This is a genomic window from Actinocrinis puniceicyclus (assembly GCF_018283645.1).
Lineage (GTDB): Bacteria > Actinomycetota > Actinomycetes > Streptomycetales > Catenulisporaceae > Actinocrinis > Actinocrinis puniceicyclus.
In genome coordinates this window covers 1-57,671 of the sequence record NZ_JAGSXH010000006.1, presented here as the reverse complement: position 1 = coordinate 57,671, position 57,671 = coordinate 1, and the positions used below count along the sequence as shown (strand labels likewise).

At 71.0% G+C, this 57,671-nt stretch carries 46 protein-coding genes and 2 pseudogenes (1 of these 48 running past the window's edge); 34 read left to right on the top strand and 14 right to left on the bottom strand.

Translation table 11 applies throughout. The features are described from left to right. Nucleotides 1-529, top strand: partial view of a DUF4012 domain-containing protein gene (locus KGA66_RS03145; RefSeq protein WP_211464272.1) — the 3' end only. 1,172 nt of this gene lie to the left of the window's left edge; the window shows 529 of its 1,701 coding nt (coding positions 1,173-1,701); the start codon falls outside the window, past its left edge; its stop codon occupies nt 527-529. Here the strand turns inward: KGA66_RS03145 and KGA66_RS32415 are convergent. Further along, nucleotides 449-1,027 (bottom strand): annotated as a pseudogene (locus KGA66_RS32415) (chorismate-binding protein); the annotation flags it as partial. The gene KGA66_RS03145 and the pseudogene KGA66_RS32415 overlap by 81 nt on opposite strands. Nucleotides 1,028-1,436: 409 nt before the next feature. Here KGA66_RS32415 and KGA66_RS03135 point away from each other — a divergent pair. The 9 genes from KGA66_RS03135 (at nt 1,437) to yjfF (ending at nt 12,995) form a co-directional block, all read left to right on the top strand. Then, nucleotides 1,437-2,675 carry an acyltransferase family protein gene (locus KGA66_RS03135; protein ID WP_211464268.1) on the top strand — a complete coding sequence of 413 codons (1,239 nt, stop codon included), beginning with the start codon at nt 1,437-1,439 and terminating at the stop codon, nt 2,673-2,675. 420 nt (nt 2,676-3,095) lie between these two features. Continuing rightward, nucleotides 3,096-4,130, top strand: coding sequence for a LacI family DNA-binding transcriptional regulator (locus tag KGA66_RS03130; RefSeq protein WP_211464266.1), 1,035 nt, complete (start codon nt 3,096-3,098; stop codon nt 4,128-4,130). Nucleotides 4,131-4,174: 44 nt separating this feature from the next. Then, on the top strand, nt 4,175-5,911 hold the full coding sequence (gene araB, locus KGA66_RS03125) for a ribulokinase (protein WP_211464264.1): 1,737 nt from the start codon (nt 4,175-4,177) through the stop codon (nt 5,909-5,911). Nucleotide 5,912: 1 nt separating this feature from the next. Beyond that, entirely contained in the window at nt 5,913-6,650 is a 738-nt protein-coding gene (locus tag KGA66_RS03120) for an L-ribulose-5-phosphate 4-epimerase (RefSeq protein ID WP_211464262.1), read from the top strand. Further along, complete coding sequence (gene araA, locus KGA66_RS03115; RefSeq protein WP_211464260.1) at nt 6,647-8,188, top strand: L-arabinose isomerase; 1,542 nt, start codon at nt 6,647-6,649, stop codon at nt 8,186-8,188. Before KGA66_RS03120 ends, araA begins: the two co-directional genes overlap by 4 nt. A 159-nt stretch (nt 8,189-8,347) precedes the next feature. Then, nucleotides 8,348-9,349 carry an ABC transporter substrate-binding protein gene (locus KGA66_RS03110; RefSeq protein ID WP_211464337.1) on the top strand — a complete coding sequence of 334 codons (1,002 nt, stop codon included), beginning with the start codon at nt 8,348-8,350 and terminating at the stop codon, nt 9,347-9,349. 72 nt (nt 9,350-9,421) lie between these two features. Next, complete coding sequence (locus KGA66_RS03105) at nt 9,422-10,933, top strand: sugar ABC transporter ATP-binding protein (RefSeq protein WP_211464258.1); 1,512 nt, start codon at nt 9,422-9,424, stop codon at nt 10,931-10,933. Continuing rightward, entirely contained in the window at nt 10,930-12,009 is a 1,080-nt protein-coding gene (locus tag KGA66_RS03100) for an ABC transporter permease (protein WP_211464256.1), read from the top strand. Before KGA66_RS03105 ends, KGA66_RS03100 begins: the two co-directional genes overlap by 4 nt. Further along, nucleotides 12,006-12,995 carry a galactofuranose ABC transporter, permease protein YjfF gene (gene yjfF, locus KGA66_RS03095; protein WP_211464254.1) on the top strand — a complete coding sequence of 330 codons (990 nt, stop codon included), beginning with the start codon at nt 12,006-12,008 and terminating at the stop codon, nt 12,993-12,995. Before KGA66_RS03100 ends, yjfF begins: the two co-directional genes overlap by 4 nt. 67 nt (nt 12,996-13,062) lie before the next feature. On the opposite strand, the gene KGA66_RS03090 is transcribed toward yjfF, so the two are convergent. From KGA66_RS03090 to KGA66_RS03080, 3 genes are all read right to left on the bottom strand, one after another. Continuing rightward, a complete protein-coding gene (locus KGA66_RS03090) occupies nt 13,063-13,995 on the bottom strand; it encodes a class I SAM-dependent methyltransferase (protein WP_211464252.1) in 933 nt (310 codons plus the stop codon). Between the two features lie 168 nt (nt 13,996-14,163). Then, nucleotides 14,164-14,406: a DUF6879 family protein gene (locus tag KGA66_RS03085; RefSeq protein ID WP_211464250.1), complete on the bottom strand. Its 243-nt coding sequence runs from the start codon at nt 14,404-14,406 to the stop codon at nt 14,164-14,166. Between the two features lie 168 nt (nt 14,407-14,574). After that, nucleotides 14,575-15,384 carry a class I SAM-dependent methyltransferase gene (locus tag KGA66_RS03080; RefSeq protein ID WP_246506948.1) on the bottom strand — a complete coding sequence of 270 codons (810 nt, stop codon included), beginning with the start codon at nt 15,382-15,384 and terminating at the stop codon, nt 14,575-14,577. A gap of 164 nt (nt 15,385-15,548) precedes the next feature. Here KGA66_RS03080 and KGA66_RS03075 point away from each other — a divergent pair, with 164 nt between their 5' ends. Continuing rightward, complete coding sequence (locus KGA66_RS03075; RefSeq protein WP_211464246.1) at nt 15,549-16,418, top strand: alpha/beta fold hydrolase; 870 nt, start codon at nt 15,549-15,551, stop codon at nt 16,416-16,418. 80 nt (nt 16,419-16,498) lie between these two features. Here the strand turns inward: KGA66_RS03075 and KGA66_RS03070 are convergent, their stop codons facing one another. Beyond that, nucleotides 16,499-16,648 (bottom strand): hypothetical protein, encoded by a 150-nt coding sequence (locus KGA66_RS03070; RefSeq protein ID WP_211464244.1) that lies wholly within the window; start codon nt 16,646-16,648, stop codon nt 16,499-16,501. A 37-nt stretch (nt 16,649-16,685) separates the two neighbouring features. On the opposite strand from KGA66_RS03070, the gene KGA66_RS03065 reads away from it, so the two are divergent. After that, a complete protein-coding gene (locus tag KGA66_RS03065; RefSeq protein WP_211464242.1) occupies nt 16,686-16,907 on the top strand; it encodes a hypothetical protein in 222 nt (73 codons plus the stop codon). Between the two features lie 83 nt (nt 16,908-16,990). On the opposite strand, the gene KGA66_RS03060 is transcribed toward KGA66_RS03065, so the two are convergent. Next, nucleotides 16,991-17,695 (bottom strand): Crp/Fnr family transcriptional regulator, encoded by a 705-nt coding sequence (locus KGA66_RS03060; protein ID WP_211464240.1) that lies wholly within the window; start codon nt 17,693-17,695, stop codon nt 16,991-16,993. 278 nt (nt 17,696-17,973) lie between these two features. On the opposite strand from KGA66_RS03060, the gene KGA66_RS03055 reads away from it, so the two are divergent. From KGA66_RS03055 to KGA66_RS31950, 13 genes are all read left to right on the top strand, one after another. Further along, nucleotides 17,974-18,837: a nucleotidyl cyclase domain-containing protein gene (locus tag KGA66_RS03055; protein ID WP_211464239.1), complete on the top strand. Its 864-nt coding sequence runs from the start codon at nt 17,974-17,976 to the stop codon at nt 18,835-18,837. Then, complete coding sequence (locus tag KGA66_RS03050) at nt 18,830-21,118, top strand: hypothetical protein (protein WP_211464238.1); 2,289 nt, start codon at nt 18,830-18,832, stop codon at nt 21,116-21,118. Before KGA66_RS03055 ends, KGA66_RS03050 begins: the two co-directional genes overlap by 8 nt. After that, complete coding sequence (locus KGA66_RS03045; protein ID WP_211464237.1) at nt 21,118-22,752, top strand: chromosomal replication initiator protein DnaA; 1,635 nt, start codon at nt 21,118-21,120, stop codon at nt 22,750-22,752. Before KGA66_RS03050 ends, KGA66_RS03045 begins: the two co-directional genes overlap by 1 nt. A 41-nt stretch (nt 22,753-22,793) precedes the next feature. Then, nucleotides 22,794-25,154, top strand: coding sequence for a vWA domain-containing protein (locus KGA66_RS03040; RefSeq protein ID WP_211464236.1), 2,361 nt, complete (start codon nt 22,794-22,796; stop codon nt 25,152-25,154). Nucleotides 25,155-25,191: 37 nt separating this feature from the next. After that, entirely contained in the window at nt 25,192-28,704 is a 3,513-nt protein-coding gene (locus KGA66_RS03035) for a tubulin-like doman-containing protein (RefSeq protein WP_211464235.1), read from the top strand. Then, nucleotides 28,701-31,196 carry a hypothetical protein gene (locus KGA66_RS03030; RefSeq protein ID WP_211464234.1) on the top strand — a complete coding sequence of 832 codons (2,496 nt, stop codon included), beginning with the start codon at nt 28,701-28,703 and terminating at the stop codon, nt 31,194-31,196. Before KGA66_RS03035 ends, KGA66_RS03030 begins: the two co-directional genes overlap by 4 nt. Beyond that, nucleotides 31,193-33,286, top strand: a complete 2,094-nt coding sequence (locus tag KGA66_RS03025; protein ID WP_211464233.1) for a protein kinase domain-containing protein — start codon at nt 31,193-31,195, stop codon at nt 33,284-33,286. The genes KGA66_RS03030 and KGA66_RS03025 overlap by 4 nt, the downstream gene beginning before the upstream one ends. Further along, nucleotides 33,283-35,268, top strand: a complete 1,986-nt coding sequence (locus tag KGA66_RS03020; RefSeq protein ID WP_211464232.1) for a hypothetical protein — start codon at nt 33,283-33,285, stop codon at nt 35,266-35,268. Before KGA66_RS03025 ends, KGA66_RS03020 begins: the two co-directional genes overlap by 4 nt. A gap of 123 nt (nt 35,269-35,391) precedes the next feature. Beyond that, nucleotides 35,392-36,120 carry a Crp/Fnr family transcriptional regulator gene (locus tag KGA66_RS03015; protein WP_211464231.1) on the top strand — a complete coding sequence of 243 codons (729 nt, stop codon included), beginning with the start codon at nt 35,392-35,394 and terminating at the stop codon, nt 36,118-36,120. A gap of 94 nt (nt 36,121-36,214) precedes the next feature. Next, complete coding sequence (locus KGA66_RS03010) at nt 36,215-37,147, top strand: class I SAM-dependent methyltransferase (protein WP_211464229.1); 933 nt, start codon at nt 36,215-36,217, stop codon at nt 37,145-37,147. A gap of 134 nt (nt 37,148-37,281) precedes the next feature. Then, complete coding sequence (locus KGA66_RS03005) at nt 37,282-38,457, top strand: permease (protein ID WP_211464227.1); 1,176 nt, start codon at nt 37,282-37,284, stop codon at nt 38,455-38,457. Nucleotides 38,458-38,542: 85 nt separating this feature from the next. Further along, nucleotides 38,543-38,830: a metal-sensitive transcriptional regulator gene (locus KGA66_RS03000; RefSeq protein ID WP_211464224.1), complete on the top strand. Its 288-nt coding sequence runs from the start codon at nt 38,543-38,545 to the stop codon at nt 38,828-38,830. Nucleotides 38,831-39,042: 212 nt separating this feature from the next. Then, nucleotides 39,043-39,270 (top strand): heavy-metal-associated domain-containing protein, encoded by a 228-nt coding sequence (locus KGA66_RS31950; RefSeq protein ID WP_211464335.1) that lies wholly within the window; start codon nt 39,043-39,045, stop codon nt 39,268-39,270. Between the two features lie 43 nt (nt 39,271-39,313). Here the strand turns inward: KGA66_RS31950 and KGA66_RS02990 are convergent, their stop codons facing one another. Then, a complete protein-coding gene (locus KGA66_RS02990) occupies nt 39,314-39,718 on the bottom strand; it encodes a DUF2218 domain-containing protein (protein WP_211464217.1) in 405 nt (134 codons plus the stop codon). Between the two features lie 75 nt (nt 39,719-39,793). Next, the gene (locus KGA66_RS02985; RefSeq protein WP_211464215.1) at nt 39,794-40,402 is read right to left on the bottom strand and encodes a class I SAM-dependent methyltransferase; all 609 of its coding nucleotides are present in this window, start codon (nt 40,400-40,402) and stop codon (nt 39,794-39,796) included. 112 nt (nt 40,403-40,514) lie between these two features. Here KGA66_RS02985 and KGA66_RS02980 point away from each other — a divergent pair, with 112 nt between their 5' ends. The 3 genes from KGA66_RS02980 to KGA66_RS02970 all read left to right on the top strand — a co-directional run bounded on the left by KGA66_RS02980 (nt 40,515) and on the right by KGA66_RS02970 (nt 46,520). Next, entirely contained in the window at nt 40,515-41,084 is a 570-nt protein-coding gene (locus KGA66_RS02980; RefSeq protein WP_211464213.1) for a TetR/AcrR family transcriptional regulator, read from the top strand. Nucleotides 41,085-41,281: 197 nt separating this feature from the next. Then, nucleotides 41,282-42,445 (top strand): M24 family metallopeptidase, encoded by a 1,164-nt coding sequence (locus KGA66_RS02975; protein WP_211464211.1) that lies wholly within the window; start codon nt 41,282-41,284, stop codon nt 42,443-42,445. Nucleotides 42,446-42,938: 493 nt separating this feature from the next. Beyond that, nucleotides 42,939-46,520: a choice-of-anchor D domain-containing protein gene (locus tag KGA66_RS02970; RefSeq protein WP_211464210.1), complete on the top strand. Its 3,582-nt coding sequence runs from the start codon at nt 42,939-42,941 to the stop codon at nt 46,518-46,520. Between the two features lie 103 nt (nt 46,521-46,623). On the opposite strand, the gene KGA66_RS02965 is transcribed toward KGA66_RS02970, so the two are convergent. Then, nucleotides 46,624-47,061: a hypothetical protein gene (locus tag KGA66_RS02965; RefSeq protein WP_211464208.1), complete on the bottom strand. Its 438-nt coding sequence runs from the start codon at nt 47,059-47,061 to the stop codon at nt 46,624-46,626. 349 nt (nt 47,062-47,410) lie between these two features. Between KGA66_RS02965 and KGA66_RS02960 the strand changes: the two genes are divergently transcribed. Beyond that, nucleotides 47,411-47,869: an STAS domain-containing protein gene (locus KGA66_RS02960; protein WP_211464207.1), complete on the top strand. Its 459-nt coding sequence runs from the start codon at nt 47,411-47,413 to the stop codon at nt 47,867-47,869. Between the two features lie 144 nt (nt 47,870-48,013). Here the strand turns inward: KGA66_RS02960 and KGA66_RS02955 are convergent, their stop codons facing one another. Beyond that, complete coding sequence (locus KGA66_RS02955; protein WP_211464206.1) at nt 48,014-48,847, bottom strand: DUF1206 domain-containing protein; 834 nt, start codon at nt 48,845-48,847, stop codon at nt 48,014-48,016. 226 nt (nt 48,848-49,073) lie between these two features. Between KGA66_RS02955 and KGA66_RS02950 the strand changes: the two genes are divergently transcribed. The 4 genes and pseudogenes from KGA66_RS02950 to KGA66_RS31945 form a co-directional block, all read left to right on the top strand. Continuing rightward, the gene (locus KGA66_RS02950) at nt 49,074-50,483 is read left to right on the top strand and encodes a bifunctional phosphatase PAP2/diacylglycerol kinase family protein (protein WP_211464205.1); all 1,410 of its coding nucleotides are present in this window, start codon (nt 49,074-49,076) and stop codon (nt 50,481-50,483) included. A gap of 170 nt (nt 50,484-50,653) precedes the next feature. Next, nucleotides 50,654-52,261, top strand: coding sequence for an MFS transporter (locus KGA66_RS02945; protein ID WP_211464204.1), 1,608 nt, complete (start codon nt 50,654-50,656; stop codon nt 52,259-52,261). A 70-nt stretch (nt 52,262-52,331) separates the two neighbouring features. Continuing rightward, entirely contained in the window at nt 52,332-52,559 is a 228-nt protein-coding gene (locus KGA66_RS02940) for a hypothetical protein (RefSeq protein WP_211464203.1), read from the top strand. Beyond that, nucleotides 52,529-52,672: pseudogene (locus KGA66_RS31945) on the top strand (metallophosphoesterase); the annotation flags it as partial. The gene KGA66_RS02940 and the pseudogene KGA66_RS31945, both read left to right, overlap by 31 nt. A gap of 44 nt (nt 52,673-52,716) precedes the next feature. Here the strand turns inward: KGA66_RS31945 and KGA66_RS02935 are convergent. The 3 genes from KGA66_RS02935 to KGA66_RS02925 all read right to left on the bottom strand — a co-directional run bounded on the left by KGA66_RS02935 (nt 52,717) and on the right by KGA66_RS02925 (nt 55,707). After that, nucleotides 52,717-53,631: a polysaccharide deacetylase family protein gene (locus KGA66_RS02935; RefSeq protein WP_211464202.1), complete on the bottom strand. Its 915-nt coding sequence runs from the start codon at nt 53,629-53,631 to the stop codon at nt 52,717-52,719. A gap of 106 nt (nt 53,632-53,737) precedes the next feature. Beyond that, the gene (locus tag KGA66_RS02930; protein WP_211464201.1) at nt 53,738-54,538 is read right to left on the bottom strand and encodes an alpha/beta fold hydrolase; all 801 of its coding nucleotides are present in this window, start codon (nt 54,536-54,538) and stop codon (nt 53,738-53,740) included. A 107-nt stretch (nt 54,539-54,645) separates the two neighbouring features. Further along, nucleotides 54,646-55,707 carry a class I SAM-dependent methyltransferase gene (locus KGA66_RS02925; RefSeq protein ID WP_211464199.1) on the bottom strand — a complete coding sequence of 354 codons (1,062 nt, stop codon included), beginning with the start codon at nt 55,705-55,707 and terminating at the stop codon, nt 54,646-54,648. Nucleotides 55,708-55,915: 208 nt separating this feature from the next. Here KGA66_RS02925 and KGA66_RS02920 point away from each other — a divergent pair, with 208 nt between their 5' ends. After that, the gene (locus KGA66_RS02920) at nt 55,916-56,644 is read left to right on the top strand and encodes a hypothetical protein (RefSeq protein ID WP_211464197.1); all 729 of its coding nucleotides are present in this window, start codon (nt 55,916-55,918) and stop codon (nt 56,642-56,644) included. Nucleotides 56,645-56,733: 89 nt separating this feature from the next. Here the strand turns inward: KGA66_RS02920 and KGA66_RS02915 are convergent. After that, a partial coding sequence (locus KGA66_RS02915) for a chitinase (RefSeq protein ID WP_211464195.1) occupies nt 56,734-57,671 on the bottom strand: 938 nt, incomplete at its 5' end.

Below are 57,671 nucleotides of genomic sequence, written 5' to 3'. Positions count from 1 at the left end.
AGAACACATTCTCGCCGCCACGCCAGTCGGAGGCGCACTCCCGCAGACCCCGGGCCCATTCGTCGACCTCATCGTGAACAACGCATCCGGGACCAAGCTCGATTACTACCTCGATCGGTCCGTGGCGTACAGCCTCGGCTCATGCCACAACGGCCGCCGCATCAGCACCGTGCGGGTTACTTTGACGAATAACGCACCTCCCGCAGGCATCCCCGAGTACGGCGCATACCGGCTCGACGACCCTGGGCATCCGCACGTATGGGGCTCCAACGCCCTCTGGGTGTCGGTCTACGGCGCCATTGGCGCACAGCTGACCAGTGCGACCCTGGACGGCAGAACCGTCGCCATGTCCGTCAACGCCGAACTCGGACATCCCGTGTACGGCACCGGCATCGAGCTCAACCCTGGCCGGCCCCGCACTCTCGAGCTCAAGCTCACCGAGCCGATCTCAAACGCGCCTCCGGTGGTCGCGCAACAACCCCTCGCCCGTTCGCAGATCACCCGCGTCTACCGGCGGTCCTGCCAATGAAACGGGGCTGAACCGCTCCAGCCGCAGAAACCTATGGCCCGTCAGGCCGCCGTCCCCACCCACGAATTTCGGCACGGACCCGACTGTGGCATGACCTTGCGACCGAACATCCGCCTTGAGCAGCATCTCCTGGAACTCCTCGGCCGGGTCAGAGTCGAGCACGATGGCGCCGCCGGCCCCGATCTGCATCCGCCCGCCGGCGAACACCGCGGTGCGGATGGCGATGTTCAGATCCGCGGTGCCGTTGCAGGCCGGGAACCCGATCGCGCCGGAGAAGACGCCTCGGGCCGACGCCTCGAGTTCGTCGATGATCTCCATCGTGCGTTTCTTCGGCGCGCCGGTCATCGAGCCGCCGGGAAAGCACGCTTTCACGCAGGAGACCACGGTCTGCTCGTCGCGCAGCCGGCCGCGGACCGTGGAGACCAACTGGTGCACGGTCGCGTAGGTCTCGACCCGCATCAGTGCGGGCACGTGCACGCTGCCGGTGGATGAGCTCCTTCTCGAGGGCCGCCTTCTGCGCCGACTCGTCCACGGTCTGGGCCCAGGCGCCCACCGCCCGGTAGCCCTCTGCGGCGAACTGACGGATCGGAAGCCTCGGCTGGGCCGTCATAGCTGGTCTCCAAACGTAGCGCGATCGAGGCTTGGTGCGATCGACGCTGACGAGTGCGACATCGGCGCGTCCACCTCACGGTCGGGTAGCGGAGTAGTCCCACCACCCATGCTGAACTGGGAAGAGCCGCCGACACGCAGCGACCTGGGAACGGTCGCCGATGGATGCTCAGGTGGAGGTCGAGGCCTGACATGGATAGACACGGAAGGGCCCGCCGTCCGATGCGCCCAGTGGCTTTGGTAGCTTGTCCTGTTCTTGCGTCTCGCCGGGATTACGATTTTGGGGCTGATATACGGCATGTCCGGTTTCGTGTCATCCCTGCGTGACCGCACGCTCGCGACCGACTCGGCCGGGCGACGCAACTCGATCGGCTTCCTGCGGCTGACGTTCGCCTCGGCCGTCGTCGTCTCGCACTCGCGCGTGCTGGGCTTCGGACAACTCGACCCGGGCGAGGCGAGCACGCGACATCAGACCGACCTGGGCAAGCTCGCCGTATTCGGGTTCTTCGTCCTCTCCGGCTATCTGATCTCCGGCAGCGCGGTTCGCATCGGGCTCGGCCGCTACCTATGGCACCGATTCCTGCGGATCTTCCCCGGTCTGTGGGTCTGCCTGCTGCTCCTCGCCTTTGTCATGGCCCCGCTGGTCTGCCTGCACGAACGCGGCTCTCTGAGCGGTTTCTGGGTGCACCCGGGCGGTCCGTTCGACTTCGTGCGGGCGAACTGGTGGACCGGTTTACGGCAGCTGGGCATCTCCGATCTGCGGGTCAACCCAATCGTCGGCATCTTCGACGGGCCGCTGTGGTCGCTCGCCTACGAAATGCTCGGCTACCTCGCGATCGCCGCACTCGCCTTCAGCACGGTCCTTTCGCGGGCGCCACGACTGCTGCTCGTGCTGACCGCGACCGGCTGGCTGTACATCGTCCACTATCAGGTTCAGGCGCACACGTGGACCGGGGGGCACCCGGCCGGCGTGACCGTCACGCTGCCGCTGCTCGGCGCGCTGACCACCGGCAACATGGTCTATCTCGGTTTCATGTTCGCGTTCGGCGCGGCCGCGCAGCTCTACAAGGAACGCTTCAGTACGCACGGCGCCCTTGCCGTGATCGCCGCGCTCCTCTTCCTGCTCTCGGCCCGGATGGGCGGATTCTTCGTGCTCGGGCTGCCCGCGTACGGCTACCTCGTGCTGTGGGCCGCGATGCGGCTGCCGCGGCGATTCCAAACGGTCGGCCGAAAGCGCGATTACTCATATGGCCTGTACATTTACGCCTGGCCGGTGCAGGAACTGCTCACGATGCTCAACGTTCCCCGGTGGGGTCTGGTCGCCTACACCTGCCTGGCGCTTCTCGGCGGCCTGGCGCTGGCCGCGCTCTCCTGGCATCTGGTCGAACGCCCAGCGCTGCGACTCAAAGACTGGACGCCGGCATTCGCCCGCCGATGGCGTGAACGGCACGCCCAATTCGAGGATGTCGTGAACAGTGAACTGCCCGACATCGTCGGGCAGAGTCGATCCGAGCCAGCGCTTGACAGCAGCGCTTGATCGACGCTTCGGCTACGGGCGCAGCGGCGCCGGGCCGAGCGGCGTCCGCACGCGGGCCCTGCTTTAGCAGGCCGACGATTCAGCCACCGAAATCACCATCTTCCCTGCCGTCTCGCTCGTGGGCCCCGGACCGGATCCGCGCAACGCCCGTTACCGATTTCCGCGTACTTGAAGCCGAAGAGGAACGCACCAGCTTGCGCGAAGGTTCCGGGCACTACCTGGCAGGCGGCCTGGCACTTCCGTTCGGACCTTGACGAGACCGGATGTTTGCGCTAACAATTCTCCACGGCGTCCGCTCCGGCGAACCAGGCCGCAACTGTCCCGCCCCGAGTGTTCGGGCGGTTTCATGATCCACGCAATACGGTCCAATCAGGTCGAACTCCTGCGACGATGGCGTGCAGAGGGAGGGTGAACGGCGAGATGCGAGTCATCGACGGCGATCGGGCCCCGGTCATGGCCGACGTCGCACGGATCGCGGGTGTCTCGCACCAGACCGTCTCGCGCGTGCTCAACGACCACCCCAACGTGCGCCCGGCCACCCGGGACCGGGTGCTGGCCGCGATCCGCGAACTGGGCTACCGGCCCAACGCGGCCGCCCGCACGCTGGTCACCCGGCGCACCAACACGCTCGGCGTGATCAGCTTCAACACCACGCTCTACGGGCCGGCCTCGATGCTCTACGGCATCGAGCAGGCCGCCAAGCAGCACGACTACTTCGTCACCGTCGCCGCCCTGGCCGCACTCGACCGCCGCTCGGTGCTCGACGCGGTGGAGCGGCTGCGCGACCAGGCGGTCGAGGGCATCATCGTGATCGCCCCGCAGACCACCGCGGTCGGCGCGCTGGCGAACGTCCCCTCGGACGTGCCGCTGGTCGCGGTCGGCTGCGGCACCCACTCCGCGCTGGCCTCGGTGGCCGTGGACAACGAGGCCGGGGCCGAACGTGCCACCTCCTACCTGCTGGATCTCGGCCACCGCACCGTGCACCACCTGGCCGGCCCCGCCTCCTGGCTGGACGCGCAGGAACGCCAGATCGGCTGGCGGCGCACGCTCGAAGCCCACGGCGCGATCGTGCCCGAGCCGCTCAACGGCGGCGACTGGTCCGCGCGCACCGGCTTCGAACTGGGACAGCGCATCGCCCGCGACCCGGGGATCTCCGCCGTCTTCTGCGCCAACGACCACATGGCGCTCGGGCTGCTGCGCGCGTTGCAGCAGGCCGGCCGCCGCGTCCCCGAGGACGTGAGCATCATCGGGTTCGACGACATTCCGGAGGCTGAGTATTTCGGGCCACCGCTGACCACCGTGCGCCAGGACTTCGACGAACTGGGCCGACGCGCCCTTCGCTCGCTGATCCAGCTGATCGACGCCGACCAGCGCGGCATCCCGGCCGCCGCGCCGCACATCTCCATCGAGCCGGGCCTGGTGGTCCGCGCCTCCGCCACACGCCACACCGACTGAACGGCGATCCCACGAAGAGGTGTTTTCGATGACAAGGGTGCCCGATGGTTGTTAACGCTCACAACGAGCTTCACCACAGCAGCGACACCGACGACGACCACGCCGCCGGGGACAGTTTCGTGGTGGGTGTGGACTACGGCACGCTCTCCGGCCGCGCCCTGGTGGTTCGCGTCTCGGACGGCGCCGAGCTGGGCACCGCGGTGCACGAGTACGAGCACGGCGTGATCGACCACGTACTGCCCGGCGGCGGCGCGCTCCCGCCGGACTGGGCGCTTCAGTACCCTGACGACTACCGCGAGGTGCTGCGCCGCGCGGTGCCGGCCGCCGTCGCGGACGCCGGGATCGATCCGGCGCGGGTCGTCGGGATCGGTGTCGATTTCACCGCGTGCACCGTGCTGCCGACTCTCGCGGACGGCACCCCGCTGTGCGAGCTGGACGAGTTGCGCGACCGGCCGCACGCCTACGTCAAACTGTGGAAGCATCACGCCGCGCAGCCACACGCCGACCGTATCAATGCCCTGGCGCACAAGCGGCCCGAACCGTGGATCGCCCGCTACGGCGGCAAGATCTCCTCCGAGTGGGAGTACGCCAAGGGCCTGCAACTGCTGGAGGAGGACCCGCAGATCTACGCGCGCACCGAGCGCTGGATCGAGGCGGCCGACTGGATCACCTGGCAGCTGTGCGGCGCCGAGACCCGCAACGCCTGCACCGCCGGATACAAGGGCATCCTGCAGGACGGCGCCCGCCCGACGGCGGCATTCCTGTCCGCGCTCGCCCCCGATTTCGCCGACTTCAACGACAAACTCGACCTCGCCCCCGGCTCACCGGGCATCTCGCCGCTCGGTTCGCGGGCCGGAGGGCTCACCGCGCAGGCCGCCGCCTGGACCGGTCTGCGCGAGGGGATCGCGGTGTGCGTCGGGAACGTGGACGCGCACGTGACCGCCCCGGCCGCGCAGGCCATCGAGCCCGGCCAGATGGTCGCCATCATGGGCACCTCCACCTGCCACGTGATGAACGGCGGGCAACTCGCCGAGGTGCCCGGCATGTGCGGCGTGGTGGACGGCGGCATCATCGAGGGGTTGTGGGGCTACGAGGCCGGGCAAAGCGGCGTCGGGGACATCTTCGCCTGGTTCGCCGAGCAGTCCACACCCGGCCAGGTACGGGACGAGGCCGAGCGGCGCGGTATCTCCGTGCACGAACTGCTCACCGAGCAGGCCGCCGCGCAACCGGTCGGCGCGCACGGCCTGATCGCGCTGGACTGGCACAGCGGCAACCGCTCGGTCCTGGTGGACCACCACCTCTCCGGCGTGATCGCGGGCCTGACGCTCGGCACCAAGCCGCACGAGGTCTACCGCGCGCTGCTCGAGGCCACCGCCTTCGGCACCCGGGTGATCATCGACGCGTTCGAGGAGAGCGGCGTACCGGTCAACGAGTTCGTGGTCGCCGGCGGCCTGCTGCGCAACAGCTTCCTGATGCAGCTGTACGCCGACGTCACCCGCCGGCCGCTGAGCATCATCGGCTCCTCACAGGGCCCTGCGCTCGGCTCCGCCATCCACGCGGCCGTGGCCGCCGGCGCCTATCCGGACGTACCGACCGCGGCCAGGGCGATGGGTAAGATCCAGCGCGCCGCCTACACCCCCGACCCGAAGCGCGCCTCGGCCTACGACGCCCTCTACGCCGAGTACCTGCGCCTGCACGACTACTTCGGCCGGGGCGCCAACGAGGTACTGCACCGCCTGCGCGCGATCCGGCTCGCCGCACACGACGAGAACGGGGACTGACATGTCCGAGATACCCGGTTCCGGCCCAGGGCGCGCGGACATCGACGCGGCCGTCCGCGCCGAAATCGACAGGCTGCGCGCCGAGGTCTGTGCCCTGCACGCGCTGCTGCCGAGCAACGGCCTGGTCGCCTGGACCTCCGGGAACGTCTCGGCCCGGGTACCGGGCGCGGACCTGATGGTCATCAAGCCCAGCGGGCTGGACTACGAGGAGCTGACCCCCGAGTCGATGGTGTTGTGCGACCTGGACGGAAACGTCGTCGAGGGCGCCTACAAGCCGTCGAGCGACACCGGATCGCACGCCTACGTCTACCGGCACCGCCCCGAAGTCGGCGGTGTCGTGCACACGCACTCGACCTACGCGACCGCCTGGTCGGCGCGCGGCGAAGCGATCCCGTGCGTGATCACCGCGATGGCCGACGAGTTTGGCGGCGAGATCCCGGTCGGCCCGTTCGCGCTGATCGGCGACGAGGCGATCGGCAAAGGCATCATCGAGACGCTCGACGGGCACCGCTCCCCCGCCGTGCTGATGCGCAACCACGGGGTCTTCACCATCGGCAAGAACGCACGCGCCGCGGTCAAAGCCGCGGTGATGACCGAAGACGTGGCCCGCACCGTGCACCTGGCCCGCGCCTACGGCGAGCCGATCCCGATCCCGCGCGCCGACATCGACGCGCTGCACCACCGGTACACCCACGTCTACGGGCAGCAGCCCCCTGCGGACGGAGTCAACGAACAATGACGTCACTGGACGCCGCCCCCGATGCCGCGTACGAGGTCTGGTTCCTCACCGGCAGCCAGGGTCTTTACGGCGAGGAGACGCTTCGGCAGGTCGCCGAGCAGTCGCAGCGCATAGCTGAGACGCTCTCCGGCGCGCTGCGCGGCCTGGCCGGCCGGCCGCCGACACCGGTGCGGATCGTCTGGCTGCCCGTGCTGACCGACGCGGAGGCGATCCGCCGGGTGTGCCTGGAGGCGAACGCCGAGGACCGCTGCATCGGCCTGATCGCGTGGATGCACACCTTCTCGCCGGCGAAGATGTGGATCTCAGGGCTCGATGTCCTGCGTAAGCCGCTGCTGCACCTGCACACGCAGGCCAACGTGGCGCTGCCGTGGGCGACGATCGACATGGACTTCATGAACCTGAACCAGGCCGCGCACGGCGACCGCGAGTTCGGGTTCGTACAGACCAGGTTGGGCGTACCCCGCAAGACCGTGGCCGGGCACGCGAGTGATCCCACGGTGGCCGAGCGGGTGGCCGCATGGACGCGCGCCGCGACCGGACTGGCCGACATGCGAACCCTGAAGCTGGCCAGGTTCGGCGACAACATGCGCGACGTGGCGGTCACCGAGGGCGACAAGGTCGAGGCCCAGCTGCGCTTCGGCGTCTCGGTCAACACCTACGGCGTCAACGACCTGGTCGCCGTCGTCGATTCGATCTCTGATACGCGAATAGACGCCCTGGTCAAGGAGTACGAGGACAGCTACGAGGTCACCGCCGAACTGCGCTGCGGCGGCGAGCGGCACGCGTCGCTGCGCTACGCCGCGCGCGTCGAGCTGGGTCTGCGCGACTTCCTGACCTCCGGCGGCTTTCGCGCCTTCACCACCAATTTCGAGGACCTCGGCGGGCTGCGGCAACTGCCCGGCCTGGCGGTGCAGCGGTTGATGGCCGACGGCTACGGCTTCGGCGGCGAGGGGGACTGGAAGACCTCGCTGCTGCTGCGCACGCTGAAAGCCGCGTCCGCCGGACTGCCGGGCGGCACCTCGTTCATGGAGGACTACACCTACCACCTGGAGCCCGGCAGGGAGCTGATTCTCGGCGCGCACATGCTCGAGGTCTGCCCCTCCATCGCCGCGCGGACGCCGTCCTGCGAGATCCACCCGCTGGGCATCGGCGGGCGTGAGGACCCGGTGCGGCTGGTCTTCGACGCGCGTCCCGGCCCCGCGACGGTGGTGGGCCTGGCGGACCTCGGCGACCGCTTCCGCCTGGTGGCCAACGAGATCGACGTCGTGCCCGCGCTCGAACCGCTGCCGCGCCTTCCGGTCGCGCGCGCGGTGTGGTCGCCCCGACCGGACCTGCACACTTCCGCAGAAGCCTGGCTCACTGCGGGAGCTCCTCACCACACGGTGCTGACCGCGGCGCTCGGCGCCGAGGAGCTGCAAGACCTGGCCGAGATGCTCGGCGTCGAACTGCTCGTCATCGACGCCGGCACCACGATCCGCCAATTCACCAGGGAACTGCGATGGAACCAGGCGTACTACCGCCTGGCCCAGGGTTTGTGATCAATCGAGTGACAACACAGCACGCCAGAATCCCCGGCCGGGCCTTGCACAGGTGCGGCCGAGGTGGGGGCAACTCAACACCCCTTCGCACCACGAGCACATCCGCGTAGCCCACGGCTCAGCACGAGCTCGCACCACGCGACTTCAAGGGAGAAGTGAATGCTCAACAGACGTCATTTCCTGACAGGCACCGCCGCTGTCGCCGCCACCGGCGCGCTCGCCGCGTGCGCCAAGACTAACAACACCACTTCTGCCTCCTCCACCGGAGGCGCCGCCAAGACCCTCACCCTCGGCTTCTCGCAGGTCGGCTCGGAGAGCGGCTGGCGGGCCGCGAACACCCAGTCGGTCAAGGACGCGGCCGCGGCCGCCGGGATCAACCTCAAGTTCTCCGACGCCGAGCAGAAGCAGGAGAACCAGATCGCGGCGATCCGCTCCTACATCCAGCAGAAGGTCGACGTCATCTCCTTCTCGCCGGTGGTCGTCACCGGCTGGGACACCGTGCTGCAGGAGGCCAAGGCGGCCAAGATCCCGGTGATCCTGACCGACCGCTCGGTGGACGTCTCCGACCCGTCGCTGTACGTCACGCTCATCGGCTCGGACTTCGAGGCCGAGGGCGAGCGCGCCGCGCACCTGATGGAGCACGTCCTGCAGGGTCACACCGGCCCGGTGAACCTCGCGCAGCTGGAAGGGACGACCGGCTCGGCCCCCGCGATCGACCGGACCAAGGGCTTCGCGAAGGTGATGGCCGCCAGCGACCCCACCTGGAAGATCGTGGTCACCCAGACCGGCAACTTCACCCGGGACGGCGGCAAGCAGGTCATGGCGGCCTTCCTGCAGTCCCACCCCGAGATCAACGCGCTGTTCGCGCAGAACGACGACATGGCCCTCGGCGCCATCCAGGCGATCGAGGCGGCCGGCAAGAAGCCGGGCGTGGACATCAAGATCGTGTCCTGCGACGGCGTGCACGACGGCTTCGTGGCGATGACCCAGGGCAAGATCAACGCGATCGCCGAGTGCAACCCGCTGCTCGGCCCGCAGCTGATGGACGCCGCCAAGCAGGTCGCCGCGGGCAAGACCGACCTGCCCAAGTGGATCAAGACCAAGGAGAGCGACTTCACCCAGGACCAGGCGGCAGCCGCTCTGCCCACCCGCAAGTACTGAGCCCGACTCCGGCGCCGGGCGGGGCCGCACTCCCCGCCCGGCGCCGGCCAAGACACACGGAGGCGCGCTGCCATGGCAGAGCCACAACCCGTCCTGGAGATGACGGGTATCAGTAAACAGTTTCCCGGAGTCCGGGCTCTGTCAGGCGTCGACTTCCGCCTCCTGCCCGGCGAGATCCACGCCCTGCTGGGCGAGAACGGCGCCGGGAAGTCGACCCTCGTCAAGGTCCTCACCGGCGTGTACGAGCTCGACGAGGGCCGGATCTCGCTGAACGGCGCACCGGTCCGGTTCAGCAGCCCGCTGCAGTCGCAGCAGTCCGGGATCAGCACCGTGTACCAGGAGGTCAACCTCTGCCCGAACCTGACGGTCGCGGAGAACATCCTGCTGGGGCGTGAGCCGACGCGGCGCGGGGCGATCCGATGGCGCGAGCTGCGCCGCCGGGCCGCCGAGCTGGCCGCCCGGATAGGCCTCGAACTGGACGTCTCCGCCCCGCTCGGCGCCTACCCGCTCGCGATCCAGCAGTTGGTGGCGATCGTGCGCGCGGTCGGCATCGATGCCAAGGTGCTGATCCTGGACGAGCCGACCTCCAGCCTGGACCGGGACGAGGTCGAGCGCCTGTTCGGCGTGATGCGCCGGCTGAAGGCCGAGGGCGTGGCGATCCTGTTCGTCTCGCACTTCCTGGACCAGATCTACGAGGTCTGCGACCGTATGACGATCCTGCGCAACGGGCAGTTGGTCGGCGAGTACCCCGTCACCGAGCTGGACCAGGTGGCGCTGGTGCAGAAGATGATCGGCCGCGAGCTGGGCGAGCTGGAGGCGCTGACCGGGCACATCCGCCCGGCCGTGGGCGACCCGCTGGTCGAGACCAGGGGCCTGGGCCGCAAGGGCGCCATCGAGCCCTTCGACCTGTCCATCCACCGGGGCGAGGTGGTCGGCCTGGCCGGCCTGCTCGGCTCCGGCCGCACCGAATCGGCCCGGCTGCTGTTCGGGGCGGACGGGGCGGACAGCGGCGAGGTCCGGATCGAGGAGCGCAAGGTCTCACTCGACTCCCCCGTCGCGGCGATCGCCCACGGCATCGCGTTCTGCTCCGAGAACCGCAAGACCGAGGGGCTGGTACCGGACCTGACGGTACGGGAGAACATCATCCTGGCCTTGCAGGCGGCCCGCGGCTGGACCCGGCCGATCCCGGCGGCGCAGCGCGACGAGCTGGTGGCGAAGTACATCACGGCGCTGGATGTCAGGCCGGCCAATCCCGAGGCGAAGGTGGGCACCCTCAGCGGCGGCAACCAGCAGAAGGTGCTGCTGGCCCGTTGGCTGATCACGCAGCCGAAGCTGCTGATCCTGGACGAACCGACGCGGGGCATCGACGTGGGCGCGAAGGCCGAGATCCAGAAGCTGGTGGTGTCCCTGTCCGAGGAGGGCATGTCCCTGCTCTTCATCTCCGCCGAACTGGAGGAGGTGCTGCGGCTGAGCCACACCATCGGCGTGCTGCGCGACCGCAGGCTGGTGGCCCAGATCGCCAACGGCCCGGACGTGACCGCGGACCGCATCCTGGAGACGATCGCGAGCGGAGCGGGCACATGACGAACCTCGACTGGCGCGCCGCGACCCGGCACCGGCTGTTCTGGCCGGTGGCCGTGCTGGTGGCGCTGCTGCTGATCAACGTGCCGTTCACGCCCGGCTTCTTCGCGATCCACGTGCGGGCCGGGCACCTCTACGGCAGCCTCGTCAACATCCTGATCTTCAGCGCCCCGATCGTGCTGGTCGCCCTCGGGATGACCCTGGTCATCGCGACCGGGGGGATCGACCTGTCGGTGGGCGCGGTGCTGGCCATCGCGGGCGCGGCCAGTTGCCTGTACATCAGCAAGGAGACGGACCAGAACAGCCTGTCCGGCGTGCTGATCGCGGTGGCCATCGGTCTCGGCGCGGGACTGGTCTGCGGGGCGTGGAACGGCTGGCTGGTCGCGGGCCGCGGGGTACAGCCGATCGTGGCGACCCTGATCCTGATGGTGGCCGGGCGCGGCGTCGCCCAGCTGATCACCAGCGGCCAGATCATCACGATCAACAGCAACACCCCGTTCGGCGTCATCGGCGGATACTGGCTCGGCTTCCCGTTCTCGGTGCTGCTGATCGCCGTGATGGTCACGCTCGCCGTGGTGCTCACCCGGCGCACCGCCCTGGGCCTGCTGATCGAGTCGGTCGGCGGCAACGCGGAGGCCAGCCGGCTGGTCGGCATCCGTGCCCGCCGGATCAAGTTGATGGCGTACATTTTCTGCGGCCTGTGCGCGGCGCTGGCCGGGCTGATCAACAGCTCGAACCTGTCCGCCGCGGACAGCAACAACGCGGGGCTGTGGATCGAACTGGACGCCATCCTGGCCGTGGTCATCGGCGGCACCTCGCTGCTCGGCGGCCGGTTCTACCTCGGCGGCACGGTGATCGGCGCGCTGATCATCGAGACCCTGCAGAACACCATCTTCACGATCGGCGTGCCCACGCAGACCAACCTGGTGTTCAAGGCGGTCATGGTGATCTTCGTGTTCCTGTTGCAGTCCCCGGCCTTCCGGGCCAAGGTGTTCCGCCGCCGGGCCCGGCCGAGCGCCCCGGCCGTGGCCGACGCCGCCCCGCCCGCGACGCTGACGACCTCGGAGGTGGGCCGATGAGCGCCCTGCTGCGCGACAAGCGCCTGCCGGTCCTGGTGACCGCGATCCTGTTCATCGCCATGTTCGCCGGCGGCGCGTCCCGGTATCAGAACCAGAACTTCCTGTCGGTCCAGGTGATCGCGAACCTGTTCATCGACAACGGATACCTGCTGGTGGCCGCGATCGGGGCCACCTTCGTGATCCTGACCGGCGGGATCGACCTGTCGGTCGGCTCGATCGTCGGCTTCACCACCATGCTGACGGCCTGGCTGGTGCAACAGCAGCACTGGCCGGTCCTGGTCGTGATCCCGCTGGTCCTGGCGGTCGGCTGCCTCGGCGGCTACCTGATGGGCTACGTGATCCACTACTTCGAGATCCAGCCGTTCATCGTCACGCTGGCCGGACTCTTCCTGTTTCGCGGGCTGTGCCTGGTGATCAGCAAGGAGTCGATCTCGATCGACGACAGGACGATCTCGAAGCTGGCGCTCTACCAGGTGCAACTGCCCGGCGGGACCTTCCTGTCGCTGGGCGCGGTGACCTCGCTGGTGTTCCTCGCGGCCGCCGCGTTCGTGCTGCACTACACGACGTTCGGCCGGCGGGTGTACGCGATCGGCGGCAACGAGCAGTCCGCGCTGCTGATGGGCGTGCCGGTGGCGCGCACCAAGGTGGCGGTCTACACGATCAGCGGGTTCTGCTCGGCGCTGGCCGGGCTGTTGTTCACCCTCTACATCCAGTCCGGTGACCCGCTGCACGCGGTGGGCTTGGAGCTGGACGCCATCGCCGCCGTGGTCATCGGCGGCACGCTGCTGACCGGCGGCGCCGGCTACGTGGTCGGCACCATGCTCGGAGTGCTCGTGATCGGCCTGATCAAGACGATCATCAGCTACGAGGGGACGCTCAGCTCCTGGTGGATCAAGGTGCTGACGGGCGCCCTGCTGCTGGCCTTCATCCTGCTGCAGCGGGTCATCGGTTCTCGCGGCCGCGCCGCACCATTACCGGCGCGCTGACCGGCACGCGGGGGATGGGCGCCTTGCCCATCCCCCACCGACCTTTCCGAGAGCCCGGCCGTGGTTGTCATCCGCCGGGCATCGAATCCGATCGTTCCCCGCCCAGCTGGAAATGCCAGATCACGATGGTGGGCACGTGGAACGCGGCCTTGGCCGCCTCAGGAATCCAGTCGATCAGCTCCCAGCTCACCTGCGGGACGTCCGGGGCGGGGATGACCCTGGGGACCCCGGCCAATGCCGATGCCGGGGGATTGGTGCGCGGCAGTTCGGCGCAGTGACGCACCTGGAAGCCGGCGGGCAGCGCCGCGGCGAGGAATTCGCTGAGCGGGCGATGGTACTCGGTGAAGATCGAGGGGCGACCGTCCGGGCCGGGCGCGCGGGCGAGCGTGGGCCGCAGATAGGACAGCGCCACGTGGGGATCCGAGATGACCAGGTGGCCGCCGGGCCGCAGGACCCGCGCGAACTCGGCGAACACCGGGACCAGGTCCGGCAGGTGGCACAGCGCCAGGGCGCAGACGGCCAGGTCGAGCGACCGGTCCGGCAGCGGCATCGAGGTCAGTTCGGCGCGGTGGAAGGTGGCGCCGGGCGCTTTCCGCTCGGCGATGGCGAGCATCTCGGGCGACGCGTCGACACCGACGACCCGGTGTCCGCGCTCGGCCAGGTGGGCCGCGTGCCGGCCGGTGCCGCAGGCCGCGTCGAGGGCGTCGCCGATCGGCAGGCGGTCCAGGATCGCGTGGACGAACGGCTCCTCGTACTCGATCATCGAGTTCGGCTCGTCGTAGACGGGCGCCCATTCGCGGTAGACCTCGGCGGTGGAGATGCCGCCGGGGGTCGCCTCGACACCCGGGGACGCGGCGAGCGCCGGGTCGGCAAGCAGGGTCCGGATCTCGGTAATGCGAGCCTCGACGAAGGCCCGGTCGCCGGTTCCCTCCCGCAGCGCCTGCAGCAGGGCCGCGCCTTCGAGTCCGAGCAGGTACCCCAGAGGGCTCAAATAGGTCACGCCAGGACGCTATGAGGCGCGAATCGCGGCGGACAAACCATTTTCACGCCGGCCCACGCAGCCAGCATCACGGCGGCCAGCATTACGGCGGGTAGAACGCGTTCCGAGTACGGGTCATGGTTCGTCTTGATCCGAAACCGGACGGCCGCATCAGCGGCCCCTGATATGCTACTTGATCTTGTACTCGCCATGGGGGATTCCCAACTCCCACACCGCTTCGAAGGCGCCGGCACACAACTGCGCGACCTGCGGGTCCGTCGTCAGTTCATTGCCGGCCCAGGCGCCGTCCCCGGTGGAATGGTTGAACAGCACCGTCACCCCGTCGAAGATCCAGCAGTCGTTGCCGGGCAGCGCCAGGCCAGAGGAACCGCGGGGGTCGGCAAGACGTCCCTCGCCCTGCGATGGGCTCACCGCATCCGCAGCCGGTATCCCGACGGTCAGCTGTATGCCAGACCGTATTCGGAGCCGCTGAACGCAGCATTCATGCGCCCACAGAATCGAAGTCAGAACCCTAAGCTGGTGTGGCTTCGCGTTCACTGAGAACCTGAGGCGGTCGCTTCGCCGGGTTCGGCGGCGCGCTCAGTCGGCGCGTCGTCCGACGCGCAGCACGCTGAGATAACGGCGCGCCGCCCGGTCGCCCATCCGCGTGCGGATGCGCTCCGCGATGGCGTCGAGCAGGGGTTCACGAACGTCGCGGTCGAGTCCGCGGTACAACGACGTCGACCGCAGGAGATCGGCGAAGCCGTCCCCATCGAACCGCTGAACGGTCGGGTACCAGAACACGATCGTCGGGCCGAACAAGCCCGCGGGAGCGTCGGCAAGACCCCAACCCGAGTCGGTCGCGCGCACGTCGTCCTCAAGCGGCGGGTGACCCCAGCCGGGGTTGCCCGGGCAGAACCGCTCGTGGAGGTCGGCGGTCTCGGCGTATACCTCCGGCTCCCCCGGCCGGCGGACGACGACGTTGCCGAGCAGCGCCAACCAGCCCCCGGGACGCAGCACGTCGTGCGCCCGCCGCCAGCCGATCGACGGGTCGACCCAGTGCCACGACGACGCGGCCACGAGGACATCGAAGCGCGCGCCGCGCTCGTCCCACTCCTCGAACGCCGACGTCTCGACTTCGACGTTGCGGAAGGCCGCCATCCGGCGGCGAGCGAGCGCGGCCATTTCCTCGCCCTGTTCGACGGCGGTCACCGCGCATCCGAGCGCCGCCAGCGACCGCGTCGCCTGACCGGTGCCGCAGCCCACTTCCAGCAGCGACGAACTCTCGTCGGTCCCGGTGATGGCGACAAAGTCGGCGAACAGCTCGTCGGGGTAACCCGGGCGGACGCGGTCGTAGAGCTCCGGAACGTCGTTGAACACCCGACCGAGGTCGCGTCGATTCGGGCGCATCTTCGGATCACCAGTCACGAGATCACAGGCTACGAGGCGTGTGCCGGGGACTCCACGGGTTAACGGCCGCTGTTCGGCGCCCGTCGCGGGTCGCCGCGGGTCGCCGCGGGTCGCCGCGGGCGTACGCTCCGAAGAGATCCCGACGCACGAGGAGCCGCACGGTCATGGCCACGCAGATGCTCGAGACTCCCGAAGTCGACCTCGTCTACGACGTGCACGGCCCGCTGCCGACCGCCGACGCGCGCCCGCCGCTGGTCATGATCGGCCAACCGATGGATGCCGGCGGCTTCAGCGCGCTGGCGTCGCACTTCCCCGAGCGCACCGTGGTCACCTACGACCCGCGCGGCCTCGGCCGCAGCGTCCGCAAGGACGGACGCGTCGACCATTTGCCGACGACCCAGGCGGCCGACGTGCACGCCCTGATCGAGGCACTCGGCGCAGGCCCGGTAGAGATGTTCGCCAGCAGCGGCGGCGCGGTGACGGCGCTCGCGCTGGTGGCCGCGCATCCGCAGGACGTGCTCACCCTGGTGGCACACGAGCCGCCACTCATCGCGATCCTGCCGGACGCCTCGGCGGCCATGCGCGCCCGGGCCCGCGTGCGGGACGCTTACCAGGACAGGGGCTCGGGCGCGGGCATGGCGGCCTTCATCGCGATGACTTCGTGGCGGGGCGAATTCACCGACGACTACTTCGCCCGGCCCGCGCCGGACCCCGCCGCGTTCGGGCTGCCGAGCGTGAACGACGGCTCGCGGGACGACCCGCTGCTGTCCGACCGGTCCTGGGCCGTCAGCGACTACCGGCCCGATGTCGACGCGCTGACCTCGGCGCCTACACGAATCGTGATCGCAGTCGGCGAGGAGTCCGCGGACGTGGTCACCGGGCGCACCTCGGTGGCGGTGGCCGAGTTGCTCGGCCGGCGGGCGACGGTGTTCCCGAGCCACCACGGCGGCTTCATCGGTGGCGAATCCGCCTATGCCGGGAAGCCCGAGCTCTTCGCACAAAGGCTGCGCGAGGTACTGGACGACACCCGCTGAGGTCGTCCGTCCCCAGTCCCCAGTCCCCAGTCCCGATAGTCCCGCGTCGCGCCGTCACCGTTATTGCGGCGCCCGCGCTGTCAGGCAGGCACCGCCACCGCCAAGGTGCGCGCCCGCGCGGCCAGGCGGCGCAGCGACACCAGGTGCAGCGCCGACGCAAGCGGTACGCCGGTCGTCGGAACAAGCGCGAGCGGAAGCAGGCTCAGGTTCAGCGCCGCGCAGAACGTCACCGCAGCCTTCGGCGCCGAGGGCTTCGACGCGGCGGCCGTGACCGAGTTCGGCGTGCACGCGGGCGGTCGCGGACCCGGGTGCCCATATCGGGTGCGGCGCCTGGCCGTCACCTTCGACCGGCCGTTCGGCTTCGTCGCCGTGCACCGCGGCAGCGCGCTGGTGCTGGCCTGCGGCCGGATCGAAGAACCCGGCCGCGGTGGCCGCGGCGGCACCGTTGATCTCGCTGAATCGGGGTGGTACTCGTCGGACACGCCGTAGTGCGCAGGACGGCGGACGAGTGGCGGCAGAACTCAAAGGGCTAATTCGCGCGCGGTGGACCGCTCCCCGGCGCCCGCCCAACGTCAGGGTCCGCCCGCGGACGGGCGGAACCGGCCCGAGGAGATTTCGCGCAGCATTCCGGGATTGAGCACGACGAGGGAAAGCGGCCCGGTCGCGATCACGCCGTGAGCGCGCAGGATGCGCAGCGCCTTCGCCACGGCCTCGCGGGTGGCTCCGACCGCCGCGGCCAGATCGTGCTGCCGCAACTGCAACTCGAGAGCCACTCCCCCGCGCCCGGGGACGCCCACGTGTTCCACCAGCTCGCCGAGATAGGCCGCCAGCCGCTGCAACACCGTCTCGGTGGCCAGCGACATGCGCTCCCCGTCCGACGCGCGCAGTCGCGAGCCGAGATGCTTGATGACCAGCGCCGTCACGCGCGGCCTTGCCGCGATGAACCCGCGGAACGCGTCGCCCGAGACCACCACGGCTTCCATCGGGCCGAGCGCGGTCACGGTGGCGCTGCGCGGATTCGGGTCCAGCACCGACAGATCACCGACCAGGTCGCCGCTGCCGCGCAGCGCGAGGATCACCCGCTGGCCGTACCGGTTGGACGAGGAAACGCTCGCCCAGCCGTCGACGATGGCCACGACGAAATCCCCCGTCTCCCCCTCAAGCAGTACCGTCTCCGACGCCGCGTATGATTTCGAAGATCCCAGAGCCAACAGCGCCGCGCGCTCGACGGTCCCGAGCGCGTCGAGGAATGTCTGACCATTTCCTATGATTCCCATTATCCCACCCCTGACGATCGCCGCACACGACCCTGGAGCCCAGTGCCGACTTCGTGGGCTGGTCGCGGCGCCGGAACAGTATTTTTTCACACACCACCCGATTGTCAGGGCACCGTTATAGAGTCGTAACTACGGCATCGAACTCTCTTTCGGAAATTGCCCGCCACAAGCTCGTGGAAGATCTTTCCAGGTCTGAGATCCCTGTGTAAATAATTACAGCGCTCCGCTCCCTCCCGCCCGATTCTGGTGTGCAACATCCGCGGCAGGGGGGAATCGCAATGAGCGACGCACTGCACCAACTGGTGGTCTGCGCCGACATCGAACGCTCAGGCTCGATCCGTGACACCGCCAGGCCAGCCGTCCGGGAGGGCCTGCATTCCCTATTTATCAGTTCCCTGACGAAAGTCGGCGTCGGGCCGCTGCTTTACCACAAGGAGGATCGCGGCGACGGCGTGCTGGTGCTCGTCGAGCCGAGCGTCCCGAAGGCGCGGCTGCTCGGTCGCTGGATCCTCGAAATCAACGAACAGTTGCGCGAGCTGAACCAGGACCGGCGCCGACCGGTCCGGCTGCGGCTCGGACTGCACTGCGGCGAGGTGCGCCGCGACGGTGCGGGCGTCTCCGGCAAGGCGATCGACCTCACCTTCCGCCTGACCGACTCGGACGTCGCGCGCGAGACGCTGGCCGAGGCGCCGGACGCGACCCTCGTCGTGATCGTGAGCGACTGGCTCTTCACCGACGTCGTCGCGGGCGGCGGCCCGTACATCGAGTCGCGCGGCTACCGGCGAGTGCGGGTGACCGGGCGATCGGTCGATGCAGACGCATGGGTCTACGTGCCACGCATCGGCGTGCCGACGGGAGATGCCGGCAACGCGAAAGAGAGCGCGAAAGACAACGCGAAAGAGAGCGCGAAAGAGGCGAAGCCGGGGACCGAGGCCGGGACCGAGCGCGAGCCCGACGGCGCTCGACCGGTCGAGACCGACGCGCCCGCAGAACCCGCCTGCGCGCAGGCCGCCGCGGGAACCGTGGCGGACGAGCGGCGCACCATCAACACAGAGGTCTACAACAAGATCGGCCGGATCGACCGCGTGGCAGTACTCGGCGTCGTGAAGAACTCCTCGATCAGGGCCGCGGACGATGAGTGACGAGCCGATCGAGCCCGCGGACGAGGAGCGGCATCCCGCAGCGCCGCATGACGCCGCCGAGCCGGCCGCCGCCAAGGCGGATCAGCCCTCGAATTCGAATTCGGCCGAGTCCGCGCCGCCGGACCAGCAGTCCACCGCGGAGCGCGAAGAGGCCGAACGGGTCGAGCAGTTCCGCAGCGCGCAGGAATCGCTCTTCGCCGAGGAAGACGCCGACGTGCGCTCGGCGCGGCGGGAACGCAGGGCGGCCGCCGGGAACTTCCGCAGCGTCCGCAGCGAGTCGTACACGGAAATCGGCCACGCCGTCATCGAAGAGGCTTACTTCGGCGGCGGCGCGGCGCGGCGGCCAGCCACGGCCCAAGGTCCGGTGCCCGCGGATGAGCTGCGGGAACTGTGCGAGGTCTTCGCCAGGACGCCGCGACACGACGTTCTCCTGAGCGAACTGCGCAGACGCAGGATCCTGGTACTGCACGGCCAGCAGGGCACCGGGCGGCAGTCGACGGCGCTTTTCCTGCTCAGCGAGCTCACCGGCGGTAAGGTGCACCGGCTGGAGCCCACCGCGGACCTCGCGCAACTGACCGCGAAGTCGGTCGCGCAGAACGTCGGCTACCTGCTCGAACCGGCGACGAACGGCACCGCGCCGGAGACGACCGTGATGCACCTGGACCGGCTGGCCGCCCTGGCCGCCGAGTGCGGGGCCCATTTCGTGCTCGTCGTCGAGGCGGTCGGCGCCACCGAGGCGCTCGCGCGCAGTCGCTACGGCTTCGCCAATCCGGATGCGCCCACCGCGGACGTCATCGACCGCCACCTGCGCCACCTGCTCGCCGCCGAGAGCGAGCAGGCCAGGAACCTGATACGAGCCGAGGCGCGCGACCCGCGGGCGCTGGACGCGCTCGGGCTGGAGGAACTGCGCCCCGGCGAGGCGGCGCAGCTGGCCGAGCTGCTCGCGTCGCGGCACCGCGCGCAGATCACCGGCGATCAACTGTTGGCGGGGTGCCGCACGTTCGTCCCCGACCTCGTGCGCTCCTGGTTCGCCGACCTGGAGGGCCGCCCCGACGCGCGCCGCAACCTGGCCGCGCTGCGCGCAGCGGCATTCCGCATCGCGCTCGCGGTATACAACAGCGCCTCCTACGACGTGGTCGCCGAAGCCGCCGAACTGCTCGCCTGGGAGCTGGCCCTGACCGCCGACCCGGAGGCCGCGCCGGGACGCCCGCTCGCCGACGACGACCTCGCGACGCGGCTCGCCGGCGCGCGGGCCCGGATGGGCACGGGCACCGAGCAACTGGCCCAGTGCGCGGTGCCCGTGCGCACCGCCGCGTTCCAGGGCGAGCGGCTCTCCGGCGCCGTCCTGGTGCACGTATGGGAGCGCCACCACAACCTGCGCGGACCGATTCTGCGGTGGCTGCGGCTGCTCGGCCAGGAGCGGCGCACCGTGATCTGGATGCGCGCCGCCGTCGCCGCCGGGCTGCTGGCCTCCCGCGACCTGCCCTACGCGTGCCACGAACTGATCGCGCCGATGGGCTCCGCGCAGTCGGCCCGCAGCCAGCTGTTCGCGGCCACCGCGCTGGATCAGGCCGCGAAGGACGAAACGGCGCGGCCCGCCGTCCGTTCGCTGGTGCGCGAGTGGGGGCGAAACGGCCCGCCCGCCGCGCGCGCCACCGCCGCATTCGTGCACGGATACGGCCGGGTGGCCGGCTCCGTGTCCGACTCGATGCGTGAACTGCGCCGGATCGGCACCGCGCACAAGGGCCGATACACCGCCGTCGCCAGCTACAACGTGGTCCAGCTGCTCGGCGCGGCCGAGCCCGCCACGGTGCTCGGCCTGCTGGTGGGCTGGCTCGGGGAGAGCCGCCGCGAGGTGGTGGACCTGGCGCTGGTCTCGGTGCTGCGGATGGCGGTGAGCCGCACCGGCGACGTCTGGGACGAGGAGGTGGCGCCCGGACTCGCGCCGCACGAGAAGTGGCCGCTCGCGCTCGGCCTGGTGGCCGCCGATCCCGCGCTGACCGAGCCGCTCGCCGACGCCGTGTGGGCGGCGCTGCGCACCGGACGGTCCACCGCGGCAGCGACAAAGGCGGTAGGCGGCTGGATGCGGCGGGCGGGCCGCGACGAGGCGCTGGCCGACGCCCTGGTCGGCTTCCTGCCCCAGCTGATCAACGACCAGGACGACCTCGACCGCCTCGCCCATCTCGTGGACGAGCTCTACCAAGACCCCGACGACCCGCTCGCGGCCCCGGTGACCGATCGGCTCGACGACACGCTGCGACAGGAGAGGGAGAAGATCTGATGGATCCTCAAGCGCCCGGCCGGGACTCCGGCCAGTCCGCGCTCGACCCGACCGTCGGGCCGCTGCTCGTGCCCCAGGATCCGGCCGCTCCCCGGCCGGTGCGCCCCGGGATCGCCTCGGTGCTGATGTATGGCAAGGGAGTCGTGCGGGTCAGGTGGCCGGACGGCCGGCTGACCGGCGGCGGCAAGCCGCTGCGGCGGCCCGTGGCGATCCAGGACGTGGATCTGGGCCGCCACATCTCCACGTTCGCCGCGGACCTGCCGGCCGCCGGCGTACTGCATTTCTCCGCCGACATCGACATCGAATGGCGGGCGGTGGACCCGCTGCTGGTGGTGAACACGAGCACGGACAACGTGGTGGTCGCGCTGCGGCCCAGGCTGTTGCAGTGGCTCGATCCGATCTCGTCGCGGTACGCGATCGACACGCCGGTCGAGGCCCAGCACGCGGTCCGCGAGTGGTGCCAGTCCGCCGCGGCATCCCGGCTCGGGGAGGACCTCGGGCTGGAGACGCGGATCTACGTGCGCCTCAAGGCGAACGCCAAGGCGGTGGCCATCGAGGAAATGGTCCTGGAGAAGGTCGGCGCCGTGCAGGCGGACGCGGTCACCTCGGACGACCTGGTGCGCAAGGTGGGCATTTACAGCAGGCTCATCGAGGGCGGCCAGCTGAACCAGGCCGCGCTGCAGATCGCCCAGAGCCCGGGCGAGATCTCGAACGTGATCGGGGCGCTGTGGGACCAGAGCGCGGCCAGCCGCCAGGAGACGGTGAACCTGATCAAGATCCTGATCTCCTCGGGCGCGATCCAGCCGCACCAGATCGCCGGCCAGGCCAAGGCCGCGCTGTCGTGGATGGAGACCTCCACGGCCGCGCTCATCGGCCCGGGGCCGCGGCACATCGAGCCGGTCGCCCCGCCGCAACTGGTCAACGACCGCTTCGAGCGGCGCGCGCTGGAAGGCACACGCGGCGAGCGTCCCGGTGAGGCGGCCCGGCCGGCGATGCGCGACCGGTGGCGGCAGAGCCCCGAGCCGTCCGCGCGGGACGAGTACAACGACGCGGACCGGCAGCCGCGCCGCCGGCGGAACTCCGAGCCGGCGTACCGCGAGCCGGCTTATGAGGAACCGGGCTACGAGAACCCGGCGCACAAGGAACCGCGCCACGAGGAACCGGCACAGGAGGAATCGGTGTACGACGAGCCGACGTATGACAGGCCGTCGTACGACGAGCGCGCGGATTCGAACCCCGGGCGCCAGGAGCAGGACACGACGTATCAGCCCACGTATCAGACCGGGCGTCGCGAAACGAGTCAGGCCAGGTATCAGCGCTCAAGGTATGAGGAGCCTGATGAAGACGGGCGGACCCACGACGAGCGGACCCACGACGAGCCCGCGTACGAGGGTCAGCAGCCCTCCGGCTACGGGCGCACGAGCGGGCGCGTGCCCCTCCGGGACGAGCCGGAACGGCCACACCGGCGCCCGAGCCGCGAGGCGGCGTGGCGCCAGGACGAGCCGGCCGACGAGCCGGCCGACGAGCCGGCCGACGAGGTCCGCCACACCAGCTCCCGCACGGCGCAGACATCGGCGGCCGACTCGTCCTCGGCGTCCTGGCAGAGCAGCGGCTACTTCGACGACGAGGACTGATGATGCCGCGCCGGTCGCACGTTCCAAGGAAGGGAAGCGTCATGCAGTCCAGCGACGCCGCTCCGCGCGGCATGGCCCCGACAGACACAAGCAGCGCTCGACGCCGCGACCGCGGACGCAGGCACGTGCGCGGGCGCGGGCCGGCGGCGCTGGCCGCGTCGCTGCTGCTGAGCTTGAGCGCCTTCGCCACTCCGGCCGCCGCCACCGCGACCGGCGCGAGCGCCGGGCTCGGCACCCTGGCCGCCGACGCCTCGACGGCCCCGCAGCCGATCGACTTCGTCGTGCTGGTGGACGAGTCCGGCAGCATCACCCCGAGCGAGATGAACGACGAACGGGCGGCGGCCTCGCTGCTGACCCAGAGCGAGATCGCGCAGGACTCCAAAGCCGCGGTCATCGGGTTCGGCAGCTCCAACCAGACCGGGCAGTCGCCGGTGGACATGGTCTGCCCGCTCACCCCGCTGGACAGCTCCGGACGCCAGCTGCTGAGCGGCTGCGTCGGCCAGCTGCACAAGCGCACCACGAGCCAGGGCCCTGATACCGACTTCCCGAACGCGATCCAGCAGGCCCTCGACACGCTCGGCTCGGCGCAGGACAGCGCGACGAAGCTGATCTTCATGCTGACCGACGGGCAACTGGACGTACGCAACAGCCCGCAGTACGGCTCGGACCCCGAACATCGGCAGGCCAACGCCGAGTCGGCGCTGGCCGAGAAGCTCCAGTCCGCGGCGCAGGCGAAGGTGGAGATCTGGCCGCTCGGCTTCGGCCCGGACGTGGACGGCGCGCAGCTGTCCAGGATCGCGGCGGGCGCCTACACCGGACAGGGCCTCTGCTCCGGCAACGCCACCGCCAGGCCGGTCATGCACGTGGTCGGCGGCTCCTCGGACGTCTTCAATACCCTGCTTCAGGCGTTCGCCGGTGCACGCTGCGGCAACGGGGTGTTCGGCGGTGGTGGAAAGCTGCCGAATCCCGGTTCGCTCGACCTGAACGTGACCATCCCTCCGGTCGCCTCCACCGGCTCCCTCGTCGTGATCAAGCGGGATCCGCACGTCGTCGTCAGCTACTACGACCCTCAGAACCGTGAGGTACCGCAGCAGGGGACGGCCTTCGGCTCCACGTTCCAGGACAGCGGCCAGAACAGCGCCGTGGAGGCCCTGCGCATCTCCGATCCGCTGCCCGGCACCTGGCGCATCCACGTGACCGCACCCGCGGGCTACGGCGGCGAACAGGTGATGTCGGCGGTGATCTGGCAGGGGATCCTGCACTCCTTCATCACCGTCAGCCCGCCCGCGCCGTACGCCGGGCAGGCCGTGGTCGTCCGGGTGCACCTCCAGACCAGGGCCGGGGTGGTCCTGTACAGCGCGGACCAACTCGCCGGAATCGGCGTCTCCGCGACGCTGGCCGGCACCGGCCTGAGCGCGCAGACCATCCGGCTCGCCGACGACGGGAACCCGCCGGACAAGAGCGCGCACGACGGCGAGTTCACCGGCAGGCTGACCATCCCGGCGAACGCGAGCGGCTCGCTGACGCTGACCGGGAACGTGACCGGCCAGGGCGTCGTCGGCGACCAGCGGCCGACCTTCCTCACCGTCGCGAAAGGCGCCGCGCTGCTGACCGGCACCGCGACCATCGACGAGCACCAGGTCACGCCCGGAGGCACCGCGTCCGGGACCTTCGAGGCGCACAACATGGACGGCAAGGCGCACGTGCTGCGGCTCACTCTCAGCGGCCTGAGCTCGGGCGCGCAGGCGAGCGTCTCCCCGGCGACGATCACCGTGCCGGCCGCGTCACAGCAGACGTATTCGTTCAGGATCGCCTTCGGTTCCGGCACGCCGCAGGGCTTCCAGCCCGGCGAGCTCGACGTGACCGACACGACCACCGGCCTGCCCGTCGACGCGCCGCCGATCGACGTGACGATCGTGCCGCCGCCGACCTGGTGGAGCACGTGGGGCTGGGCTGTCGAGACGGCGGCCGTGATCGTCCTGGCGGCGATCGCGGCGGCGGCGCTGCTGGCACGCAGCCGCCGAGAGCAGGCGAAGCTGGGCGGCATCCGGCTCGTTCTGTATCGCGGCGACGAGGTGCTGAACGAGCTGCGCCCGATGCCGTCCGAGCGCGAGGTCGGATTCGTGGTCGCGGGTGCGGGCGGGGCGAATCCGACCTTGCGCAGGCAGGCGCACGCCCCGCGCTGGGTGTTGCGCCGGACGAAGCGGGGCGCCGTGTTGCAGCTGCGTCCGCCGACCGGCAAGCCGACCGAGCTGCAGACCAGACGGCGCACGCCCCTCGGCGACGGGCTCGAACTCGCCGTCACCGAGCCGGCACCCCCACCGGCTCCGCCGGTGCCGGGCCGCAGAAAGCACACACCCACGCCCACGCCGACTCCCAGCCTCCCGTCCAAAGACTTCTGAGCCGCGACGACAAGTAATCGAAAAGGGGTGAGTCGTCATGAAGATCTACCAACCCATGATGTTCGTCGGGCTCGGCGGGACCGGCTGTCTCGTCGGCACCGAGCTGGAGCGCCGCCTGCGCGACACGCTGTGCGGGCCGGACGGGACGCTGTTCAGCCAGCAGACCGACGGGCGCGTCCAGCCGTATCAGCTTCCTTCCTGCCTCCAGTTCGTGTACGCGGACTTCAGCGAGGGGCAGCTCAACCGGCTGCCGTACCGGCAGGTCGACGAGTCGCTGCGGGCGGCGTACTCGCGCACGTCGCAGGCCACGCAGGCGCTGCTGCCCAGGTTCGACAGCTCGATCGAGGTCACCGCGCGGCTGCGTAACGCGCTACCCGGCGCGGTACGCGCGTGGCTGCCGCCGAGCGAGTCCGAGCCCTCCATCGCCCCGCTCTCCGACGGCGCCGGGCAGCTGCCCACGGTCGGGCGGGCCTGCATGTTCGAGGCGATCAGGACCGACCTGACCTCCGCGGTCAAGCCGATCCGCGACGCGATCTCGGCGATCGTCAACTCCGGGGCCGAACTGCGCACCCTCGGCGGCAACCAGCGCACCCAGAGCTGCGACGTGTTCGTGGCCTTCTCCGTCGCGGGCGGGACCGGGGCCGGGATCTTCTACGACTACCTGCACCTGATCGCGAACGAGTTCGACCGCTACAACCTGCGGGTGCGCATCTACCCGCTGGTGATGATGCCCTCGGCGTTCGCCGACATCCACCAGAACAACCGGCCCGCGGAACTGAACGCGGGCCGGGCGCTGGTGGACCTGTTCCGCCTGGTCGACAGCCAGAACAGCCCGCGCAGCGAGGACGACTTCGACGACGCGGCGGGCGCGCGCACCGAGGTCTTCTACTCGAACGAGGGCCGGATCGAGAAGATCAGCATGCGGCCTTCCACGGCGCAGACCGCGTTCCTGTTCAGCAAGACCGCCGGCATCGGGCGCAACGACCTGCACCGCTCGGTGGTCTCGATGGTCATGTCGCTGATCGGCACCGAGCCCGGCAACAGCAGCCAGAAGAACACCTCCGACGACCAGCCGCAGTCGTTCGCCGACAACTTCATCAACGGCGCGACGAAGCGGGCGAGCGTGTCCGCGACCGGGATCGGGCGCCGCGGCGTGTCCACCGGGCTGGTCGCCTCGATGACGGTGCCCGCGGACGAGCTGGCCGAGATCATGGCGGCCCGGCTGCTGTCCACGGCGGTGGCCCAGCTCGACGAGCGGGCCAGGCGGGACGCGAACGGCAATCGGGAGCTGATCCGCAAGCTGTTCGCCGAGTCCGGGGTCGAGGCGCTGTGGAACCGGGCGCCCGAGGAGTTCGACGAGCCGGAGCCGGTGCGCGGCGCGGCGAACATCGTGCAGGCGCTGGCAGTGCGGCGCACCGACATGCAGAACGCGCTGGACCGGCTTGAGCGCCGGCTGGAGAAGCTGGTGCCCTCGCTGGCCCGCGAGTTCAACCCCACCGACGGGACGCAGAGCCTGCTCGGCCAGGCCAAGGGGATCGACCCGTTCCGGGTGTACTGGCTGTGCGCCGGCAGCCCGGACGCCTCCGAACCGGTCGCCCGCGAGGGCTTCGCCGGCATGGTGCGGGTCCGGCGGCGCGAGCCCGAGCGCCCGCCCGGCGTGGACGTGGAGCCGCCGCAGGCCCGGGCGATCAGGAACAGGATGCTCGGCGGCCGGCTGCCCTGGACCGACGCGGACGTGCGCGGCTCGCTGGAGGACCAGAACGCCTGGTACGACTGGCGCACCCGCGCGGCCTGGCACCGGCAGTGGAACGAGAACGCCGCCCGCTGGAGCAGGACCCTGACGAGCTACGAGCGGTACGTGGCCGCCGTGCGGCAGGCGTTCCTCGACTTCATCCCCGCGGAGCAGCAGTTCTCCGAGAAGCGCACTCAGGACCTGTACCGCAGGCGCACCGCGGTCTCCTACCTGTTGCCGCCGCAGAGCGATCTGACCAGTTTCTTCGAGCAGGTCAAGCAGCGGCTGCTGCGCTCGCGCGAGCTGCGCGAGATGGACGACGCCGGCGACCTGCTCGCCGCGCTCGTCGACGCGCCGATGTGGCAGAACGTGCAACGCGTCGCCATCGAACGCGGCCCGGTCCAGGCGGTGGCCCTGATCCGCCGGTACCTCAAGCAGTGCATCCTGTCCCTGTTCGCCGAGCCGGGCGAGCGCGACGAGCAGCCGCTGCTGCCGAAGCTCGGCGCGGTGCTGGAGGCCGCCGCGACCGGCGACCCGGGCTACCTCGGCGAGCGGGAGATGGTGCGCTACCGCAACACCATCAGCGCCCTGCTGCCGTTCGGCTTCGAGCCCCAGGGCAGCGGCCCCCTCAAGGTCCTGATCGTGGTGCCGAAGACCAACGCGGACGCCCAGGTGGAGAAGTTCCTGCGGGACAACCTGGTGCTGCCGCCCGAGGCCGAGATCACCTTCAGCACGGCCGACACCGAGTCGATCACGGTGGTGATGTTCCGCAGCGGGATGAGCCTGACCGACGTGCCCGAAGTGCGGCACGTGCTGCAGGTCTGGGCGGACGCCGCGGCCCAGGACCGGTTCGAGGACCACCTGGCCTGGCGCCAGCGGCTCGGCTGGCGGGACGACTCCCTGGCCGGCACGCCGAGGGAGCGGCGCGACATCATGCACGTGCTGCTCTGCGCGATGTGGAACGACCAGATCAAGGTGCTGCGAGGCCCGCAGGAGAACCCTGAGCGCATCCGGATCAGCCTGCCGGAGAAGGACGGCGGGTCGATGGTGCTCGACCTGGAGCAGTACGGCTCCGGGATCTCCAGCTGGGCCGCCGTGCTGCGCGCCTACGAAGGCTGGGCGCTGCGCGACGAGGGCTCCAGCGCGCGGGAGTTCTGCGAGCGGCTGCTGCGGCAGACCATCCCCGCGGGCATGGACGCCTCCGGGAACGGGCCCTCGGAGCTCTTCCGCTTGTTCACCGACGAGATCGCCCCGCGGCAGGCGGCGCTGCTCAACGACTTCGCCGCGGAGGCCGACGGCGAGGAGGAGGAGGACCTGGAGTGGCTGCGGCGGCTGCGCGACTTCTGGTTCCAGACCTACGAGGCGGCGATGGACCGCAAGGTGCCCCGGGCCAATCAGCCCGCGACGACGCTGCGCAAGCTGGCCGCGCGCTGGGAGGGCACCGGGGAGGGCGCCGAATACCGCGAGTTGCACCGACCCGGCGCGCGCGCCGGCCGGGGCCGCTACGACGACGACGCTGCGGTGAACGGCCGGCCGGCCCGCGCCCCGCAGCCGCGACGCAGCAGCAGCAGCAGCAGGGAGGAGCATGAGCCGGACCGGGACCGGGACCGGGAGCCGGACCGGGACCGGGAGCCGGACCGGGACCGGGACCGGGAGCCGGACCGGGACCGGGACCGGGACCGGGAGCGGCCGTCGGCCGGCTTCCCCGACGAGGGCTTCGACGAGTTCGCGCGGCAGCTGGGCACCGAACGGCGCCGGCGGCGCGACTTCGGTGACGACTCCGACGGCGAGCGCTACGGGGCGGAGGGCGAATCGTGACCCCGACGCTGAGGGCGCCGAGCAGCCACGTTGTCGTCCGGATCGACCTGCGCGGCGACGCCCAGGCGGCGCTTGACCGCGTGCCGCTCGACCGCTTGGTCGCCGACGAGCTGCGCAGCCAGGGACTGGATGTGGCCGACAGCAGCCGGGCGCTGGTCATCGGCGACGCGGGCGGCCTGCCGGAGCAGATCGCGGCCTACCAGCGCGTCCGCGCCATGCCCGGCTTCAACAGGATGCTGTTTCTGCTGTTCGGGGAACCGCCGGGCGACCGGCACGGGACCGACCACGACCCGTGGGTGCTGCTCCATCCGCCCTTGCCGACCGAGCCCGGCGCCGCCGGGGTCGTGTGGGCCGGCAGCATCCGCGGGATCGGCTGGCGGCCCGGCCGCAGCGACGTGCTCACCCACACCGGGGACGAGGACGACCCGCTGGCCGCCGACGCGCTGATCGAGGTGCTGACGCTGCCCGCGGTCTTCGACGCGGTGCTCGGCCAGCTGGGCCGGCTGCCGATGCCGGTCGCCGGGCTCGGGCTGCGCCTGATCGTGCACGACGTGCCGGACTCGGACGTGCGCCGCGCGCTGTGGCAGGCGGGCCTGCAACTGTCGGGCGCGGACGGCTCGTTCTCGGACGAGCGCAACTCCCGGGAACCGGTCGCGACCGGACAGGGCGGCGCAGTGCTGGAGCTGCTGATCGGGACCAGGGCGGTCGAGAAGATCACCTTCGATGACTGCGTCAAGCCGCACAGCCGGCTGCGCGGGCTCGACGAGGACTGCGCGGCGGCGCTCGCCGAGGTCGAGTACGCGGCCACGCAGCTGCGCCGGCCCGCCACGCTGTTCTTCGGGACCCGGGGCACGCCTGCGGTCGCGGCGCTCGCCGAGGCCGCGGCCGCGCTGACACGGTATCGGGCGGCGTTGGAGGACGCCCTGGTCGAGGTGGACGGCTCGATGGGTTTGGAGCCCGCCGCGCGGGCGCACCTGGACGGGCTCGACGTACATATCCCCGAGGTGCCCCAGCTGACCGGGCGCCGGACCGACGCGGCGCTTCGCGACGAGGTGCTGGCCTGTCTCGACCGCCGGGTGCCGTTGAGCGACATCGCGGCGCACCTGGCGGATCTGGACGGCCGTATCGCACCGGTCGGCAGCGCGGCCCGGGTGGACGACCTGGAACGGGTCTGTCCCACCGAACTGCTCGAAGGCATGGCCGGGCCGCGGACCTTCCCGATCCGGGCGGCCGGCGGCGCGCGGGCGGCCGGTGGCGCGCTGTGCGGGCTGCTGGCCGGCCTGTGGCCGCACGTCGGGCCGGTCGCCGGTCCCATCACCGCGATGCTCGGCGCGTCCGGCGTGGCGCTGGCCGCGCGCCGTTCGCCCGAGCGCGGCGACGGCGAACCGGTGCGGTCCACGGACACGGTTCGTCACGCGGCGGCCGGCCTGGCCGGAGCCGCGGCCGGGATCGCGGTCGGCTTCTCGGCCGAGCCGCCGAAGTGGATCGGGATCGCCGGCCTGCTCGCGGCGCTCGGGCTGACGCTGTTTCTCGCCTTGCGCGGATGGGCCGCGGCGGTCGCCACCTGGCGCCGGGCCGCGCGCATCGACGACGCGCACGCCGCGCTGGATGGCCTGCGCGGCGTGCTGCGGCGGGCCGTGCTGACCGACTGGCTGCTGGCGGACCCGAAATACCAGGCGGCCAATCGGGCGCGGGCGCTCGGTGCGCTGCTGCGGTGCCTCGCGGACGGCCTGGAGAGCGCCGTGGAGCAGATCGGGCAGGAAAAGCACGAGGAACGACGCGTCCTGAGCACCTGGAGCGGATCCGGCCGTCATCCGGCGTCGGGCGGGGACGGCGACGGCACCGAGTGGGACGACGACGACGGTCAGGCCGGGCGGTCGGCGGCCGACGAAGGCAACGAACTGCGCGAGCTGCTGCTCGGCGATCTGGCCGACCTGACCGCGGACCTCGTGCTCGGCTATCTGCCGCGGGTCGCGCTCGACACCGAGTTGGTGGAACGCCTCCCGATCGAGGAGGACGTGCGCGACGCGGTGGCCCGGCTGCGCAGGCACCAGGCGCGCGACGGCATCGCCGAGCCGCCGCCGTTCACCAGGCGTTCGAGCGCCCGGCCCGACACGATCCGACTGGCCGGCGTGGATCCGGCCCGCATCAGGCAGGCGATCGCCGTCGGCGATGACTCCCCTGATATCAGGCAGCTGTGTACCCGTGACCAGTTGCGCATGCTCAACCGGGAGCCCGGCGCGTCGCTGTGGGTCCGGTTCGCGCATCGTTCCCTCCAACGCACCGAGCAGCAGGGTGCCGCGGGCTCGCGCAACGGCGGCGGCATGGGCCTGCTGGCCGACTCGCGAGACGCCGCCGAGCGGCCGGAGGACCGCACGGCGTGGCTCTCGTCGAGCCGCTTCGCCGGGGCGCTGCGGCTGACCCCGTTGCAGTTCGGCGCCGCCAGGGTGGCGAGGGCTGCGGCAGCGCGCCCGGGAACGGAGGTCCGGTGACTGTGACCCGCCAGAGCGGCGCGGGCTCCGATCCGCTCGGGTTCCTCGCGCCGGCCGGTTTCCCGGTGCTGCACAAGGCCGTCTTCGGGACGGACACCGCGGTGACCGGCTCACCGCAGGTGGTGCGCTCGATCGTGTTGGGCCAGGGCTGGACGGTGCAGCAGCGCAGGCTGCCGGCCCGGCATGCCGATCCGGCGCTGCGGGCCGCGATCGAGGAGGAGGTGCGCGCCGCCCTCACCCTGGTGCGCCGCTACGGCGAGGAGAGGTATCCCGCGGCACTGCCCCGGCTCGTCGGCTACGACATCGAGGCCGAGGAGCCCTTCGTCCTCTACGAGCGGATGGCCGGCCGGCCGCTGTCCGAGACGGTCGGCCGGTTCACGGTCAAGCAACGCAGGCTGCTGGCCCAGGGGCTGATCGGCGCGCTGCGGCTGCTGGAGGGAGCCGGGCTGGTGCACCGGGCGGTGACACCTGAAAACGTGCTCTGGGACGGTATCTCGGTGCGGCTGTGCAGCCTCGGCGCGGCCGTCGCGGCGGGGGTGCCCCGGATCGCCGCGGGCGACGCGCCGTGGGCCTCGCCGGAACAGTTGGCGGGGGTCGGGACCACCGAGTCGCGCGACGACGTCTGGAGCGCGGCGCAAGTGCTCTACCACACGGCGACCGGAAGGCCGGTCAACCCTGCCGGGCCGCCCAGGCTGCTCAGCGCCGACCCCGCGCTCAGCGCGCTGCTCGCCGGCGCCTTCTCGGCCCGCGCGCAGGAGCGCCCGCAGCTGTCGAAACTGCTGGGCAGGCTCAACTGCCGCGATCCGCTGCTCGACGCGCCGGAGCGGACCGATCCGCTGGCGGCGGGACGCCGCGCCTTCGACGCCCTCATGGCACGTAAGACCTCTGATGCCAATCCGGCGCCGTCGGTCCCGGGCCCGGCCCGGCGCGGCTGGTTCCAGCGCAGGGCACGCGAGATCCCGCGGCCGGCAGCGGAAACCGGGCCGTCGGGGTCGGGGCCGTCGTCGGGGTCTGAGTCGGGCTCGGGCATCCTGTGCCCGTACTGCCTCGACACCCTCCGTTTCGACCCGGCGGCCCTCTTCACGCGCAACTACCGGATGCAGTTCGAGCCGGTCGATCTGAGCTCTGATCTCAATGGCGTGCGAAACCAGGATGCCGTCCGGACGCTGTTCCAGGCGTGCACGAACACCAGCGGGCTTCGGCCGCACTACCTGCCCGCGCAGTATCTGGCGCACGGCCGCCCGCTGACGGTCGCGCTGGTCGGCGCGTCGGGCGCCGGCAAGACCCATCTGCTGGCCGCGATGATCAGCGAGATCGACGCCGGGGCGCTGAAGCCTTACGGCATCGATGTGCAGTCGGCGAACGCCGAGTGGCACAACGATTTCATGCGCCGCCGGATCAATCCGCTGCGCGCCGGCGAGCTGCTGCCCAGCACGCCGGAGACGCAGTTCGCGGAGTTCGAGGACGCGCTGCTGTTCACCCGGCACGGCGTGACGCGCCCGGTGGCCTTCTTCGACCTGTCCGGGGAGAACCTGGTCAGGTCCGACGCGACGCTGCGGTTCCTGGCGGGCATCGACGCGCTGGTGTTCGTGATCGATCCGGTTCGCGCGCTGCGGCTGCCGCAGGCGCAGGCGGAGCGGGCCAGGCTGGGGCTCGGGGAGGCGCTGGCGAGCGATCCGACCTTCGGCACGGTACTCGACCGGGTGCCCCGCAGGGACGGCCGGATCGAACTGCCGACCGCAGTGGCGATCAGCAAGTGCGACCTGTTGCGTTTCGAGTCGCCGGTGGACCGGTGGCTGCGCGGGCGGCCGGACGGCGGGGACGAGCGGACCAGCGCGTCGAGCCGGATGAACGAGAACCGCGACGCCTACGCCTTCCTCAGCATGCACGCCGAGCGGCCCTGGCTGCGCCCCGCGGTCGATTGCGCCAACTGCACGCTGCACTTCGTCTCCGCCACCGGCGGGCCGGTCCGGGAGGGCTCGCCGATGCGCGCCATCCGCTCGGCCCGGGTGCTGGAACCGCTTCTCTCAGTGCTCGAAACGTGCGGCTTGCTCGACGCGCCGCGCCCCGCCCCGGAGAGTGCGACGTGAACGGGAACGCGAGCGGCCGGACCCAGCGGCTCGACCAGATCGTCTTCCGCTGGGACTCACGCAACGCCGCCGAGAACGGCGGCTACGGCCCGGCGGCCTACTCCTGCGATCCGCTGGACGCGCGGGCGATCCACGAGCAGGTCAGGATCGCGCTGCGCCCTGACGAACCGCAGCCGCGCAGGAGTGTGGGCCGGCTGTCGCTGTCGGACGGCCGCGCGCTGGCCTTCCGGCGCGTGCCCGGCAGCGACTCGAGCGGGCGGCCGAGCCCGGTGTGCCACGCGGTGGTCGGCGGCGGCGCGCTGCTGGACCCCATGCGCTGCCTGGCTCTGCGGCACTGGCGCTGGCCGTCCGAGCGTGTCTCGTCCGAGCAGGTCGGGCGGGTTCTGCAGCCGATCGACGCCGACTCGGTGCGCATCGAGGCGCGCAACGAGCACGACGCGCTCACCCGGGGGCTGCACGACGATCTCGCGCAATTCGAGTTCACCGCGCTCCTCGCGGCGGTGCTCAAGCACCCGCGGGCCCGGCTGCTGGTGCTGGAGCGGGATCTGGCCGCCGAGCCCACGGCCCTGGCTTACGGGCTCGCCGAGTTGTTCGGCCGGTTCCTTCCAGAACCCTGGAACTTCTCCAGTTTCGAAACCCGGGACAGCGGCGTGTATCAGCTCGCTTTCACTCCGACCTGGCCGCAGGGCGCGACCGAGGCGCCGGACCTGATCCGGGTGGATCTGCACAGCCCGGATTTGGATCCGCGCATCGTACCGGTGGCGAGACAGGTGGCCGCCTTGCACGCCTGCCGCGACGACAAGGGCGTCGAGGCGCTGTCGAAGGCGGCCGAGGGCGCGGGCTTTCCGGACTTCGACCGGCTGGAGCGCATCCTGCAGGGGCAGCGCGCCCCGGTCCGGCTGCGGCCATCGCGAACGCCGCGCGAACGTCCGGACGGCACCCAGACGGCGGTCGGCGTCGCGCCACCCGCACCAGTGCCGCCAGCGCCGTTGCCACCAACTTCAGTGCCGCCCGCGCCGGCGAGACGTGTGCCTGTGGCGCCCGCGCCGGTGACGCGCGTACCGGTGATGCCCTTGTCCACCGGGCCGACCAGACCTTCGCCGACCACCCCTGCGGCCAGGCCGTCTGTCCCGAGATCGACGCAACCGAGCGTGCCGGCGCCGCTGCCGCAGCAGCCACAGTCGCAGCAGCAGCAACAGCAACAGCAACAGCAACAGCCAAGGGCAACCGCGCGCGAACTCAGCTGGCTCCAGCAGACCTCTCCCCGCCGGCTTTTCCCGCTGCTCCCGACGGCGCTGCGGGTGCGTAGTCTGATGCGCCGCCCGCAGCCGATGCCGAGCTCGGCGGAATTGCTGGACGCCCTGCGGCTCGGCGGCACCGAGGTGGTGGGCCTCGAACAGTCACTCGCGCGCTGCGACGACCTCACCCTGGTCGACCTGATCGACTGGGAGGACCCGCAGCCGGCGGCACACCTCGTCCTCAGGCGGTTGTGGTCGAGCCGCCCGCAGCGCACGGCCCGCCGCCGGACCAGGCTGGCGCTGCGTGTCCTGGACACGCTCGCGGTGCTCGAAGACCAGCCGCGGCGTTCGTGCGAACCGCGGCTCGACCTGGCCGAGGCGCTGTTCAACGTCGCGGTGCGGCCCGATGCGCGCAGCCGCGAGGTCCGGGAACGCCTCACCGGTTTCTTCCGCGACGCGTGGAGCGCCGACTCGTTCTTCGGACGGGACCTGATGTACCGGGTCGTCGATGAAGACAAGCCGCTCGGGATTCCCGAGCAGGCTTACCGGGCGCTCGTGAGTCTCCAGGCCGCGGCGCTGGGCGGCGTCGGCGCCGCAACGGCGCCCAGGACGGCGCGTGCCGTCGCGCCGACCGCTCCCGTGCCGTCGTCCCGGCCGTCGGCCGCGCGGACCGCCCTGCTCGTCGGCGGCGCGCTCGTCGCGATCGGGATCGCGATAGCGCTCGGGATGATCCTGCGCCGCTGAACCACCCCCGCAACCCGCGGCCGCGCCGGCGCCCGTGCGCCGAGACGAAGGCGGCACCCGTCCCGCGCGGCCGCCCGAACCAGACCACTGAACCGAGAAGTCCCAGGAAGGACGACGATAGCCTTGACTCCGCCCACCGAATCCCAACCGCGCCCGTCCGACTTCGCGATGTTCGACTCACTGCGCTCGGCGGGCACGCTGCGCACCTTCGAAAGCTCGTCGTACCTGTTCCGGCAGGGTGAGAGCGGAGACAGCATCCTGCTGATCGACAGCGGCCACGTGAAGATCGTGGCCGACGGGGCGGACGGGGCGACGGCGCTGCTGGGCGTGCGCGGACCCGGCGAGTTGGTCGGCGAGTTCGCCGCGGTCACCAGCCGCAGCAGGTCGGCCAGCGTCATCGCGCTGGAGCCGGTGCGCGGCTACACCCTCGACAGCGGCAGCTTCCTGCGATTGATCGGCGAGAACCAGACGCGGATGCTCGGCCTGATCCGCACCGTGATCGACAAGCTCGGCGAGTCCGACCGGTGGCGGGTCGAGTTCGGCAGCCTGACCGTGCGGCGGCGGATCGCCAAGATGTTGGTGAAGCTGGCCGACGAGACGTACCGCGACGAGTCGGGCGTCTATGTCATCCCGCTCTCCCAGAAGGATCTGGCGGCCGCGGTCGGTTCCTCACGCGAGGCGTGCGCCAAGGCGCTTTACGGTTTCCGTAGCGCTCAGTTGGTGGCGACGGGGCTGCGCGGCGTCAGGGTGCTGGACCTGGAACGCCTGCGGCAGATCGCCGAATCCCCCGAGCGGCCCGCGACGGCGCGCCGCGGCGCGAATCGCCCGGCCCCGCGGGCGGATCCCGAGTGAAGCGCGGCGCCTTCGCCGCAGGCGCCCGGCCGGAGCCGTCCATGGTTGTTAGATTGGCTGGAGCGGACGGACGACACGCGGGGAGAGGCAGCGCATGCCGCACGACGAAGACGCGCGCACGGGCGCCGGCGCGGGCACGAGGGAAGACGCGGGCACGAGGGGAGACACGGGGGAAGAAGCGACTGCCGTGTACGCGAGCGCGGCGCAGTCGGAGGCATGGAACGGGGCATCCGGGCAGCACTGGGTCGAGTACCGCGACCGTCACGAGGCCCAGTTGCGCAACTTCCTGCCGCCTCTGTTGGCCGCGGCGGACATCGCGGCCGGCGAGCACGTCCTGGATGTCGGGTGCGGGTGCGGGTGTACGACGCTGCACGCCGCGCGGGCGGCCGCGGACGGTCACGCGCTCGGGGTGGACCTGTCCGAGCCGATGCTGGCCGAAGCGCGGCGCCGGGCCGCCGCCGAGGGGGTCGCGAACGTCGCGTTCGAGCAGGCGGACGCGCAGCTGCGGCCCTTCGCGCCGGGCGCCTTCGACGTGATGGTCAGCCGTCTCGGCGTGATGTTCTTCGCCGACCCGCGGGCCGCTTTCGGGAACGTCGCCCGCGCCCTGCGACCGGGCGGGAGACTGGCCTTCCTGTGTTGGCAGCCGGTCGCCGTCAACGGCTTCGTCTCGGTTCCGCACCGGGCGCTGTCCGCTCACATCACCGTGCCGAACCGGGACACACCCGGCGAGCCGGGCCCCTTCTCCCTGGCCGACCCGGACGAAGTGCGCGGCCTGCTGACGTCCGCGGGATGCGATGGCGTCGATATCAGCGCCGTGGCTGAGCCGATGTGGATCGGCACGGACGTCGAGGACGCCGTCGCGTACCACCTGACCTCGCCGAGCAGCCGCACCGCGTTCGCCGGGGTCGACGAGCAGACGCGGGAGCGCGCGATCGACGCGCTGCGCGAAGAACTGGGTGCGCACCGCACGCCCAGGGGCGTCGAGCTCGAAGGCCGCGCCTGGTTGGTCACCGCGCGCAAACCCTGACCGGACGCCATCCCGATTCGCGCGGGCGCGCGCGGCGCGCTCCGGTCGCCGCAGCCCGGGGCCGTAGGGTTTGGTAATACCCCCTGGGGGTATGGAGGCCGCCGAACGAGAGCCGGCTTCCACGGGAGGTTGCGATGCACGCGATCGGGCACGCGCTGCGGATCACCGGGGCGATGACTTGGGAGATCGCCTGGGCCCTGATCCTCGGCTTCCTGCTGTCCGCGATCGTGCAGGCGCTGGTGCGCAAGGCGACGATCGTGCGCTGGCTCGGCGACGACCGGCCGCGCACCCTGGCGCTGGCCTCGGGCCTGGGCGCGGCCTCGTCCTCCTGCTCGTACGCGGCCGTCGCGCTGGCGCGCTCGCTGTTTCGCAAGGGCGCGAACTTCACCGCCGCCATGGCCTTCGAGGTGGCGTCCACCAACCTGGTGGTGGAACTGGGGATCATCCTCGCGCTGCTGATGGGCTGGCAGTTCACGGCCGCGGAGTTCGCCGGCGGACCGGTCATGATCGCCCTGCTCGCCGTGCTGTTCCGGTTCCTGCTGCCCGACCGGCTGCTGCGCGAGGCGCGCCACCAGGCCGATCGCGGGCTGGCCGGCTCGATGGAGGGCCACGCGGCGATGGACATGTCCGTCACGGGCGACGCGCCGTTGCGGCGGCGCATGCTCTCCTCCCGCGGCCTGACCTGCGTCTCCCACATCTTCGTGATGGAGTGGGCGGCGATCCTGCGCGACCTGGTCGGCGGGCTGCTGATCGCCGGGGCGATCGCGGCGTGGGTGCCCGACTCGTTCTGGCAGCACTTCTTCCTGACCGGACACCCGCTGGCGGCGAAGCTGTGGGGGCCGCTGATCGGCCCGCTCGTCGCGATGATCAGCTTCGTGTGCTCCATCGGCAACGTGCCGCTGGCGGTGGTTCTGTGGAAGGGCGGGATCAGCTTCGGCGGGGTGGTCGCCTTCATCTTCGCCGATCTGCTGATCGTGCCGATCCTCAACATTTACCGCAAGTACTACGGCGCGCGGATGGCGCTGTTCCTCCTCGGCACGTTCTACGCGGCCATGGCCGCCGCGGGTTACGTGATCGAGCTGCTGTTCGGCGGCCTGGGGCTCATCCCGGACCAGCACGCCGCGACCCTGCCCACCATGGGCGTGAGCTGGAACTACACGACCTGGTTGAACATCGTCTTCCTCATGCTGGCGGCCGTGCTGGTGACCCGGTTCCTGCGGACCGGGGGCCGGCAGATGCTGGCGATGATGGATGGCGCGCCCGAGGAGTCGCACGACCACATGGCACACGAGCACGGCGGCACGACGTAGAGCCGTATACCGCATAGCCGTATACCGTAGGGGGGTATATTGGTAAGTGCTGCGCCGAGCGGACGAGCGAACGCAGGAGGCGGTCATGGAAGGGCACGGCTACTCGGGCCACAGGGACGACTACCTCAAGCGGCTGCGCCGGATCGAGGGCCAGGTGCGCGGGTTGCAGCGGATGGTCGACGAGGACAAGTACTGCATCGACATCCTCACGCAGATCTCCGCGGTCAACCGGGCCTTGGAGTCAGTGGCGCTCAAACTCCTGGAAGAACACATCGGGCACTGCGTCGCCGGCGCGGTCCTCGAGGGCCCCGAGGCCGCCGAGGCGAAGGTCAAGGAAGCCAGCGAGGCGATCGCCCGGCTGGTGCGTTCGTGACGCGGCCGGTCGCGACGGCGGCGGCCGTGAGCCGTGATCTGATGAAAGGGAGAGCTATGACCACCGAGTTGAACATCTTCGACATCAGCGAGAGCGGGGCCGGCGGCTGCGGCTGCGGCGGGTGCGGCTGCGCCGACCAGGCTGAGGGTTCGGCGGACACCGTCGAGACCGCCCACGGGCATACCGCGGACACTGCCGCGAAGGGAAGCACCATGTCACATGAGACGCCGACGACGGTGACAGCCACCTACACCGTGTCCGGGATGACGTGCGGGCACTGCGTCGCCTCGGTCACCGAGGAGGTCGGCGCGATCGAGGGCGTGACCGGGGTGGAGGTGGATCTCGCCGACGGCAAGGTGACCGTCACCTCCGCGGCCGCGCTGGCCGACGCGGCGGTGCGGGCCGCCGTCGAGGAGGCCGGGTACGAGGTCGTCGGCTGACGCGGCCGGGGCGGGCCGCGCGGTGCGAGCAGCCCGCCGCTTTTCAGTCCTCTGTCGCGTCCTGCGACGTGGGATCCGGTGTGGCCGGCGTCCATACGGCGGTCAAGCCATCGCGTCGCCCGATGCGTTCGAGGCGCGCGCGGAGGCCGTCCTCGATGCGTCGCAGTGCGGTCTCGTCCTGGGCCTCGGCAGTGAGCACCAGTTCATCGTCGGCGGCCCGTAGCACGCAACGGCCCCAGCCGAAATCGATGACCCCTTCCGTGTCCGAGGATTCGGCGCGCAGCACCTTGGGCGGCCCTCCGCCTTCGTCTTCGCCTTCGCCGCCGCTGTGGGCGCGGTGGCGGCGTCGGTGCAGGGCGGTCAGGTGCATCTTGCTGCCGTGGTCACACAACTGGGTGAGATAGCGGCTCGCGCGGGGAGTGCGGACACGCGCCTCGGACACGGGCACGGCAACCAGTCCTTTCGTTTGTGTTCGAGCGAATACGGATACGGATACCGGCGCGGACACGGACACGGCTAGGGATCAGGTTCGGGTGCACGCGACGAGCCATGCGGCCACGCCCTCGGGGAACGGGTTGGCCGCGCACATGGTCGCTTCCAGGCGGTCCAGGACCCACCCCTCGGCGAACCAGGATCCGATTTCCCGCCGCGACCGGCGGTGCGGCACGCCGGAGCCGGCGGGCTGCCGCTCGCTGTAGCACAGCGCGAAGAAACGGCCGCCCGGATCGAGGATCCGGCGCACGGCGTCCAGATAGACGCCGCGGTCGGCTGCGCTCAGAGCGTGCAGGCACAACGAGTCCAGAACCGTGTCGAAGCTCTCGCCGAGCTCGGCCAGCCGCAACGCGTCGTGTTGGCGGAAGCGCGCCGCGAGGCCCCGCGCGCACGCTTTCCGCTCGGCCGCCCGCACTGCGCCTGCATCCAGGTCGATCCCGGTCGCCGTCATGCCCCGGGCCGCGGCCATCAGCGTGTGTTCCCCGGTTCCGCAGCCTACGTCCAGCACCCGCCCGCGGATCTCGCCCTGCTTGGCGAGCGCGGCGAAGGCCGGCTGCGGCCGGCCGATGTCCCACGGCGGCGTGCCGGCGTGCAGCTCCTCGAACCGGTTCCGGCCACCCGGCGCGGGCAGTCGTGCCATCGGCGAACTCCCTGGTCTCACCTCGGTAGCGCGATCAGGCCCCAGTTTTGCAATACACTCTGTCATAGTCAAGTCAGTATGTATCCAGTGGGCCAACTCGTATCATCGGCTCATGCCGAAGCTGTGGAACGAGACGATCGCGGCGCACCGGGACGCGGTGCGCGAGGCGACGCTCGACGCCACCGCCGCCTTGGTCGCCGAGCGCGGACTCACCGGCGTGACGATGTCCGAGATCGCCAAGCACAGCGGAATCGGCCGCGCCACGCTCTACAAGTACTTTCCGGACATCGAGTCGATCCTCGCCGCATGGCACCAGCGGCACGTCGACGAGCACCTGCGCCGGCTCGCCGGGATCAGCGAACAGCAGGCGGAACCGGGCCGACGGCTTGAGGCCGTCCTGCGCGCGTACGCGGTTCTTTCGCGGGAACGGCGCGAGGAGAGCGAACTGGCCTCGCACCTGCACCGGGCGGACCACGCCGTCCGCGCCCACCAGCACCTGCACCAGTTCATCAGTGCCCTGATCACAGCGGCGGCCGAGCGGGGCGAGGTGCGCGGCGACGTACCCGCCGGCGAACTCGCCGCCTACTGCCTGCACGCGCTGGGCGCCGCCACCGAGGCGCGCAGTAACGCCGCGCTCGACCGGATCGTCACCGTGACGCTGTCCGGTCTGCGCCCGGCGTGAGCGCCCCCGACGACAATCGCCGGGCTGTCGCGGCGTCTCGCGGTGTCGCGGTGTCGCGGTCTCGCCTTCTCGCGGCGTCTCGCGGCCTCGAACGTACCGGGCCACGGCGCCCCGGTGCCGCGCGATAGCCGCGCTCTGCGGCAGGATGGATGGGTCGCCAATCCAGGGATCCGCTTCACGTTCGATCAGGAGTCGCCATGACGGACCGCGGGGACGTCCCAGCGCCCGAAGCGCCGGCCGCGCAGACGCCATCGGCCACGCTCTTCGCTGCGCAGCGCCTGCATGACGCGCGCGAGGCCGCCGCGCGGGCCGGATTCGACGCGCTGCTGGTGTGCCCCAGCGCGGACCTGCGCTACCTCACCGGCTACGACGCTCTGCCGTTGGAACGGCTGACCTGCCTGCTGCTGCCGGTGCGCGGAGAACCCCGTCTGATCGTGCCCGCGCTGGAGGAACCCGCCGCGGCCGCGTCCCCGGCCGGCGCCTCGGGCCTGGAGATCGTCGCGTGGAACGAGACCGACGACCCGTACGCGATCGCGGCGGCCTGCCTGCCGGGGGCCGCCCGCGTCGGCTTGGACAACCACATGTGGGTGGAGAAGGCCGACGGGTTCCGCAGGGCCATGCCGGACGCGCGACAGGACCTGGCCGGAGCAGTGCTCAGCGGGCTGCGACTGCGCAAGAACGCGGCGGAGGCGCAGGCGCTGCGCCGGGCGGGCGCCGCGATCGACGAGGTGCACTCCCGCATGGGCGAGTTCTTGCGCGTCGGGCGCACGGAGCGGCAGGTCGGACGGGACATCGCGGACGCGATCATCGCGGCGGGGCACGCGCGGGTCGATTTCGTGATCGTGGCGTCCGGGCCGAACGGCGCGAGCCCGCATCATGAGGTCTCGGACCGGGTCATCGAAGCCGGGGATCCGGTCGTGGTCGACATCGGCGGCACGACACGCGACGGCTACTGTTCTGACTCGACCCGCGTCTACGCGCTCGGCGAGCCGCACACGGACTTCCGCGCGATGTACGAAGTGCTGTTGCGGGCCCAGCGGGCACAGGTCGAGGCAGTGCGTCCAGGGATCACCGCAGAGCAACTCGACGCCGTGGGGCGTGATCTGATCGCGGCGGCCGGATACGGCGACCGATTCGTCCACCGGACCGGCCACGGCATCGGCATGGAAACGCATGAGGAGCCGTACATCGTGGCCGGCAGCGCGCGGCCGCTGGAGCCGGGCATGGCGTTCTCCGTCGAACCGGGCATCTACCTTCCGGGCCGCTTCGGGGCCCGGATCGAGGACATCGTGCTGTGCACGGAGAACGGCGGCGAACGGCTGAACCTCACCGATCGGGAGCTGGCCGTCCTGCCGGTGTGACACCAGAGCGCTACGCGACATAACGCAACACGCCGCGGCACGGCACGGCACGGGCCCATGAGCGCGGCATGGGCCGGCACACCTTGGGCCCGGCACGCAGCGGGCCGGCCGCACCGGCCCTCGGCATGGTCGTCGGCCCGGTTGTCCGCAGCCGACGGAACGCGGCGTGATCACGCGGACCGGGTTCTGATACGCCCGTGCCCACGGCCTTGCCCACGGCCGGGCCGAGAGACGCCGCCGGCTCGGCGAAGCATTCGACAGCACTCAGACAACACACGGTCCTGTTGCGCAACCGCACCGGCCTGCCGGTCACGCACCGAGGCGGCACTTCGCCACTCCTGCAAGAGCTAGTAAAGATTCACCAGTCATCCGTCTAGATATTGCGCCCGGATGTCGAGAAGGTTACTTTCCTCCTTACCCCTCGCTCCTCCCACCCACGCGCGACGCCATCCATGCGGCCCACGGCCGGCCTCGTGCCGAAAGGAGCACCACCTTGTCCCAGCCCGATTCCCCCATCCGCCCGCCGCGCCGGGTGCAGCGCGCCGCCGCCCTCGTCAGCGGCGCCGCGCTGCTGGCCGGCGGCGCCATCGCGCTCACCATCCCGGCCGCGCAAGCCGCCGCCACCGGCGGCAGCGGCGCCAGCCTGCCGTACGTCGAGGTGCAGGCCGAGAACTCCAGCACCAACGGAACCGTCATCGGCCCCAGCTACACCCAAGGCCAACTCGCCGACGAGGCGTCGTACCGCAAAGCCGTGACACTCCAGGGCACCGGCAAGTACGTCACGTTCACCACGCCGGTCGCCACCAACTCGATCGACTTCCGGTACAGCATCCCCGACACCTCGGGCGGCTCCGTTTACACCGCGCCGCTCTCGCTCTACATCAACGGCACCAAGCAGCCCGACTTCACCCTCACCAACGCCTACAGCTGGTACTACGGCAGCTACCCCTTCACCAACTCCCCGGGTGGCAACCCGCACCACTTCTACGACGAGGTGCACCGGCTCTTCCCGACCACCTACCAGGCCGGCACCACCTTCACCCTCCAGGTCGACCCGCAGGACACCGCGTCCTCCTACACGATCGACTTCGCCGACTTCGAGAACGTCGGCTCGCCGCCGGCCCAGCCGTCCGGCTCGGTCTCGGTGACCAGCGAGGGCGCCGACGCCAGCGGCGTCAACGACTCGACCAACGCCTTCAACGCCGCGATCAGCGCCGCCGGGTCGGGCGGCACGGTGTGGATCCCGCCGGGTACCTACAACATCCCGGGCCACGTCAGCGTCAACAACGTGACGATCGCGGGCGCCGGCATGTGGTACTCCACCATCGCGGGCACCGCCCCCGGCTTCTACGGCAACTCGGCACCCAATCCGAGCACGAACGTGCACCTGCGGGACTTCGCGATCTCCGGCAACGTGCAAGAACGCTGCGACGGCTGCCAGGTCAACGGGATCGGCGGCGCGATGAGCAGTTCCTCCGTCTCGAACGTGTGGATCGAGCACATGAAGGTCGGCGCCTGGATGGACGGCCCGATGAACGGCCTGACCTTCAGCGGCATGCGGATCCGGGACACCACCGCGGACGGCGTCAACTTCCACGGCGGCGTCACCGGCTCCACCGTCACCAACAGCGACCTGCGCAACACCGGTGACGACGGCATCGCCACCTGGGCCGACTCCGCCATCGGCGCCGACGCCAACGACACGATCTCCGACAACACGGTCCAGCTGCAGATGCTGGCCAACGGAATCGCCATCTACGGCGGCCACGACAACACCGTCTCCGGCAACCTGGTGCAGGACACCGGCATCACCCAGGGCGGCGGCATCCACGTCGGGCAGCGCTTCAGCTCGACCCCCGTCGGCACCACCACGATCCAGAACAATACCCTGATCCGCAACGGCGACCTCGACCCGAACTGGCAGTTCGGCGTCGGCTCGCTGTGGTTCGACGGCAGCCAGGGCGCCATCACCGGACCGATCAACGTGAGCAACGCGCTGATCGAGCAGAGCCCTTACGAAGCGATTCAGTGGGTTGAGGGCACCATCAGCGGGGTGAATCTCGACAACGTCACCATCGCCGGAACCGGCACCTTCGCCCTGCAGGAGCAGACCGGCGGCGCCGCGTCGTTCACCAACGTCGCCGCGACCGGCGTGGCGCAGGCCAACGCGGGCAACCCGCCGAGCTACAGCTGTGAGGGCTCGAGCTTCGCGATCACCGACGGCGGCGGCGACTCCGGCATCAGCCCGACCCAGTGCAACGGCTGGCCGGCCCCGGTGTACCCGCCGTACCCGGCCACCGGAGTCACCGCCAGCCCGAACTCGCTGAACTTCGGCTCGCAGACCACCGGCACCACGAGCGTCGCGCAGACCGTGACGGTCTCCAACCCGACCGGTTCGGCCGCGCCCGTCTCGTCGATCTCCGTCAGCGGCGATTTCGCGCAGAGCGACAACTGCGGATCGTCGATCGCCGCGAACGGTTCCTGCGCGGTGAGCGTGACGTTCAAGCCGACCGCGACGGGTACGCGAAGTGGAACCCTGACGGTCACCGCCGGGGGCGTCACCAACACCGTGAGCCTCTCCGGCACCGGCACCGCACCCGGCCCGGTCCTGAACGCCAACCCCGCGAGCCTGACCTTCGCCGGCACGCTCGTCGGCTCGTCCTCGGCCGCGCAGTCGGTGACGGTCACCAACTCCGGCACCGCCTCGGCGAGCGTCTCCGCGGTCTCCGTGACCGGCGACTTCAGCCAGACCGACAACTGCGCGACGGTCGCGGTCAGCGCATCCTGCACCGTGTCGGTCACCTTCAGGCCGACGGCCGGCGGCACCCGCACCGGCACGCTGACCGTCACGAGTAACGCCAACAACAGCCCGACCACGGTGGCGCTCAGCGGCAGCGCGATCGACGGCAACACCGACATCGCAGCCGGAAAGCCTGCGTCGGCCAGTTCGGGCAACGGGCAGTACGTGCCGGCGAACATGACCGACGCCGACCCCTCCACCTACTGGGAGAGCGCCAACGGCTCCTTCCCGCAGTGGGCCCAGGTGGACCTCGGCCAGAACTACAGCGTCAATAAGCTGATCCTCAGGCTGCCGCCGTCCACGGCCTGGGGCGCGCGGACGCAGACGCTCTCGGTGCTCGGCTCCACGGACGGCTCGAACTTCTCGACCATCGTGGGCTCGGCCGGGTACTCCTTCGACCCGAACGCCAACAACAACACCGTCACCATCACCTTCGGCGCGGCGAACGCCCGTTACGTACGGGTCAACATCACCGGCAACACCGGCTGGGCGGCCGGTCAGCTTTCTGACTTCGAGGTCTTCCCCAGCGGCGGCGGCTCGTCCGGCCCGGCGCTGGCGGTCAGCCCGTCGAGCCTGAGCTTCGGAAACCAGAGCGTCGGCTCGACCACCGGCACGCAGGCGGTCACGGTGAGCAACAGCGGGGCGGCGGCGGCCTCGGTCTCGTCGATCTCGACCAGCGGCGACTTCGCGCAGAGCAACAACTGCGGCGGTTCCATCGCGGCCGGCTCGTCGTGCACCGTGAACGTCACCTTCACCCCGACCGCGACCGGATCACGCACCGGCACACTGAGCATCGCGAGCAACGCCCCGGGCAGCCCGGCCACCGTCGCCCTGTCCGGCAGCGGTGTGAGTTCGAACACGAACCTCGCGCTGAACCAGCCGGCCTCGGCCAGCGGGTACACGCAGACCTACGCGCCCGCGAACGCCGTGGACGGCAACACCGGCAGCTACTGGGAGAGCACTGACAACGCGTTCCCGCAGTGGCTGCAGGTGGATCTGGGCTCGACGAAGTCGGTCGGCCGGATCGTGCTCGACCTGCCGCCCTCCAGCGCCTGGGGCACCCGCACACAGACGCTCTCCGTGCTGGGCAGCACCGACGGGTCCACGTTCAACACCATCGTCGGGTCGGCGGGCTACACCTTCAACCCGGCGAGCGGGAACACCGTCACCATCACCTTCAACGTGACCAGCACCCGGTTCGTGCGGCTGAACTTCACCGCCGACACCGGCTGGCCGGCCGGGCAGGTCTCCGAGTTCCAGATCTTCGGCAGCTGATACGGGACCAGACCCCGCACGCGCCATGAGAACGGCTGCCGCCGAGTACGAGCTCGCACCTCGTACTCGGCGGCAGCCGGCTTCGCGATGATCCGGCGCCGCGTCAGCTGACCGGACGGGCAGGGCGCCAGTCGCGCACGCGCCGCAGGATCGAACCCTCTGCGGAGCTCTCGGCCGGTTCGGCCGGGACGGCTGCCGTCTTCGGCGCGACGCTCGCCTTCGCCGCGGGCTTCGGGTTCTCTTCCGCCGGCGCGGGGGCGGGGGCGCGCCGCCGGGCCCGCGCGTCGCGGCGGAACCGGCCCAGTTCCCGGCGCAGCGCCACATCCCGGCGCAGCCCGTCGGCGAGCATCATGAACCCGAGCATCGCCACCGCCCCGATCACCAGCCCGGCCAGGTAGAGCCGGCCGGCCGAGCCGTGCAAGTGGTACCCGAAGAGCGTGAAGCCGCCGGCCAGCTGATGCTCGCTTCCGGTGTTCGCCGCGATCCCGGCCGCGCCAACGGTGACCGCGGCGGCGAGAAGCAGCAGTCCTACGACGAGCATGACCCGCCTCCTATTCCTTCCTGACTCCCGACAACAGGCACGTGCCCACTACACAGGTACGCGTCCACGCCGGACGGCATGAGGGGCCGTACTCTCCTCACCGGCGGGGCGATCCCCAGTACCCGCGAGCGCCGTGAACATTCGCCGCACCCGCACCCGCAACCGCACCCGCAACCGCAACCGCGGACCGGCCGCGGCCGGTAACAGTGATCACCGCCGACGCATGTTTTCCATCCGGCCGGGTACAGACGGCTCCCCCCGATCTACGCACCGTGTCGTGCGCCGGAAAGGCCGCGCCCGAAGACGCAGCGCACGCGCGGGTATGGGCGGGGCAGCGAGGAGGAGAACCGTGTCAATAGTCGCCGAGTCCCCTGCCGGCAGTCCCGCGTCGCCCATCGTCGCCCACGGCGGCGGCCGTCGGCCGGCCGGCCAGCCGACGCATCGTCTGGAGCTGCGGCTGCGGTCCGAAGGGGACCACATCGTGGTGAGTATCTGGGGCGAGCTGTACACCGGCCGCCTGCAGGAGCTGACCCGGCTGCTGGACGCCCAGGTGCGCGCCGGGCGAACCCGCGTGCTGCTCGACCTTTCCCGGCTCTACGACCTGGACACGGACGCGATCTCGGTGCTGACCCGCTGGCGCAGCACGCTCGCCTCGGCCGGCGGCTGTCTGCACCTGGCCGCGCCGCGCCCCTGGGTACGCCGCCTGCTCGAGCACATGTGCCTTCGCGGCACCTTCCAGGTGTTCCCCACGGTTCTCGAAGCGCTCGGCGAACCGTGCGCCGCGGCGCCGCCGGCGTCCGCCGCGTGATCCCGGTATTCGACCGAAGTCGTCGCGGCACACGAGCGAGAGGGCCGGTCCCCAGCGGGACCGGCCCTCTCGCCGTATCGACTCGGCGCACCATCGGCGCCCTGCCGACAAAGCCGCACCGTCAACCGTGCGATATCAGCGGCCTCACAGCCGGCGCCAGCGCGCCTCGCCCCAGGAGTAGAGGCCGAACGCGGCCAGTCCGACGGCCATCAGGATCAGCAGCAGCGGCCCGTACGACGCGGCCGCGAAGGAACGCAGCGTGGCGTCCACTCCCTTGGCCTGCTTGGGATCGAAGGTGACCGCCGCGTCGAGCATGAACCCGCCGACCGCCGCGAAGACCACGCCGCGCGCGACGTTGCCGATCGTGCCCAGGCGCAGCACCCACCGCCGCTTGCCGGCGCTCATCGAGCCGAGCATCAGATCCTTGGCGAACTTGCGCGTCACGCCGCGCCACACCAGCGCCAGGCCGCCGACGATCAGCGCGATGCCGACCAGGGCGACCAGCACGACTCCGCCGGGATGCGCCATGGTGCGCGCGGTGAAGTCCTGCGAGGCCTGATTCGTGGAGCCGTTGGACTTGTGCGTCAACACAAAAGTGAGGGTGCTGATGCAGGCCAGCGTGTAGACGACGACCCGGAACAGCGAGGCCGCGCGCGAGCCGGCCGCCTTCTTACCGCTGCCGCCGGACGCCGTGGGAAAAGCGGCCTCGGACAACCGCCACAGCGCCATGCCGCCGAACCCGACCACCAGGAACCACAGCAGCACCGATCCGAGCGGTTTGCTCGCGATCAGCTCCAGCGCGCCGGTGCGGTCCGCCTCAAGCGCCTTGTGCTGCAGGGCGATCAGCAGCGTGATCCAGCCGATCAGCAGGTACACGACGCCGCGGGCAACGAATCCGGCGCGCCCGAGGGCCCGCACCGAGTCGCTGCGCGCCATCCGACGTGCCGAATACCCGCGTGTATGCGAGCTCACGGCCATCTGCCGCTCCTTCCGCCTTAATGATCAACCATCGGATATCCGACAGGGCCGTGTGCCCTGACGCCCGGCGGGTAAACGGCGACGACCTCAGGGCAGGCGGTTCCAGCAGCTTCAGGGCTCCAGCAGCTTCAGGGCTCCAGCAGCTTCAGGGGAGGCGAACATGCAGGCTCGTCCGCTCCGGTCCACCGGCGGCGCGGGGAGATTCTCAGGGATCGACAGAAGGCTGATGGGGGTGGTCACGCCCGCGAAGTCCGCGACGCTCGACCAGATACTGCCGCGCCTGGGACGCGCTGCCGACCACAGCAAACTGTGGTTGGCGCTGTCCGCCGGGATGGCGGCCACGCCCGACCGCGGCGCGCGCAGGGCCTCGCTGCGTGCGCTGGCCGCAGTCGGCCTGGCCAGCGGCGCCGCGAACCTGGTCGGCAAAACCCTGATCAGCAGGCAGCGCCCGGCGCTCGTGGACATCCCGCTGATCAGGCAACTGCGACGGATGCCGGACAGCTCCTCGTTCCCCTCCGGGCACGCGGCCTCGGCGGCGGCCTTCGCCACCGGCGTGGCCCTGGAGAGCAAGTATCCGGCGGTACCGGTCGCGGCGCTGGCGACCGGCGTCGCCGCCTCCCGCGTGGTCACCGGGGCACACTACCCGACCGATGTGGTCGCCGGAGCCGCGATCGGCGTGGCCGCCGGGCTGCTCACCACGCACTGGTGGCCGCTCATCGAGCCGGAGCCGGCGCAGGCCCCGCCCGCCGGGTACGAAGCTCCCGCGCTGGACACCGGCGATGGCCTGGTCGTGGTGGTCAACACGGCGGCGCGGGCCGGCGGCGAGCAACTGGCCGAGCAGATCAGGCAACTGCTGCCCGAGGCCGAGGTCGTCGTCGCCGAGGAGGGCGCGGACGTACCCTGCCAACTGGAGCGCGCCGCGAAACGGGCCAAGGTGCTCGGCGCGGCCGGCGGCGACGGCACGATCAACACCGCGGTCGGCGTGGCACTGCGCGCCGATGTGCCGTTGCTGGTGATACCCGCCGGCACCCTCAACCACTTCACCCGCGACCTCGGCGTCGAGTCGTTGGACGACGCTGTCGGCGCACTGCGACGCGGCGAAGCGGTCGCGGTGGACGTCGGCACCGTGGGCGAACGCGTATTCGTCAACACATTCAGCATCGGCGCGTACGTCGACCTCGTCCACGCGCGCGAGCACCACGAGCGCAGGCTGGGCAAGTGGCCGGCCGTCCTCGTCGGCGCGGTGTCGGTGTTGCGCGACGGCAAGCCGGTCACGTGCCGCGTGGACGGCGTGGAGCGGCGGATGTGGCTGCTGTTCGCGGGCAACTGCCGCTACCAGCCGGCCGGGCTCGCCCCCTCCCGCCGGGCCCGCCTGGAGGACGGTGATCTGGACATCCGCATCGTCGACGCGGCCAAGCCGCTGGCCCGCGCGCGCCTGCTCGCCGCGCTCGCCACCGGAACATTGGCCACCAGCCGCGTCTACCAGTACCGCGCCGCGACAACGCTGCGCCTGAGCGGCGTCGGCCGGCCGTTGCGGTATTGCGTGGACGGCGAGGCGGCCGGCTCCGGGACAGAGCTCGAAGTCGAGAAGCGAGCGCGCTCGCTCGTCGTCTACCGGCCGGCTCGGGCCCACTGATATCAGGGCTCTGAAAAACACCGCGCAGCCCTGCCGTCGTCCGCGCTCTGGGCTCTCGGCTCTCGGCTCTCGGCGTCCGGACGGCCCGGCCGCCCCGGCCGCGCCGTTTCGTCGAGCCCGACGTCGGCCCGCACCGTTTCACCCCGCCCGACGGCGGGGAGGCGAGGGCCGTGTCAGCACAACCAAGAACCGGCAGTCCCCAGCCCGGCCCGCCCCGGCCCGCACGCGCCCCGAACCCGGCCGACTACCGCTGGCGGGCGCTGGCCGTGTGCCTGGTCGCCGGTTTCATGACGATGCTGGACGTGAGCATCGTCAACGTGGCGCTGCCCTCCCTCAAGGCCGGGCTGCACGCCTCATCCGACGACCTGCAGTGGGTGCTGTCGGGGTACGCGCTGGCCTTCGGTCTGGTGCTGGTTCCGGCCGGGCGGCTCGGCGACATCCACGGGCGCCGGGCCGCGTTCATGACCGGCCTGGCCGCCTTCACCCTGACCAGCGCCGCCGCCGGCCTGGCCACCGGGCCGGGTTGGCTGGTTGCGGCCCGCTTCGCCCAGGGGCTGGCCAGCGGGGTGCTCAACCCGCAGGTCGCCGGGCTGATCCAGCAACTGTTCCAGGGCCGGGAGCGCGGCCGCGCCTTCGGCATGCTCGGCGCGGTGATCGGGATCTCCACGGCGCTGGGCCCGCTGCTGGGCGGCCTGCTGATCGCGGCCGGCGGTCCCACCGACGGCTGGCGCTGGGTGTTCTACGTCAACGTCCCGATCGGCTTGGCCGCGCTGCCCGCGGCGTACCGACTGCTGCCGAGCCTGCATGAGATCCGCGAGCACGAGCGCGCCGGGGGGCGCGCACAGGGGCGAACCTCCGGAGCCGCGCGTCCCGAGGGCCTGGACCCGGTCGGCGTGCTGCTGCTGGCCGCGGGCGTCGTGGCAATGCTGCTGCCGCTGGTCGAGGAACAGCAGTGGCACAGCCGGCTCAAGTGGCTGCTGTTGCCGCTCGCGGCGCTGTTCCTCGCCGCCTTCGTGCCGTGGGAGCGGCGCAGGCAGGGGCGCGCCGGGGCGCTGGTGGACCTCACCCTGTTCCGCTTGCGCTCGTACAGTCTCGGCTCGGCGATCGCCCTGGTGTACTTCGCCGGGTTCACCGCGATCTTCTTCATCTTCACCCTGTACGTGCAGGCCGGGCTCGGCTACAGCGCCTTGCTCGCGGGCGCGGCGATAACGCCGTTCGCGGTGGGTTCCGGGATCGCCTCGGCGCTCGGCGGCAGGGTGGTGACCAGGTTCGGGCGGCCGCTGATCGCCGCCGGGCTGCTCCTGGTCGGCCTCGGCCTCGGCGCGACGCTGCTGGCGGTGCACCTGGTGCCGGGCCGGGAGGTGGGCTGGGTGACCCTGGGTCCGCTGGCGGTGGCCGGTCTCGGCAGCGGCCTGGTGATCGCGCCGAACCAGGCGATCACGCTTTCCGAGGTGCCGGTGCGGGACGCGGGCAGCGCCGCCGGGGTACTGCAGACCGGGCAGCGCATCGGCTCGGCGGTCGGCATCGCGGTGGTGGGCTCGGTGTTCTTCGCGGCGCTCGGCCCGGCCTCGGCAGGCGCGGCCGGCGCGGCCGGCGGCGGCGTCCCGCACGATCCGGCCCGCTGGGCCCACGCCTTCCAGCGCGGCCTGGTCGTCGCGATCGCGTTGGTGGCCCTGGCACTGCTGGTCGCCCTGTACGACGTGGCCGCGACCCACCGGCGCGACGCTGACGCGGCCGCCGACCACAGCGACGACGCGCCCGCCGCCGCACGCGGTTGAGCGGATACTGCGCGCCGCAGCGGGTACCGCGAGCCGTTCACACGCCGGACCGGCATCGCGGAGGGGCCGTATGAGAGATCTGGAACGTCCCGGAGAAGTGGAAGGCGACCTGATCGTGGGCCTGCCTCCGGCGGCCGGCCCGCCGCCCGACCGGACCCAGGCGATCCTCGACGCGGCCAAGCAGGTCGGCTCGCTGCTCAAGGCGGCGGGCCACCGGTTCGCGCTGGCGGGTGGTGTCGCAGCGTACGCACACGGCGTCCCGATGAGCACGCGCGTTCTGGTTCCGAGCACGGCATGACGAGCGGCGGGGTTCGCGTGCGGAACGTCGCGCAGCCGCTGCTGCGCCGCGCGTTCGCCCTCTTCCACGTCAAGGACGGGCCCGAGCCGCGGACGGCCGCGGGCGCTTCCTGATCGGTCACACGTACTCGCAGTCGGTCACACGTACTCGCAGTCGGTCACACGTACTTGGTGATGTCCGCGACCGTGAAGCCCTGCGCCTGGATGTGCTTGTAGAGGTTGATCATCATCTGCACCATGGTCTCGCCCTTGAGCTGGGCCGGGCCGCGGAAGTGGGCCAGGATGATGTCGCCGGGGCGCAGCAGGTGCGAGGCGGTCTGGTACTGCATGTCGTGTATCTCCATCGACTCCTTCCACATCATCAGGCCCTTGAGTCCGGCCTGCCGGACCGCGCCGACCGTGGTCGCGTTGTAGTTGCCGCCCGGCGCCCGGAAGATGTAGGGCGCCACCCCGTACTCCTTGCCCAGCTTCTGCTGCTGCCCGGCGATCTCGTCGAGTTGCTGCTGCGCGGACAGGCGCGGCATGTCGAGGGGATGGTTCACGGTGTGGTTCTGAATGGAGACGAACCCGGTCTGGTACAGCTTCTCGAAGTACGCGTAGTCGTCCCGGATCAGGGTGTCGGCGAGGCTGACCGTGATCGGGATCTGGAAGTCCCTGACCATCTGGATGAACGCGGGGTCCTTCTCTATGCCGTCGTCGATCGTGACGAACACGACCTTGTCGCCCGTCGGCACCTTGGAGAACACCGCCGGGTGCTCGGCGCTCAGCGCGATCGGCTTGGCCGTGGGAGCCGGCGGGACCGCGGCGAAGGGCTTGAGTCCCTGATAGCGCCGGCTGATCAGCTCGGCGTCCACGCCGCCCGCGGTGGCGCTCGCACTCGCGCTCACGCTCGCACCGGTAGCCTGCGTGCCGATCGGCTCCGCGCTGTCCGCCGCGGCGCCGGCCGCCGGCCCGGAGCCGCCCTGGCAGGCCGCGGCGAACGAACCAAGGACGGCCAGGCCCGCGGCGCCGCCCATGAACCGGCGGCGGGATACGGGCGTGCGCGCCGCCGCGGTCTTCGCTTCAGTTTCCATCACGCTTCTGGAGACGCCCATCGCTGAAGATCAGCTGCAGGAAAGGTGAAGATCTTCTTCAGGAGACGCGCGGTTTCGGCACGGCTCGTGGATATCGGCGGCGCGACTATTCCTCGCCGAGAAATGCCTCGATCGCGTCGGTCACGGCCTGCGGGTCCTCGACCGGGCACTCGTGCCCGGTGTCCAGCAGCTTGACCGTGGCGTTCGGGCAGTTGGCCGCGATCCGCTGCACCTGCGCCGGAGGGAACTGGATGTCGTGCCGGCCGTGCACGATGAGAACCGGTGCCCGGATGTCGCCCACCTGGTCCAGCACGTCGAAATCGCGCATCGCGTCGTAGCACGACATCACCACGTGCCGGGGCGTGGCCTGGGAGGCGGCCACATACTGCCGGATGAGCTCCTTCGGATACCCGGGCTTGAACGCGCGCTGGATGTTGATCGCGACGAAGCTGTTGTACGGCACCAGTTTCGAGGCGGCGATCACCGCGCCCCGGCTTCGGCTGTACACCATCCTGCTGACCGTGCCGACCAGCACCATCCGCTCGACGCGGTCCGGCTCGGCGAGGGCGAGCTTCTGCGCGATCATGCCGCCCATCGAGTGCCCGACCGGGATGAAACGCCCCACGCCACGGGCGTCCAGCAGCCGGCGTACATCGTCGGCGAGGCCGTCGATGCTGTACTGCCCGGCCGGCTTGTCGCTCTCGCCGTGCCCGCGCAGGTCGAGCCGCAGGACCCGGCGGGTCCGGGCGAAGTGCTCGAACTGGTGGTCCCACCGGTGCCGGTTCGCCGTCCAGCCGTGGATGAACACCAGCGGCGTACGCTCGCCGGCGCCCGCCTCTTCGTAGGCGATGCTGACGCCGTCCACGTCGAAGCGCGACGGCTGGGTCGTACTGTCGGCATCCGTCACGGCGGGCTCCTTCGCCTGGGTGCGCACGCGGCTGCGTGAACGCGGCGCGATCATAGCGCCGATCGGGGCGCGCGACGATGGTTCGGCTACTCGCGCGCGAGCCGGCGTCAGGCGACCCGTGCCGCGACGGCGAAGAACCGGTGCTCCGCGTCGTCGTAGCGGGTCAGCCTCCAGCCGCTGTCGGTGAGGCCGCGGGCGAGAACGTGTTCGGCGAGCGGCTCGTCGGGGCGCAGGACGCGTCCGTGACGGGCGGCGAGCGCCGCGCGCCCGGTGGGATGGAACAGCACCAGGTGCCCGTCGGCGCGGGTCACCCTGGCCAACTCGCTCAGGCCCCCGCGCGCGTCGTTGAGATGGTTGATCAGTCCCGCGGCGAAGATCAGGTCCGCGCTCGCGTCCGCGAGCGGCAGCCGGTGCGCGTCCGCGAGCAGCAGGGCCGTAGCACTCAGGTCGCGACCCGCGGCGCGGACCGCGTCCAGCATCTGCGGCGTCACGTCGAGCCCGATCACCCGGCCGGACGAGCCGACCGCCGCGCGCAGCGCCGGCAGGGCGCGGCCCGTTCCGCAGCCCAGATCGAGCGCTGTGCCGCCGACCGGAGGGCCGGCCTCGGCGATGGCTGCGGCGTAGGCGGGCATGTCGTCGCCGAACCTGGTGTCCCAGGTCGCGGCGCGCACGGCGAAGAACGCCTGGTTCTCGGCGACGTACCAGTGCTCGGGAACGCCGGCTCGGCCGGTGACGGCGCGCACGACCGGCCAGTGCGGGTCGGCCAGGTCGACCACGATCTCGGCCGCCGGACGCGGGCCCCGGCGCTCTTTGTCGCGGGCCGGGCCGCCGGGCGCGCGCAGCCGGACGGCGAGATCCCATCGGCCGGCCGGAGGGTGTTCGCGCCAGTGAGTTCCTTCGGCGACCGCGACCGTGTCCGTGGTGCGCTCGGCCCGCCAGGCGTCCTCGTCGGCCGCCGGATTCCGCGATGTCAACCGGATGCACGGCCGGCCTGTCGAGCGCAGTGCCCGCGCGAGCCGGTCGGCGACGTGCGCGGCGTGCTCGCCTTCGACGACGACGCCGGCGGCCCGCGCGGGCAGGGCCCCGGTCAGCGCGCCGAGGACCGTCTCCCATCGCTCGTGCTGCGCCTCGGTCAGGTCCTGCCAGTCGGGGAACATACTTTCCATCATGCAAGTACCAGCCGCGGCGCTCAATACGAGCGGCAGCTGCCCACCGGTTGGGCTTGTCTTTCTTGCTCCTGCGAGGAGTAGCGAGCGGGGTGGGCCGCGCATTCGCCCGACACGTTAGTGCTAACCGCCCGGGGCTGGAAGGATGCACTTCGGCGGCACTGCGCGCCGAAACTTTCGGCACACGACGGGCATGGGGAGACAACACGACATGAACAGGACCACGTGCAAGGGCGCGCAGCGGTCCGGTGCACCACGGCGATGGCTGTACGCGCTGTGCGCGGCTTCGATGCTGTTGTCCGTCGCCGCCTGCGGGGGCGGCAGCGCGGGCCCGGGCACGAACGGAACCGGCGTGTCGATCGGTCTGACCGCGATACCGTCACCGGTCGCGCCTACCGACTCGTTCACCCCGTCGCCGAGTCCCTCGCCGTCGCCGGTGGATCCGGGCACGTTGCCGCAGACGCACGTGCTGCCGCACCCCGACGACCCGGTGTTCCAGGCCGGGGTGCAGGATCTCTGGCAGGCGATCGTGCAGGACGATCCGTCGATCGCGCTGCCGTTCTTCTTCCCGAAGGGCGCGTACCTCCAGGTGAAGGCGATCTCGAATCCGCTGGCCGACTATCAGAGCCGGCTGATCGCCTGGTACGGCCTCGACATCCACGCCGCGCACGCGCTGCTCGGTTCGCACTCCTCGTCGGCCCGGTTCGTCAAGGTGACGGTGCCGACCAGCCAGGCCGAGTGGATCAGGCCGGGCGTCGAGTACAACAAGGGCTCTTACTACCGGTTGTACGGCACGCGGCTGACATATCGGATCAACGGGGTGACCAAGTCCTTCGGCATCTTCTCGCTGATCTCGTGGCGCGGCGAGTGGTACTGCGTGCACCTCGGCCCGGCGGTGCGCTCGTCGAACCGTGGCATCGTCTATTCGCCACAGGGCTGAGCGGGCCCCGGGCGCGCGGCAGGTTGGAAACCGCGCGCACGGGGTCGTGACTCAGCCCATTCAGCCCTCTGCTATACCTTCCGGTGCTCTCACGGCATCGCGTGCAGATGCGCGCCGACCGTGTTCGCGATCTGGTTGCCGGCGCTGGCGTCCCAGTTCGTCGACCACGTCATCGCGCCGCCGATGGCCGGCCAGGTCGCGGGCGGCTTGAAGCTGCCGCAGTTGGTCCCTGACGCCAGGCAGTCCAGTGCCGCGTCCACCACCGAGGGGCTGACGTAACCGCCGCCGGCCGCGCTGGTGGACGCCGGCACGCCGAGACCGACCTGGCTCGGGTTCAGGCCGTTCTGCAACTGGATGCAGGCGAGGGCGACCAGGAAGTTCTCGGTGCCTTCGGCGTAGACGTTGCCGTCGCACCCGTTCATCGAGCCGGAGTTGTAGTACTGCGTGTTGACGATGGTCAGGATGTCCTTGACGTTGAGGGCGAGCTGGAAGTAGGCCATCCCGGTGCTCTGCATGTCAATGGTCTGCGGCGCCATGGTCAGGACGAATCCGGATCCGGCCTGGCCGGCCAGCGAGTGCAGGGCCTGGGCCAGGTAGGTCGGGTTGACGCCGTTCTCCAGGTCGATGTCGATGCCGTCGAAGCCGTAGCCCTTGATGATCGACGCGGCGCTGGAGGCGAAGTTCGCCGCGGAGGTCGAGTCGCCCACCGAGACGGTGCCGTTCTGGCCGCCGACCGAGAGCACGACCTTCTGGCCGCGGCCGTGCAGCGTGGCGATGTCCGCCTTGAACTGCGCGTCGCTGTAGCCGCCGAGGGCGCTGGAGAGGCCGGAGTCGATCGCGAAGGAGATCTGGCCGGGAGTGCCGGTGGCGTTCGCGAAGGCCACGGCGATGATGTCGTACTGCGTACTCACGTCGCTCAGCCGCTGCACGCTCGCCCCGTTGACGAAATCCTGCCAGTAGCCGGTCAGCACATGCCTGCCCGTGCCGCCGCCACCACCACCACCGCTGCTGCTGCTCGGGCTGGGGC

Excerpts from the sequence above, each read along its gene's own strand:
- KGA66_RS03010 (WP_211464229.1), top strand. The coding sequence starts at position 36,215 with ATGCCGCACGACGAAGACGCGCGCACGGGCGCCGGCGCGGGCACGAGG.
- KGA66_RS03000 (WP_211464224.1), top strand. The coding sequence starts at position 38,543 with ATGGAAGGGCACGGCTACTCGGGCCACAGGGACGACTACCTCAAGCGG.
- KGA66_RS03040 (WP_211464236.1), top strand. The coding sequence starts at position 22,794 with ATGCAGTCCAGCGACGCCGCTCCGCGCGGCATGGCCCCGACAGACACA.
- KGA66_RS02940 (WP_211464203.1), top strand. The coding sequence starts at position 52,332 with ATGAGAGATCTGGAACGTCCCGGAGAAGTGGAAGGCGACCTGATCGTG.
- KGA66_RS03120 (WP_211464262.1), top strand. The coding sequence starts at position 5,913 with ATGTCCGAGATACCCGGTTCCGGCCCAGGGCGCGCGGACATCGACGCG.
- KGA66_RS02925 (WP_211464199.1), bottom strand. The coding sequence starts at position 55,707 with ATGATGGAAAGTATGTTCCCCGACTGGCAGGACCTGACCGAGGCGCAG.
- KGA66_RS03100 (WP_211464256.1), top strand. The coding sequence starts at position 10,930 with ATGACGAACCTCGACTGGCGCGCCGCGACCCGGCACCGGCTGTTCTGG.
- yjfF (WP_211464254.1), top strand. The coding sequence starts at position 12,006 with ATGAGCGCCCTGCTGCGCGACAAGCGCCTGCCGGTCCTGGTGACCGCG.
- KGA66_RS02975 (WP_211464211.1), top strand. The coding sequence starts at position 41,282 with ATGACGGACCGCGGGGACGTCCCAGCGCCCGAAGCGCCGGCCGCGCAG.
- KGA66_RS31950 (WP_211464335.1), top strand. The coding sequence starts at position 39,043 with ATGTCACATGAGACGCCGACGACGGTGACAGCCACCTACACCGTGTCC.
- KGA66_RS03080 (WP_246506948.1), bottom strand. The coding sequence starts at position 15,384 with ATGCGCCCGAATCGACGCGACCTCGGTCGGGTGTTCAACGACGTTCCG.
- KGA66_RS03035 (WP_211464235.1), top strand. The coding sequence starts at position 25,192 with ATGAAGATCTACCAACCCATGATGTTCGTCGGGCTCGGCGGGACCGGC.
- araA (WP_211464260.1), top strand. The coding sequence starts at position 6,647 with ATGACGTCACTGGACGCCGCCCCCGATGCCGCGTACGAGGTCTGGTTC.
- KGA66_RS02980 (WP_211464213.1), top strand. The coding sequence starts at position 40,515 with ATGCCGAAGCTGTGGAACGAGACGATCGCGGCGCACCGGGACGCGGTG.
- KGA66_RS02965 (WP_211464208.1), bottom strand. The coding sequence starts at position 47,061 with ATGCTCGTCGTAGGACTGCTGCTTCTCGCCGCCGCGGTCACCGTTGGC.
- araB (WP_211464264.1), top strand. The coding sequence starts at position 4,175 with ATGGTTGTTAACGCTCACAACGAGCTTCACCACAGCAGCGACACCGAC.
- KGA66_RS03060 (WP_211464240.1), bottom strand. The coding sequence starts at position 17,695 with ATGGGAATCATAGGAAATGGTCAGACATTCCTCGACGCGCTCGGGACC.
- KGA66_RS03105 (WP_211464258.1), top strand. The coding sequence starts at position 9,422 with ATGGCAGAGCCACAACCCGTCCTGGAGATGACGGGTATCAGTAAACAG.
- KGA66_RS02985 (WP_211464215.1), bottom strand. The coding sequence starts at position 40,402 with ATGGCACGACTGCCCGCGCCGGGTGGCCGGAACCGGTTCGAGGAGCTG.
- KGA66_RS03005 (WP_211464227.1), top strand. The coding sequence starts at position 37,282 with ATGCACGCGATCGGGCACGCGCTGCGGATCACCGGGGCGATGACTTGG.
- KGA66_RS02955 (WP_211464206.1), bottom strand. The coding sequence starts at position 48,847 with ATGGCCGTGAGCTCGCATACACGCGGGTATTCGGCACGTCGGATGGCG.
- KGA66_RS02950 (WP_211464205.1), top strand. The coding sequence starts at position 49,074 with ATGGGGGTGGTCACGCCCGCGAAGTCCGCGACGCTCGACCAGATACTG.
- KGA66_RS03055 (WP_211464239.1), top strand. The coding sequence starts at position 17,974 with ATGAGCGACGCACTGCACCAACTGGTGGTCTGCGCCGACATCGAACGC.
- KGA66_RS03045 (WP_211464237.1), top strand. The coding sequence starts at position 21,118 with ATGGATCCTCAAGCGCCCGGCCGGGACTCCGGCCAGTCCGCGCTCGAC.
- KGA66_RS02920 (WP_211464197.1), top strand. The coding sequence starts at position 55,916 with ATGAACAGGACCACGTGCAAGGGCGCGCAGCGGTCCGGTGCACCACGG.
- KGA66_RS03075 (WP_211464246.1), top strand. The coding sequence starts at position 15,549 with ATGGCCACGCAGATGCTCGAGACTCCCGAAGTCGACCTCGTCTACGAC.
- KGA66_RS03110 (WP_211464337.1), top strand. The coding sequence starts at position 8,348 with ATGCTCAACAGACGTCATTTCCTGACAGGCACCGCCGCTGTCGCCGCC.
- KGA66_RS03050 (WP_211464238.1), top strand. The coding sequence starts at position 18,830 with ATGAGTGACGAGCCGATCGAGCCCGCGGACGAGGAGCGGCATCCCGCA.
- KGA66_RS03135 (WP_211464268.1), top strand. The coding sequence starts at position 1,437 with ATGTCCGGTTTCGTGTCATCCCTGCGTGACCGCACGCTCGCGACCGAC.
- KGA66_RS02935 (WP_211464202.1), bottom strand. The coding sequence starts at position 53,631 with ATGGAAACTGAAGCGAAGACCGCGGCGGCGCGCACGCCCGTATCCCGC.
- KGA66_RS03130 (WP_211464266.1), top strand. The coding sequence starts at position 3,096 with ATGCGAGTCATCGACGGCGATCGGGCCCCGGTCATGGCCGACGTCGCA.